Genomic DNA, 57,671 nt, shown 5'->3' with positions numbered 1-57,671 from the left:
ACCTTTATGGCGAGAACGAGCGCTGGCGCCGGTCTCCGACCTTCGCCACGGTCGTGCTCGCCGTCCCCGGCCTCGTCGCCGTCTGCTTCCGCGCGCCCGTGGCGCGCCTCGTCCGCGCGAGCTTGCTCGCCGGTGATCCGGCCATCGGCAGGCCCGGCCCGGACCTCATCGCTCCCGCGTTCGACGAGGCCGCCGCGCTCACCCGGCTCCGGCGTATGGGCCACAAGGAGATCGGCGACGCGCTCATGGATCAGCAGGTCGTCGCCGGGATCGGGAACGTTTACAAAAGCGAGATCCTCTTCCACGAGCGGCTCGATCCGTTCGCCCCCGTGGACGCCCATTCCGACGAGGAGCTCGCGCGCCTGCTCGCCTTCGCCCGCCGCATCATGGTCGCCAACGCTACCGCCAAACCCCACGCGAGCGGACCCGGCGCGCATAATGGCCACACACGAACGACCCGCGAGGGCGCGCGTCCCGGCGAGGGCCCTCTCTCCGTCTACCGCCGCGCGGGCGAGCCCTGCTACGATTGCGGCGCCCTCATCGAAATGCGCCGCCAGGGCGAGGCGCGGCGCTCCACCTATTCTTGTCCCCGATGTCAGGCACCTCGACGCGCAGCGCACCGGGAGGCACACGCGTGACGCGGACCCGAGCGAAAACCTCGAAAGGCGGCGCGCTCGCCCATTTCCACGAGGCGACGCGCGCCTGGTTCCAGAGCGCCTTTCCCGGACCCACCGAGGCCCAGGAAAAAGGCTGGCCGCCGATCCAGGCCGGCAAGTCGACCCTGCTCCTCGCGCCCACGGGCTCCGGCAAGACGCTCGCCGCGTTTCTCGTAGCCCTCGATCGATTGGTCTTTTCGGACGAACCTCCGAAAGAGGCTCGTTGCCGCGTTCTCTACGTTTCGCCGCTGAAGGCCCTCGCCGCCGACGTCGAGCGAAACCTCCGCGCCCCGCTCGCGGGCCTCACGAAGACCGCCGAGCGCCTCGAAATCCCGTTCCGCGTCCCCACCGTCGCGATTCGCTCCGGCGACACCTCGCCCGAGGAGCGCGCGCGCCTCGGAAAACGCCCGCCCGACATCCTCATCACCACCCCCGAATCGCTTTTCCTCCTGCTCACCTCGAACGCGCGGGAGATTTTGCGTTCGGTCGACACCGTCATCATCGACGAAATCCATTCCCTTGCCGCCACGAAGCGCGGCGTGCACCTCTTTTCGTCCCTGGAGCGGCTCGAAGCCCTGCGCGGCGAGGGGCCGCGGACCACGCGTATCGGCCTCAGCGCGACGCAGCGCCCGCTCGATGAAATCGCGCGCTTGCTCGGCGGCGGCGAGATCGACGACCAGGGCAAGTTCGTCCCGCGCCCCGTCACCATCGTCGATGCGAGCGCGCCAAAATCGCTGGAGCTCTCGATTGAAGTCCCAGTCGACGATTTGGGGGCTTCGCTCCGCGAGCGGAGCTACGCCCCCAAACCCCGCGACGACATGACCCGCATGGGCGAACCCGGCGAGGACGCGGGGAAGGGGCCGAATGCGGATCCGGCGGCGCGATCGATCTGGCCGAGCATTCACCCGCGCCTCGTCGAGCTCGTCCGCGCGCATCGATCCACCATGATCTTCGCCAACAGCCGCCGGCTCTCCGAGCGGCTCGCGGCGGCGATCAACGAGGCCGCAGGCGCCGAGATCGCCGCCGCGCACCACGGATCCGTCGCGCGGGACGAACGCTCGCGCATCGAGGAAGCCCTCAAAGAGGGACGCCTCCCGTGTATCGTCGCGACCTCCTCGCTGGAGCTCGGCCTCGACCTCGGCGCCGTCGACCTCGTCGTCCAGATCGAATCCCCGCCCAGCGTCTCGGCCGGCCTCCAGCGCATCGGCCGCGCCGGCCACGCCGTCGGGGCCACCTCGCGCGGCGTCGTTTTCCCGAAACACCGCGGCGATCTGCTCGCGTGCGCGGCCGCCACGAGCCGCATGATCGACGCCAAGGTCGAGGCCACGTTTTACCCGCGAAACCCCCTCGACGTCCTCGCCCAGCAGGTCATCGCGATCACGGCGATGGATTCCATCCACGAAGACGCCCTCTTTTCGCTCGTTCGTCGCGCCGCACCCTTCGCGGAGCTCCCGCGCGCGAGCTTCGAGGGCCTGCTCGACATGCTCTCCGGTCGCTACCCCTCGGACGAGTTCGCCGAATTGCGCCCGCGTATCGTCTGGGACCGGACGACCGGCGCGATCCGCGCGCGCGAAGGCGCCAAACGCCTCGCGGTCGTCAATGCCGGCACGATTCCCGATCGTGGCCTTTATGGCGTCTTCCTCGCCACGGAGGAATCCGCAGGCAAACCCGGTCGTCGCGTCGGCGAGCTCGACGAGGAGATGGTCTTCGAGGCGCGCGAAGGGGAGGTCTTCGTCCTCGGCGCGTCCTCCTGGCGCATCACCGAGATCACGCACGACCGCGTCCTCGTCGTCCCCGCGCCCGGCGAACCCGGCAAAATGCCTTTCTGGCGCGGCGATCGCGTGGGTCGCAACGTCGAGCTCGGGACCGAGATCGGCCGCGTCGCCCGCGAGATTGGAAAGGCCGACGACGTCGCGGCCGAGCGCCTCCTGCGCGAAAAACACCACCTCGACACGCGCGCCGCGAAAAACCTCATTCGTTACGTCCGTGATCAAGCCGCGGCGACGGGCGAGGTCCCGAGCGACACCACGATCGTGCTCGAACGTTTCGTCGACGAGGTCGGCGACACCCGCGTCTGCATTCTCTCGCCCTTCGGCGGGCGCGTACACGCCCCGCTCGCGAGCGCCATCGAAGAGCGCTGCCGCGCCGAGCTCGCCCTCGAAATTGAGGCCGTCTGGGCCGACGACGGCGTCGTTCTTCGTTTCCCCGAATCCGAGGGCCCGCCCGACGCGCGCCTCTTGCTCCCCGACGCCGACGAGGTCGAGGATCTCGTCGTCCGCAGCCTCGGCGCTTCCGCGCTCTTCGCCGCCCGCTTCCGCGAATGCGCCGGCCGCGCCTTGCTTTTGCCGCGCAAGCGCCCGGGCAAACGCTCGCCGCTCTGGGCCCAGCGAAAACGCGCCTCGGACCTGCTCGCCGTGGCCGCGCGGTACGGCTCGTTTCCCATTCTCCTCGAAACGTACCGCGAGGTTCTTCGCGACGTCTTTGATCTGCCGGCACTCATCGACCTGCTGAAGAAGATCGAATCTCGCAAGGTCCGCGTGCACGAGGTCGACACCCGCGCGGCCTCACCCTTCGCCGCGTCGCTGCTTTTCGGGTACGTCGGCAACTTCATGTACGACGGCGATCTGCCGCTCGCCGAGCGCAAGGCGCAGATGCTCGCGATCGACCACGCGCGCCTGCGGGAACTGCTCGGCGAGGCCGAGATGCGCGAGCTACTCGATCCGGCCTCGATCGAGCTGCTCGCGCGTTCGCTCCAGCGCCTCGACGGAAAACGCCCCCTGAAGCACGCCGATCAGGTCCACGATCTCCTGCTCTCGCTCGGTGATCTTTCGCGGGCTGAGATCCTTGCGCGCGCCGGGACCGACGAAGATGGCGGAGGCGCAACCCGCGTATCCGGTTTTCTGGACGAACTCACGCGCGCGCGGCGCATCTTCGAGGTCACGATCGCGGGCGAACGACGGTTCGTCGCGGCCGAAGACGCGGGGCGCCTGCGGGATGCGCTCGGCGTCGTGCCTCCGGGAGGTTTGCCCGCGGCCTTCCTCGAACCGTCGGCGGATCCGCTCGTCGACATTGTCTCCCGTTATGCCCGGACACACGGCCCCTTCCGTGCCGAGGACGTCGCGCGACGTTACGGCCTCGGCGTCGGCCCCGTGCGGGCGGCGCTCGCCATCCTCGCCACGCGCCGCCGCGTCACGGAGGGCGAGCTCTTGCCCGGCGGATCCGGCCGCGAGTATTGCGACACCGAGGTCCTCCGCTCGCTCAAGCAACGCTCCCTCGCGCGCCTCCGCGCCGAGGTCGAGCCCGTCCCGCCCGAGGCATACGCGCGTTTCCTCGTGGAATGGCACGGCCTCACGCGCCCGCGCCGCGGCCAGGAGGCATTGCTCTACGCCGTCGAGCTCCTGCAAGGCGCGCCGCTCGTCGCGTCCGCGCTCGAAGCCGAGATCCTCCCGGCGCGTGTAGACGGGTATCGCCCCGGCGATCTCGATGCGCTTTGCGCCGCCGGTGAGGTCATCTGGCGCGGCGTCGAGCCCGTCGGCGATTCCTCGGGTCGCATCGCCCTGTATCTCTCGCAGGCCTATCCCTATCTCGCGCCGCCGCCCGGCAAAGCCGAGGGCGCGCTCGCCGCGCGTGTTCGCGAGACCCTCGCGCGGAGAGGCGCCGTCTTTTTCAGCGATCTCCTGCGAGAAACGGGCGGCTTTGGGCACGACGTGCTCGCCGCGTTGTGGGAGCTCGTATGGGCCGGCGAGGTCACGAACGACACGCTCGCGCCTTTGCGTTCCCTCGGCCGCGAGGAAAAACGCGGCGGTCGGCGGCATTCGAGCCGCGGCGGTCTCTTCGGCGCCCGTCGCGCGGGACCGCCTGGCAGCGAGGGCCGCTGGTCGCTCCTGCCATCCGCCTCCGAGAACGGCCCCAGCGAAACCGAGCGCCGCGCCGCGCTCGCGCGTATTCTCCTCGATCGCCACGGCGTGCTCACCCGCGAAGCCGCGCATGCCGAGGGCCTCGTGGGCGGTTTTTCCGCCGTATACGATGTCCTCCGCGCGATGGAGGAAGCGGGCAGGGTTCGTCGGGGCTATTTCGTCGCGGGCCTCGGCGCCGCGCAATTCGCGCTTCCGGGCGCCGACGATCGACTCCGCTCCTTCCGCGAGCCCTCGGCCGAGGGCCGCACGCTGGTTCTCTCGGCGGCCGATCCGGCCAATCCTTTTGGCGCGTCCGTGCGCTGGCCGGGCGACGACGCCGAGCCGGAGAGCGGTAGCCGCGGCGCCTCGCGGCCAAAACGCGCGGCCGGCGCGCGCGTCCTTCTCCACGACGGCAAATTGCTCGCCTGGATGGGCAAAAGCGAGCGCGGGCTCCTCACGTTCCTGCCGCGCGACGAGCCCGAGCGCACCGCGGAGAGCCGCGCGCTCGCCCGCGCGCTCGCGGACCTCGTCGACGAAGGTCGCGCGCGGATCGTCCTCATCGCCACGGTCGACGGCGAACCCACGGCCCGCTCGCCGCTCGCGGACGCCTTGAAAGAAGTGGGGTTCGTCGCGACGAGCCAGGGATTCCTCAAGCGTCAAGCCGCCGCCGCGGCGCCCCCCTCGCGGCCTTTCGGCGCGCCCGGCGGCTGGGGAAGGCCCTGGTCGAGCAAATTCGCCTCGGCAACGCCCACGCCACAAGGTAGCGAACACGCGCCGCCGCCCGAGGACGATGGCGACCTCCTCGATCTCGAAGACGATTTCGACGGATGACCTCGGCGTACGGCCGCGAGACCTATCGCGCGGACCCTGGACATGTGAATGCGCCTGGAACCACGCCGCGCCTTGCTCAGGCCGCTAGCTGCTCGTGATCCACGTGAGCACCTCCGAAAACACACGATCCCCTTCCGCCAGGTTGCCGTGGGTACACCCGGGCATCTCGAAATACGAGGACCTGATGCCCGCCCCTTCGAGCATCCGCACCGCGCCCTTCATGCGCCGCGGAACGTCGAACGAACAGGACATCGTCGCCACCGCGCGAGCACCCTTCAGCCAATCGAGCCGCGGATCGCGCGGCGAGCCGATGAGCACCACGCGCGGATACCGATCGGGCGACGCCTTCACCAAGTTCTCGATGAGCGTCGCGCCCAGCGAATAGCCAACCAAAATGACATCGGCGGATGCCGGCGTCGCGTGACCGGCAGCGGCGAGAGCCGCCTGGATGCGCGGCTCCTCGTGTTTGGGATCCGAGGAGATGCTGCGAAAATCCTGCAAACCACCACACGGTTTATCGCCGTCGATCGCGACGGCTCCGCCGTGCGCACGCGCCGCTTCTGCAAAACCCCACAGGTAGGCGCCCGCATTCGAACAAAGGCCGGGCAAAAATACGATGCGCGGCGGGCGCCCATCCGCGCTCTTCACGATCGACGCCGGCAGGTCAAAAGGCACAGGAAGCTTCTCGACGACGGCCGGGCTCGCGGGTGCGCTGGCATCTCCCGCCGGGGGCGCGGATGGGCTCGCCGGTGGGCCGGAGGCGCTCGCGTTCGCGGAGCCCGCCGCGCTCGCCGAACCGGCGGCACCGATTGCGCCCGCCGCCGTGCTCGTCTCGGGCGCACGCGCATGATCGGGAACAAGCAAGCCGTCGCGCCCCGCTTCCGTGCAGCTCGCCGCACAGGGAAGCGCAACCAACATGAGCACGAGCAAACGCTTGGTGGACCGTGACGACGAAGGTACGAACGGGTGAGGCGGCTTCATGGCCTTCATCGTCGCGCGGGATACCCAAAGTGTGACGCCGGTCCGCAGCTCCGTCTGTATGAGGAGATAGACGATGACCCCCGGCCCCGATCCCACGCGTGAAGTTTCCGCCGACAAACGAGCTGACGTTCAACCCGACAGACGTGGGCGCATCGGCATTGGGCGCGGCATCCGGACCACCTCCGAATTCCGCACGTGCCACCGTACTACGCCGATTCCACCGACACGTCTGCCTTCCTGGACGCGCTGGATCGCGCATGATCGGCGAGGATGTCCCCCAGCTCGCCCGAGGGCATGGTGAAAGGTCCGCTCCCCACGCCAGGCTCCCAGCCCGAGGCCAGGGCCAGGCGCGCGATCCTGGCGACGAACGCGGGCGTGATCGGCCGATCGGGCCCGTAGGGCTCGGGGATGTAGATCTGCACGGCGCACCCTTTTCGTGAGGCCGCGGCGATCACGACGGCGAGCGAATCGCAGTCGGGGCAGCCGCGCGCCCCCGAGCGCCGCACCCACCAGCGCAGCTCGTGGCCGTCGATGCTCAGTCGGTGGCTCCCTCGCCGCGCGATGGTCATGCGGGTCCCAGGATAGCCCATCGAACATCGCCTCGCAGGACCGTTCCAGGAGGCGAGCGCGTACGAGGCGTTGCGGCGTCGTATACCCGCGCTCGGCGGGAAGGACAACGCAACCGGACGTGCCAGTACTACGGTCGCATGCTTGATCCCACTCGTTTGCTCGCGTTGAACGCGGGCGCCCAGATTGCGTTCTCCTCGCTCCTCGGCTGGTCGATGGTCGTTGCGCGGCAACCCTGGATGCACGATCGCGCGCGCGTCCTGCGTCATAAGGCGATGACCGCTGCTCACCTCGACTGGCTGATGCTCGCCTTCATGCAGGCCGTGGCCGCGTTCCTGCTCGACCGCTGGCCGGTGTCGAACGGCGGGACGACGGTCGCGCTCTTGCTCGTGTACGGAGGCTGGGTGAACCCGACGGCGTACGTGTTCCGCGCGCTCGGTGTCGACGCCTTTGCCTTCGCTGGAGGTCTTGGCCAGCGCGCCGCAGCCGCCTTCGCGGGGACAAGCTCCGTCGCGATCGTCGCCGGCTGGATCGCGCTGCTCGTCGCGCAGTTCACAAGGCCGTGACAGCCGTCGCCAGCCCCCGAGCTACCGCGGAGCCAAACCCCGGAGGACGCGGAAATCCTTGTTTTTTGTCCTCGATGCAAGGAGGGGCGATGTCGAAGGGAGCCATGCACCCGACGTCATCGTCCACGTTCCACAGCATCGTCGTTTCGGCCGTGCTCCTCGCTGCGGCGGGGTGCGGCGCGTCGCCCTCGGGCGGTGCGAACGACGGGGAGCTCGCTGCCGCGGCGCGGCGGCCCCCAGGGCGGCGTGAGGCGGGCGAGTCAGAGCTGTCTACCGCTCCGGCAACGCCTCCGGAATCGGCTTCCCCTCCTCTACGAGCTTCCACAACGTCGGGCAACGCGGGTCTGCATTCTCGTTGCAGTCGCTCTTCACCGCCTTCATGAGCTCCTCTTTCGACGGAGGCGGCGACTTCTCGCGGAACAGGCGGATGTAACGCAACGTCGTGGGTGTCACGCGGATTCGACTTCGGCCGAGCAGGGCGTGCTTGAATGCGAGGTTCGTGTCCTTCGGGACGCCCTTTCCTTTCTCGTAGAGCTCGGAAAGCCGTGCGTGACAGACCTTCTCCCAGTCTCGCACGACCCAGCCGCATTTCTCGTAGAACTTCGCGGCCATCGCCAGATCGGCCGGTTGCCCGAGGGCCTCCTCGGCGAGCCGACCGACGACGTAGGCGGCCAGCTCGTCCCGGTCCTCGAGCCCCGCCTCGGCGTATCGGCGGATCTCCGCGTAATCGCGCCCCAGCTCGAGCATCGCGTAGGCGGCAAAACCGCATGTCGGCTGCCCCTCGGCGCAGCGCTTCGATTGCTCGGTCGCGCTCCGCTCGTGCATGGCGCGCACCTCGGGCCATGCCGTTCGCTCGGGGTGTTCCGGGAGGAGCCGCTCGATGGCATCGTAACAGGTCTGGATGTACGCGTCGCAAGCTTTTTGCGCGAATCGCTTCTGATCTGCGTCGGCCTCGAGGTCGTAGTCGCGAGCATTGGTCACCAGCGCCAAGCATTCCGTGCCGATCCCCTGTTCGCAGGCCTTCCACGTCCACTTGATCCGATCGATAGGTGCCCCGTTGCGATACGAGAAGCACAGCGGATCGCCGCCGGTATCGCAGAGAGCCCTCACCATCTCGTGCCAGCGCTTGTCGTGGCGCACCGGGAGCTTGTCGACCTCCGCCCTCTTGATGAACGCGCAAGCGAGCTTGTTCCCAAGGTCGCAGCCGCGCTTGGCGATGGTCGGAATGCGCTCGACGTTGGGCTCTGCGAAAGGTTTGGCACCGTAGGCGTGCTCCGCCTCGAGCACGAGGACCAGCGCCGCTTCGCAGCCCGTCGCCGCGCCGTCGTCGCATTGCTTGCCCAGCTCCTCGAATCGCGCGTTCGGCGAGGTGCGCCATGGCGCGCGCCGCGGCTGGCTCCCGGCGCTCGCGGAAGTGGACGCGGACGTTATCGGCGCGGGCACGCTCGAGACCGCGGCCTCCGGCTGCGGAGTGACATTCTCCCGGTTGCAGCACACGATCCCGACGAACGCTGCGAGGAGTGCCCATTTCGCGCTCCACCTGCGCCCATCGAGCCTGTCGTCACGCATCATCGCCGACCTCATCCTTCCCTGAAATAATCGAGCAGCGGGCCTGTGAGCGTGCGCAGCCGCTCGGCCCCCTCGACGTCGTCCCGTGCATACGTAAAATCCCATGCGAGGACGGCCTCCGCAGTGTGGCCGATTTTCCCGTCCTTCTCGTGGACCGGCAGGATGACGTTGCGAGGCCCCGAAACACCAGGCAACGGCTTGGTAAAGGCGGGCGGTACGCGTGTCATTCCCTCGGCGACGAGCCGCGCGCCGCTCGGCATCACTGGCTCGCTCTTCAAGCGCCGGATGATCTTTGCGCGTCCCGGGAACGCTGGGTCCGCAATGTTGGTGAGGATCTGCGCTTCGCAGTAGTTGACGTCGATCGAGAGACCGCCATCGCGACCGAACCGGAACCAGTCGCTTTCCTTCAGCGTTTTCGGGCCGTGTTTCGACATGAAGTCCGCGAGCTTCATTTTCCGCGCCCCCACTGCCCACATGCAACGCGCCAGCGCGCCGATGGGCAAGAACAGGAACCACCACGGCTGCACCGATGAGAACCCCGGGGTGTTCCGGAGCGACCAGAGGTATCGGGTCACTGTGTAGTTCTGATGATCCTGATCCCCGTAGGTCCGGAGCAGCTTGCTCACGAAGAGCACGTCCTCGGGCGCGAGCTCGCTCGTCGGCTTGCGCTCCGTCAGCACGAGCCGCGCGAGCCCGATGGGCCGTGCCCTTTTCATGACCTCGATTTGCTTTTGCAGATCGGGCACCGCTCTGGGGATCCCCACGCCATTCGGCCCTCCCGAGGGCAAGCTGTAGATGCTCGAGAAGGCGCACGTATCCATGTTCGCCCCCATCCCGGCCTCGGGGGCGAGGCTGCGGCCGAGGGAGCGCCCCTCGCCGTCCTTCTCGGCCTCCATCGCGCCGCGCGACTGGCTCCCCCCATTGGCGTCGAAGAGCTGAACGCGCGTCTTGTCCTTATGAATGCGGAGCAAGTGGTGGATATGCGAGCCGCCAGGCTGGCCTTCCCACTTCACTTCCACGGGAGCGATGTCCTTACCCGCCTTGTCGGCAAGCTCCTCGAGCTCTTTTCGCTCCTGTTGCTCGATTGCAGCGACGACCTCCTTGAGCTTGTCTCGCCTCCCGCCAGTTTTGCTCTCGATTTCGGTCTTGAGAGGCACCTGCCGGGGGCCCGACAAGGCCTTCACGTGAACGGCAACGTTCGCGAACTGGTGATACTTGTGATACGTGTACACGGATCCAGGCACGAGCGGCGGCGACTCTGCGCACATCTTCGCCACTTCCCGCACGGACTTGTCGTCCCTCCAGAACCAGCCGGTCGTTCTGCACGTTCTCGCGTAGGTCTCGCTCGGCACGCAGAAACAGCTCCTCCGCGCCGGCCGCGTCCTCGAACGAGAGCTCGTTGTAGCCCCGCGCGTTCGGCGTGCTCGATGTGCGGATGCCCGAACGCGTCGCCGAAGGCAGCGGGAACGGGTGCGGGTGCGTCGCGTTCACCATCGAGCCGAGCACCACGGGCCGATCCGGATCACCGCCGAGGAACGATACGAGCACCTCCATGCCGATCCGCGGAATGAACTGCGATCCCCAGCCGGATCCCGCCCATGGCTGGAGGACGCGCACGAAACAGCTCGTTCGCTCTTCCGAACCGCTTCGCAGATCCCAGTGGAAGCGCACACGCACACGGCCATGTTCGTCGGTATGGATCTCCTGGCCGGCGGGCCCGGTGACGGTCGCGCTCTCCAGCGTCTGAACGACACGCCTCTCGGGAGGCGCTGGCCGGTAGGGCTTCTGCTGCGGGACCGCGTGAAAACGGGCCTGATACCGCGTGCGCTGATAGGTGTGCTCGACGCGCGTCACGACGTACGCCTCGTTGAGCGCAGCGATCGGGTGATCGTGGAGCTCGATCAGGAAGCCCGGCGCGAGCAAACGGCAGCCCGTATCGCCCGTCGCGACCTCCGCGTCGTGTCGGAGCTGTTCGAGGAGGATAGTCGCGTTGACCCCGTCCACGTTGCTCTCCTCGTACTCGCCGTGATGTTCGTACAGCGACAAACCAGGCGTGGGCTGCGCTGGAATGGACGACTGCTCGTGGAGGATCGGAGATGCGATCGGCGCGCTCTTGCCGCGGAGCTCGAGCAGAGGTCGCTCGAAGTCGTAGTCGCGCATGAGCACCGACGTGGGCGCCACGCGACGCGTGACGTGGAACCCGGCGGCTTGATCTTCGCGTAATGGGCGATCGCTGGCCATCGTTCCGACGTCGTCGCCAAGCGGCCGCGCGTTGAGCTGCGGTGCTCCGGGAACGGGCTTGAGGAGGGACACGGCATCGCAAAAGACGAGCACCGTGTCTTCGACCGCGTCGGCGAAGTGGTAGTGGATGCCCGCCTCGGCAGCGATTCGCTCGATGAACGAGAGATCGGACTCGCGGTACTGCACGCAATACTCGCGCGGCGGGTACGTATGCGCGGCGTTCCAGCGAAACGCGACGCGATGCTCGGCGAGGACACTCGATGCTGCGGCAGGCATCGCCATGTCCTGGAAGACGCGGCTTAGCGTGCGATGCCCGAGGAGCGCGAGCTGCGGCACGAGCACGAGCTCGAGGACGGCTTCGTGCCCGTCGATGTTCCCCGCGAGGTAGGTGCCGACAGATGCACGCTCGACGACGCCGTGAATGCGGCGTTCGGCCCCGTTGCTCGCGCGGAGCGTGAGCGTCGCAGGCATGCCGAGGAGGCGATCGACGAGGGCACGGGGATCGTCGACGCCGATGTGAACGACGAAGCGGAAGGGGTGGGAGACCTCCTCGACGCCGGAGAGCTGGACGACGGGGCGAGGATCGGCGCCGAAGGCGGCGGCCGAGAGGGAGATGGGGCCGTCGGAAGGGGGGGTGGTCGTTTGCATGGCGTCCGTTACTCGACCTCGACCGAATTGGCCGGATCCGTGATTTCAACCGTTCCGCCCCATTGACACATACACGTCGACCCTTCTGTGAGGACCTTCAATTCCTGTAGCGTCACCTTCGCCGCCCCCGCCGACCAGGGTGCCGGAATAACCGGTACACACGGCTGTGGGGTCAGCACGCCCTGCGCTGCCGTCGTCGCGGCCGCGACCTGCGGGTTTGTCTGCGTTTTGCACATGCCGAACGGCGCGATGTTCACCATCGGCTTGTGATCGAGCACCGTGGCCACCGGCAATTCGGTTGCATCCGCGGGACTCTGGGGCAGGACCGTCAGCGTGGAGGGCGCTGTCCCCTCGCTGCACTCGAGCTTCGCGCCGTTCACGACGAGCCTGGGCATCGAGCATGCTCCTGTCAGCGCACGCGCGTGCCGGACATCCACGCGCGATACTGCGCGACGGCTTGCTGCCACGCGGCAGCAAGCTTCGGATCCACGGCCATGCGCGCGTTCCAGGTCGCATGAAGGCGCGCATGTTGCTCGGCGCTGAGGCCGTAACGGCGCAGGATCTCGGGCCTCTGCTCGGGGTCGAGGTCGAGCTCGACGTGCAAGGACGCGTGCTGTTCGAGCGTGAGATCGGGTTCGCGTGTCGGAGGTTCGTTGCGGGAAGCTTGGGCGCCGAAGGGGAGGAGCTTCCGAGCGATCGAAGAGATCTCCTCGTTTGCCGGGAGCGTTCCGCCGATCGAGGACGCGATCGGCGGGGCCCCCTGCGTCATCTGTGCGTGTTCCACGGCGGATTGCAGGGCCGCGGTGGAGGGGATGCCCTCGACGAAGGGCAAAGGCTTGGTCGTCGCCGGAGCCGCAGTATGGACGGGGATGGCCGCGGGGGAGGCCCATGGCGACACCGCCGCAGGCGAGGGAGTTGCCGGCGCGGCGGCAGCGGCGAGCATGAAGGACGGCAGGCCCGCGGGCTTCGCCGAGACATCCGGAGGTGTGGGCTCGGGCGATGTTGCGGCGGCCTTCGCGGATGCGTCGCCGATCGATGCGATGGGTGGCTGGAGTCGGGCAAGACGCTCTCTGCGGCTGTTGAACGTGGCGGAGAATCGCAGGGCTTGCTCGCGTTGTTGTCGCTTCAGGCCCAGCGCGAGCTCGCGGGTCCACGATTGATCGACGGCACGCTAGCGCTCGAGGCTGAGGCCGAAGCGCTGCACGACCTCCTCGGTACGGTCGGTCCCGAAGTGGACGACGTGCGCGAGGATCTCGGCGTAGCGATCGAGGCGTACGGCCTTGCGGAGCGCGAGGTCTTCGGGGGTGGTGTCATCCACGCGGGTCGTTATACCAGAGGTAAAGGGGCTCGACGATGGATGGGCAAAAAGCACACGGCGGGGAGCGGAGACCACGCGGCGTTCGGTTCATTCTGGCATCGCGGATATCGCTGCGAACAAGATTTGCCGGCTGGTCTGATTGTCGACGCGTATCTGCACCACCCTGCCTTCGCGGACCGCCCGCATGATGTCGGCGCTGTTGATCTGGAATGAGCCAACCGGATCCGGGAAGAATGCGTCATTGTCCGCGACCTCGACGGACAACCGTGTAGCCCCGTTGGTCGAGACGCCGCTCCATGAGGGCGGCCCCGAAAACGTGGGCGTGAACGTGTCCCGTTGAGCTCGTAGCTGCGTCGGGGGGCCGTAGCCGGCGGCCGTCAACAACATCGCGCGGCCGATCACCTCGGGCTTGGCAAGGGCTTGATTTACCGGTGCGGCGAGGATGGCAAGCACCTCGGCATACGGGTTTGGTGCGCCCAGCGCGGTTGCAAGCCGCTCGAGCTGCCCGGGCGCGATGCGACCGAATCCGTCCCATTCACTCCCGTCCATCTTCCCCATTGCAATGGTGACGCCGTGGAGCGTTAGCCGCACCGACGTCGGCATCGGAGCAGGAAGGGCTGGAAAGGGACCCATCCTCGGGCCTCTTTGATATCCCGAGGTACTCGCATACCCCGGTGCGGGTGCTGGGGCGTAGCTCCCCGGCGGAGTGTACGCCCCCGGGGCGCCCGGCGGCGCCGCGTACGCAGGGGCGTACGATCTCGGCGTGGAGGAGCACCCAAGGAGGGCTAGCGCGACGACCAACCACGGACGCATCGGTCTTGCCGCGTCGAGCATCACTGACATTGCCCGGCCCCCCCGCAGTCGCCGTAACACTCCGAGCAAATCAGGCAGTATTGATATGCGAAGAGGTCACTGTCACCGCCTGGATACGTACTGTAGCAATCATCCACGCAGGTCTGGTCGCTGCACGGGGACAGGCAATCCGACAGACCAACGCAGTCCGGGTTTGCGAGGCATGTATCCAGGAGTTCCGAACACGCTCCCTGATCTGCGCACGCGGCGCACGTATTGCAGTCTCCGGTTCCATCACAGGAGCCCCCGCCGCCTCCGCCGCCTCCTCCACCACCGCCGCCCCCGCCCCCATCACAAGGCGGACACGAGCCTCCGCAGTCCACGTCCTCCTCGTCGCCCGAGAGTTCCCCGTCGTAGCAGTTCCAGGGCGAGTCCCCGTAGCAGGGGTCGCAGGGACCGCCGCAGTCCACGTCCGTCTCGGCGCCGTTCTGCACGTTGTCGTAGCAGTCCAGCGGCGCTTCACAGACGCCATCGACGCAATTTGCGCCGACGCAGTCCGCGGCATCCTGGCACGCGCCGCCCGAGCACTCCGGGCACGAACCGCCGCAATCCACACCGGTCTCGTCCGCATCCTGCACGCCGTTGTCGCAATTCGTCGAGGTACATTCTCCGCTCACGCACGCGCCGCTCACGCAATCGTCATCGAGGACGCACTCGTCGCCCATGCTGCACGGTCCGCACGCGCCTCCGCAATCGACGGCCGTCTCGAGCCCGTCCTCCTGTCCGTCGGAACAGTTGCCCGTGTCGATGGGCGCGGCGTCGTTCGAATCGGCCGCAGGAAGAAGGCGTCTTTCATCCTTGTAGAGGTTCAGCGTCGTGCTGGCGAGCGACGTGTGGAGCACCTTCAAGGATGGCGTGGCGTCGACCTGTACGCCGCCGTAGAGGCCCCATCCTGGCGCGGGCTCGCTGGAGGAATAGCTCAGGCGCAGCGAAGGCTTGGCGGACATCTCTAGCTGACCGCCCGTGCCGAGAGCCTTCGTCAACCCGTAAAACCCGACCTTCAGCGATCCGACAAGGTATCCTGTCGCCTGCACCTGCACGTCCGCACCCATTTGCGGGAGCTCGGGGTTCCAAGCCGGGTTGAACGAGCGCACCTTTTCCCAGCCAGAGCCCTGCTCGTAACGGACGCCCATCGAGCCGTCGAAGTCGAAGGTTTGGCCCAGTGTGACGTGCACCTGCCCGTCCGCGTCGAGCGTGAAACCCGCTTTGAGGGCGAGCGAGGCCGTACACGAGACGGGAACCCATCCGATCGGGGGCATCGGCACGCGAAAATCCTTGGATCGCCAGACCGTAACCTCCTTTGTGGTGTGGAGGGCCCACGCTCCCTCGATCTCCACCTCGAGTTTGGAGGAAAATGCTCCATTGGCGATGGCCCGAAATTCGACTGGCTTCGAACCGTCAATCGCGAGCTTGACGTCGAGCGACGGCTTGAAGGACACGAAGCCGTTCGTGATGCGCGCCGTCACGCCGTCGCCGAGGTCGAGGACCTGACCGGTCAGGCTCACGTCGAATGAGAGGAGGTCCCCGGTTGCCTGAGGCGAGAGCCCGGGGAACCCATTCGCGGACGTGGGCTCGAGCGCGGCGAAGTCGACGGTCGTCTCCGTCTCGCCCTGCTCGACGATGTCGGTGAGAGCCGCGTCCGCGGTGTACACGACGACCGCGTCCGGCTTGCTCTCGATCGATTCGACGAGACGCAGGAAGCCCGCATCGTGGTCGGAAACGAGGACGTCACCGGGGCTGACCTCGTCGAGCCAGTTTTCGCTCTCCAGGGGGAACTCGAGGCGATCCTCGAAGACGATCGCGGTTCGGACCTCCTCATCGGACAGGGGGCGGGCCTTGTCGGAGATGATGGGGTCGAGACCGCTGCGCGAACCGGTCGCGGAGCACCCGAGCGGCAAGAGGACCAGCGCTGCGAGGATGAACGGTTTGTGCCTTTGGATCGTCATCTCTACCCCACGTGTAGGTGGACCGCCGCGCCGCGTGCCAGCGTTGCGGAGCCCTAGAGAAGACGACAACGGTTGGTCGGTGTCAATGAGCTCATCAGGCGCCGCATCCACGTCAGCGTACGCGCGTCAATGCCACCAAAGTAGTATTCGTTCGTCCTTGCAGTCCACTGAGGGAGTCAAGCAACTGACGATCGCGAGCGACGCTACGACGCGCGCTAGACCCCCTCGCTTCCGAGGGGGCTCGAACGAATGTTTGTCCGCGGGGTTTGTCTCGACGTGAAGTCCGTGGGTAGGGATCTCGCACACCCCTCATGCGCTAGGGAGGAACCGTGCCGAGACAAACCGAAGCCAGGCCACTCTGCCTGAAAGTTGGCGCTCGTATCCGCGAACTCCGAAAAGAACCGTCGGTGCTCGCGACCGATCTGCACTGAGCCAGCCGTGGTCATCCACGCGGGTCGTCGGAGGGGCGGCGCCGACCGAGGCGGACCAGCGATTCAGCGCGCAACTGGCCGCACGCCGCGTCGATGTCTGCCCCGAACTGCTGTCGTCGCGTCGCCCTGACGCCCAAGCGATGTAGCCGCGCCACGAAGTCATCGACCTTCGAAGACGCCGGGGCGCGGTACGACGGGTCCGCTCCGAAGGCCACGTTGTAGCGTATGACACTTACGTGGAAGAGCTCGGGCCTGGATCGCCGCTGCACGAGTCGCGCGAGCGCAGCGAGATGTGCCTCGGAGTCGTTGAGGCCTTCGATCAGGAGGTACGCCAAGTAGGTCTTCCGGCGTGCGCGTAGAACGTGTCGATCCAGGATCTCGAGGTTCTCCTCGAGGGGAAACCGACGCTCGAGCGGAATGAGCTGGGCGCGTTGTTCAGGGAACGGAGAATGAACCGAGAGCGTCAGGGTGACCTGCGGGTGCATTTCGGTGAGCGTCGCGAGGGCCGGCGCGAGGCCAACCGTCGAGACGGTGATTCGACGCGGTGACAGCCCACCATAGCCCGGCATCGTGAGCACGCTCAGCGCAGTGAGCACGTTCGGGTTTGCGAGAGCCTCGCCCATCCCCATGAACGCGACGCTTTTCGGAGCCCCGCCAAACTCCGAGCTCCAGCGTCGGTGCACGACTTGAGCGCAAATCTCGTCGACGCTCAGGTTGCGATCGAGTCCCAAGGCGCCCGTCGCGCAGAACGAACACGCGAGACCGCAGCCCGCCTGAGTGGACACACAGACAGACGACCAGCCAGCGCGGTAGCGCGAGAGAACTGTCTCGACGCGCGCGCCAGATCGCGTGCGGAAGAGTACCTTCTCGACCTGCTCTCCCGTACGCACCCTTTCGACCTCGAGGGGAAGAACGGTCAGCCCGAAGCGCGAGACGAGCTGCTGTCGGATGTCGTTCGGTAGGTCGCGGACTTCATTGAAACTCTGCGCGCCGCGCTGAAACGCCGACACCAACTGGTGGTAGCGATACGCAGGCGCACCGAGCCCACGTAGGAACGCGTGAACTTCGGTGAGGACGCCCGGAGGCGGGTGCGGGAGTTCGTGTAGGGCGCTGCGACGCATGGCAATGGCTCCTGAAGGGACGTTGGTTGTGGTGGGAGGAAGCGCTCACAAGACGGTGCCGTGCTCCACGCGCAGCGACCGCGTCGTGACGTGAGCGGCGAAGGTGTCGTCGTGGGTAACCAGCACGACGGCGCCCGAGCTTTCTCGCTTCCCCTGGCGAGAGGTGGGCGGCCTCGGCCCGGAGCATACGTTCCGGCTCGCTGCCGACTTCTTGGCGCCGACGAGCCCATAGAAGCCGCGGTCGAGCGTGAGGGATACCGACTCAAAAATGGGAGCAGACGCCGCCCAAGCGACGCTGACTCCGTGCAGTCGCAGCACGGACATGAATCACTCTAAAACCCAAGGGCGCACGGCCTCCGTGCGCGGTTCATTCGAGAGGACGACGTGCGTCCTCGAAGCGGATGGGGATCGGGTGACTCAGGCCATCATGGCGCTGGCCGGACCAGCGCATGCCTCGTGTAGCACGCGCTCTACGGGATTGCATCCCGTTTGAGGCTCAATACCTGCCAGACGCTGCCGCCCAGAGGTTGATGATGACGCTCCCACGTGCGGCCATGCCAGGGGCGATGGGAGCCTTGACGTTCACCGCCATCACGCGGTCGAACGTGGCCTCGTCGGTGGTGGGCGTGGTCGTGGAGGCCCTACTGATGGCCTCCCCTTTCAACCCCCCGCGGCCGCCCTCACCTCGGGCCCGACGAGCTTTACGAGCGTTCGGATCACGTCCGCGACCGCCACCATGCGATCGAGCCTGGTCTTCGGGTTCGCTTCAGCAGCCGAAGCAAGGACCCCCGCTGCCCACGCGTCGAGCGCGTCGAGGATCCTCAGCACGTCACGGGTCTCCGGCAGGGCTCCCGGTCTGGGCTTCAGCTCGGGCCGCATGATAGGAATCAGCACCACAGTGAGGCAGGCGTAGGCGGCGCAGTCGGGCCGTTTTCGGGCCGACGTGTGGGCCGGTCGGGCACGGGTGTAATGAAGCGGGGGTGACTGCGTCTTCGGGTGTGTGCGGCAAAGAGGGCCGCCCGAAAAGGAAAGACGCCATGAAGGAAACCCTGCTCCAGGTCGACGGGATGAGCTGCCCGTCATGCATCCGCCACATCGACAGCGCACTGCGTGGACTCGGCGGCGTCGAGAAGGTCGACGTAAAGCTCCGCGAGGGCACAGTCCTCGTGAAGCACGATCCGTCGAGCGCGCCCACGAATGCCCTCGTCGATGCGTTGGGCGACGCCGGTTACGAGTCGCGCCCCCGCGCTGCCTGAAACGCGGTGAGCAAGCGCCGGTGTTCTCGGGGTGACGGCCCGCGCTCCGGCGCCCTCGTTGCACACTCATTTCCCGGTGAAAGGCCATGAACCAACTCGCCCCCGCAAAATCCATCGTCGCCGCTACATACTCCGCCGCTGCGGAACATTTCGACGATCCACCCCTTGCGTTCTGGTCGCGTATCGGCAACGGCACGGTCTCGCGTGTCCCTCTCCGGCCCGGCGACCGTGTCCTCGACGTCTGTTGCGGCAGTGGCGCGTCCGCCATCCCCGCAGCTCAGGCCGTCGGATCACGGGGCTCCGTGCTCGCCGTGGATCTCTCCGACGCCTTGCTCGACCGAGGCCGCGCCAAAGCCCGCGCCCTCGGGCTCCAGAACATCGACTTCCGCTGCGCTGACTTCGAGGCCATTGATGTACCGCCCGAGCACTTCGACGCCGTCGTCTGTGTCTTCGGGATTTTCTTCGCCGCCGACATACCTCCAGCCGTGCAGCGGCTCTGGCGGTGGATCAAACCGGGCGGCACCCTCGCAATCACCACCTGGGGGCCGGACGTCCTCGAACCGGGCAATACCGCATTCTGGGAGGCCATTCGCGGCCATCGCCCGGACCTCTATCGGTCGTTCAGGCCCTGGGAGCGCATCAACACGTCCGATAGCCTGCGCGAGATGCTCGCGGAGGCCGGCGTGACTGCATCTTCGGTGGACGCGGAGCATTCGCATCAGACGCTCGATCTCCCGGATGACTGGTGGACCATCGCCCTCGGCTCGGGCTACCGCGGTACGATCGACCGGCTCGATCCCGACACGCTCCACGCCGTCAAACGCGACACCCTCGGCCCGCTCCGTGCTCGGAATGCCCTCACCGCACAGACGAACGCGCTGTACGCGGTCGCGACGAAGCCTTCGCTGTCGAGGTGAGCCAATGCGTTCGGTCTGATCGGCCCACCGCTCGTTCAGGCTGCCATCGGCGACGGGGAGGTGCTTTAGCCCTCACGCCTGTTCCAACCTTGCAAGAGGCTGTGGCGCTGATGTTCGACGAGTACCGGCGGCTCGTCAAAGGCCGGCGCAGGCGCAGGCGCCGACGCTTCAACCAGCCGGGCTAGCTATCGCGGTTTTCATGGTGCGGAGCAGCTTACCGACGGCATGGTGCGCGACGCCTGCATCCGACAGCAGCGCCAGGAGCCTTTCCGCGGCATCGTGAACCACATCGGCGCGCTGCAGCACCCAGGAGGCTGACCCGGTGGCACGCAATGGGACCAAGGTCCTATGGCGAACGGTGCCTTGGCCCCGCTAGTGTCCTGAGCCAGAAGGTACCACGGTGCAAGGAGGGTGACGTGAACCGTCATGCCAGCACGCTTATGGCTGGGCCGGGGGTAGCACCCTCGGTCAGGCATTCTTCGGTCGGTGTCGTCGCCGCGGCTGCGCACTGCAATGACCCCAGCCAAGGCCGAATGCCTCGCCGATGCCCACGAGCTCCTCACCACCGTCCGACCGGCGGCCTGCGTCTTCGACTTCGACGGCACCCTGGTCGACACCTGCACCATCAACACCGACGCCGCCCGGGCGACCCTCGCCGAACTCGGCCTTGCCGTCCCCGAACCGTGGCTTCGCGAGGCCCCCCTGGCCGACCTCACCGCCCTGCGCCACTGGTTGCGGGCCGAATTGAGCCTGTCATTGCCCTGCACGGACGCGGAGTTCGTGGCCCGTGCCCGATCCCACTGGCTCGCCCGTACCAGCCTCGTCCGGCCGGTGACGCGAGTGACGGCCCTCGCGCGGCACCTGGCCGCGGCCGTGCCCACGGCCGTGGCCTCGGCCAACGACGGCCAGGTTGTACGCGCCGGCCTCGCCGCGGTCGGTCTCGCCGACCTGTTCCACGTCCTCGTCGCCCGCGAGCACGTCACCCGCCTCAAGCCCGCCCCCGACGCCTACCTGCTGGCCGCCGCGCAACTCGCCGTGGCTCCCCACAGATGCCTGGCGTTCGAGAACACCGACGAAGGGGTCAGCGCGGCCCGCGCCGCCGGCATGCCCGTCATCGACGTCCGTCACAGCGACTGGACCGTACAAGGCCCTCCCCGACGAGCGGCAACATAGCTGAATGCGAAGCGATGAATACCGGCAACTCGTCGTAAACCTGGGTGCGGGGCCTGATCCGGAGTTGGCGCGGTGGTATGTCGAGGGCAAGCGTTCACCCGAAAACCGGGGCAGAGCCGGGCGAGTATCGCTGGATTCGCCCTGAGACCACCCGGGGCAACGGTTCCTCCCTACTCGCGCATGAGGGGGTCCGAAGTCCCTACCACAGACTCCGCGCCGAGACAAACCCCGCGGACAAACATCCATGCGAGCCCCCTCGGAGATACGAGAAAGCCCGCGGTTCGTTGGGTCACCGCCGTTTCATGGTCCGGAGAAGCTTGGCGACGGCCGTGTGCGCAGCCCGCGCGGCCTCCGTGTCGTCATCTGTGTCTGCCATCATCGCCAGGAGCCGGTCGGCAGCGTCATGCGCCACCACCCACGAAGCGGTGGAGCCGGCCCCCGCGCACCGGCAGAAAAGACCTAGGCGCGGATGCTGTCACGCGGGCATGACAGGTGTCCCGGGCGCGTGACAGCGCGCTGTCACGCGGGCATACCACCTGGGGCACGGGCCCCGCGCCGCCCGCGCCGAACGTCGCGCGGTGGCCGCATTCCCGCAGGATCGCGGACGCGTTTGTGTCCCCCCTGCACGGCCGGCATACCACATGCACAGCGTGTGCTCGCTCCTTGACCAGCAACGGAAACGCGAATGCACGAGCGAGCTCGCGCGGCAGGGCGTCGACGTGGACGTCGAAGCATCGGCTCACTCGTCATGGGGCATCCACACCCACGAAGACAGCGGAGTTGCCTCTCGGAAGAGAGCGAGCTGACTGCCGCGCGCGCCGCGTTCCGCGGGTGCGACGACGCTCGAATCTCCGCCCGGCTTCAGAGCGGAGCGACATCTCATGCTTAGAAATTCTCTCTCGTTCGGCATCGCCAGCATTCTGGCCGCCTCGACGTGCCTCCTCGGTTGTCCCCAGGAGGGCGGTGTCGGGGCCTCGGCGGGGCCACTCGGCGTGGACTGCGACGTGCCCACGCCCAATCGCTCGTTCCCCTTGCTCGACGGCAAGTGCTCCATGCCGGCGCTCTGGGGCACGGCCGTGTTCAACGGGGTAGATTGCCAGATCGACAATTGCTTCGCGATCACCCAGGACTGCCTCGACGAGATGGAGGCGACGGTGGCGAGCGTCGTCGAGGGCACGCCGGACTACGGGTCCGAGGACAACAAGAGGGCATTCCTCGTCGCCATGCAGCAGCTCCTCTATGGTCCCATGGCGCGCGAGCCGGCGATTCTGCCGGGTCTCAGCACCATCCTCCCGCCGAGCCTCGATCACGTCGACACGACCGACCTCTGCTACAACGCGACGGAGGGCTCCCCCTCCTTCCACCTCGCGCTGCTCGAGGACATCCACGACTACACGGCCATGCCATACCCCGTCATCTGGGGCAGCGAGGACATGCGGAACGAACGGCATTACCAGTTCGTTTTCGAGCGGCTGAGCCACCTGAAGATCGACAGCACCAACAAGACGGAATACGTGGCCGCCAATCGCGGAAACCGGAAGTTGATCCTCGCGCCCGAGTTCGGTTCGGATCTCGGGACGTTCGGGCAGGCCGGCATCCTGCTCCACGAGCTGATTCACGGCCTGGGTGACGGTTTCTTCGCGCCACACCACCTGGGGTCGCCCCACATCGCCGCCGATTGTCCGATCCCGAACTCCGACCCGGACTACGAGTGTGATCAGGACGAGGCCAGCGCCTATGGAATGGAGGTCCTCGTGATCCACGCCCTCGCCCTCGGTTATCAGCATACGGCCGGCCACATCGTGCACGGGCTGCCGAGGATGCGGGCGGAGTGCGATAGCAACCTGGAGGATGAATTCGCGCGTGCTTGCTGGCTCGCGCGGGAGAGGGTCGTCGACGCATTGACTCCGGTCGCATTTGACTGCAACAGCGAGGCCGCCGCATATCGGAGCTTGCACGCGCCGTCCGGGGTCAACGATCCGGCCTGCCTGGCGCCGGCGGCGACGTTCCGGAACCTCGACTGCGGCAGCGTTCCGCTCGACAAGACGGGCATCGATTTCAGCGCGAGCACGAACCGCGTGACGGTCCCGCCGTCGACCCACGACGAGCTCCTCGAGGACCCCGAGTGGCTGATCGACGACGAATACGCCGCCGGCGTCCGCATCGACGTGACGCAGAACCCCGCCAGCGGCGCCGATGTGTTCACCTTCGCGGCTGTCCCGTCGGGCTCGCTGGCGCATACGCTCGGCATTCTCCCGGGCGATGTCTTGACGCAGGTCAATGGCTCGAACGCGACGGCGGTCGGCCTCGCCTCTATCGTCCTCCGGCCGCATCTGGTGGAGAATCTCACCCTGGCACGGACGACGCCGGGCAGTGGAACACAATCCAGGACGATCAGCATCCGTGAAGAGGAGGGCGGATGCGCCGACAGCGTGCAGGTGATGAATGAACAGACGTTCGCCCCCGGGATGGTCGGCTGCGCGGGAACGGTGGGGTGGGCCGACCGAGCCAATCTCTGCAAGCCAGGCTGGCACGTCTGCTCGTCCGCGGAGTACGTGGAGCGCAACTTCTCCTTCGCCACGACCACGGATGCCCCGGCGTTCCATTACTGGACCGACGACAACCTGAAGTACTCGGGGACGAGCAGCGCCTGCTCGGTCTCGACGACCTCCGGGACGTCCTGCTCGAGCCCGATGCGCGTATGCGCTCCGACCAGCACGGGATACGACCCGCTGAACAACCAATGCAACTGGCAGGGCTGCGGGTACGAAGGCGCGACCGCGAACCGTTACTTCGGTGGATGCGCCGGCAATCTCACGGCCGGCACGATGTGCTGCAAGTAGCTCTCGAGCTGAAGTAGAACCCCCTCCTCCACCCATGCTGGAACGTGTAGGCGATGGAACCGCACCGAGGTAGCTCGATGCCGGGGCATCGCGCTTCGCGTATGTCAGCCATTCGGTGGCCTTCGGCACGGCATTGCACGCCAGGGAGAACTCGACATTCTCGGGGGCATATCCGGCCACGACATCGTCGCAGCTCAGGCCGTACCCGGCGCACACGCTGTCGCACGTGACGAGCTCGGTCGTGATGATGGTCTAATTACACTGAAGATTGTAACAGGAAGGGTCTTGGCCTGGGCACTGGTGTCCGCACTGGCCGCAGTGCGAGGGATCCGACGTGAGGTCGGCACAGACGCCGTTGCAATCCGTGAACCCCACCGCGCACTTCACCTGGCCGGCGATGCAAGAGGCGTTGGGCGGCACGGTGTTTCCGCATTCGCCGCAATGCTCTTTGCTCGTCCGGAGATCCACGCACGTCTGGCCGCCGCAGGTGTCGGCGTTGCTCTTGCAAACCGCCTTGCCATCGACACATTCCCCGGCGCCGACGGCCACCCCGCAGGCCCCGCAGTGGTTCGAACTGGACGACAGATCGCGACACTCGCCGTCGCAGATGCTGCACGCGCTGGTCTTCAGCGAGGCTTCGTATCGATCGTCGCTGTCCTCCGTCGTGTACGCGATGAGCTGCGTCGTCGCCTTGGCAGGCGCGGAGAAGACCACCGAGCAACGCGTGGTTCCCCCAGGGGCGAGGGACGTGCTCGATTTGCACCCGCCGGGGTGCACCTCGGTGAGCGGGTCGCCCATGAATTCCAGTCCATCGGACGTCTGAACCGAGAACAGAGGGGGGACGAGCAGGAGCTTCTGGCTCGTGTTGTTCTGGAGGTTCAGATCGACGACGATGTACGCGTCGCCGGACCGGGCTGGGACCCCGCCGACCATCGTCCTCCGCGTGGAGCTGATGGGGTCGAGGACAAGATCGCCACCGCTGCACGCAAAGACGCTCAGCAGCGAAAGGCATGCGAGCCCCGCACAAACATGCTTCATCGTCACCATCACCGATCCTCGCTGTATCCAAAAATCTGTTTTCGCGACTAGTTTTCCAGCGTGGTGACTTTAGGCAGTGTTCCAGCCAATCGTCAAGCGGCGAAGCGTCGGCGTCCTGCTACCGCCCCCACCTTTACGAACATGCCGCCGGTTTGCCCGTACGTTTCCGACGCGTCCATCTCCTCGACGCGCATCGGCGGCGCGACGAAGCGGCCCAGGTGCACGAAGCGGTGGGGAAGCAGATGCCCGATCCGCGTCGAGCTCATGCTACCGTTCGCCACCGATGGCCACGCCCGCATGCGAGCTCGCGATCTGGAACGGCGCACCGCTCGACATCTTTCCGAAAGGAGCGCACGTCTTTCCGGCCGACCTGGATGCGGTTCGCGAGCTCGTCGACGTGTTGCGAGAGGACCTTCGAGAGACGCATCTCGTTTCCGTCGATCTCGTTGCACGAGCGCAAGGCGGAGAATTCGACCCGGCGCAGGATCCGAGTCTCGCGCAGTCCTTCTCCTTGCCGCGACTCCGCGACTTTCTCGTGCGGCGACGGCCAGCGTTCGATCGTGCTGCGCATCGACGAATCGCTGAGAACACGTTGCGCTACGGGCATGCTCGAATCGAACAACTACGTTCGCTGGGAGCGCCTGGGGTTCTGATCGATCACGCGAGCACGGAGGTCGCGCGCGTGGCCCAATCAGATTGGTCGCCAACGGTCGACATCACATCTCTTCTCCCGAGCGCAGTTGCCACTGCGAGTGCCATCGACATCGAATCGCGCGCCCCCGACGATCTGTTCGTGGATGCCGACATCACCGATCTCGTGTTGTTGGCAGCACAATGCTGCACGCCCCCTGATGCGAACGACCTCGGTGACGCGGTGTGGCTCGATGAGCTCGAATGGCTTCCACTCGCTCCACCAGAGATCGAAGACGATGCTCCGATTCCATCCAACGTCGTCCGCGTTCGCGGCGCCGTGTATGAAGAGCGTGCCCATCGCCTCGAGTTCGCCGTCGTTCCGCCGGACCGCGCCACCCTCGCAAACGCGCGGGCGTTGCTCGCCATATCACTCGCTGCGAGGTCGACGCGTTACGGACCGACCCACAGCGCCATGTAGACGTCGTCGATGTACGCGTTCGGGCCGATCTTCAACCGCCGCGTCTTGCGCCCCTCTTCGACGAACCCGAGCGATCGATACAGCGCGATCGCGCGATCGTTCGACGAGCGCACCTGGAGCTCGACTTTTTCGACGCGCGGGTTCGACCGCGCCCAGCGCAAGAGCTCGTTCATGAGGGCCCTTCCGACGCCCTGGCTTTGATACCCTTCATGAACGGCGATCGTCAGCCGGACGACGTGCGACGTCACCGCGAGCGAGAGCGACTCCAAGAGCGCATGCCCGACGATCGTGCCCGCGCGCTCGGCGACAAGAAAGATGCCGCGGCCGCGCTCTTCGAGGTCGACGATCATCCTTCGAATGGTGTCATCGTCGATCTCGTCGGGCCTCGGCGCGAGCCTCCCCGGCACGCGCGCGATCGCGCGTTCGGCCGCCGCGAGCCGCGGAGCGTCCTCCGGTCGTGCGTTTCGGATCAAAGGCGCGTCCGAGTCCATGACGCCCCGTTACCACGCGACGCCCATTTCGCGCAACCCGCGGTGATAGGTCGGGCTCCTGCCCTGCCAGCGCTTGAAGGCCTTGCTGAAGGACGGGACGCTCTCGTAGCCGACGCGCTCGGCGATCTGGGCAATGGTGTCGTCGGTCTCGCGCAGGAGCTCGGCGGCGCGGGCCATCCGCCAGCGGGCGAGGTACTGGAGGGGCGGGTCGCCGACGACCTGGGTGAAACGTTGGGCGAAGCCGGAGCGGGAGAGGCCGACGAGCGCGGCGAGCTTGGCGACGGTCCAGGGCTCGTTCACGCGGGTGTGCATGAGGTTTAATGCGTGGTGCACGGGGGGGTCGGAGAGGGCCTCGGCCAGGCCGCAGCCCTTGTGGGTGGGGAGGTCGCGCAGCACCTGGACGAACAGGACGTCGGCGAGGCGCTGGAGGACGAGGGTGCTGGCGGGGCCGGGGGAGGCGATCTCGGCGAGCATGAGGTCGATGGTGGCTGCGCTCCACGGCCGCGGCGCGCCGCCGGAGGGGGACAGGACCACGGCCTGGGGGACGCGCGTGAGCAGGATGGGCTTCACGCCGCCGGTGTAGGCGAAGAAGCCCGCGAGCAAGGTGGTGAGGGCTCCGTCGCCGCCGATGCGGGCGGGGCCGCTGGCGGCGCAGCTCGGGCCGTCGTGCACTGTGAACAGGTGACGGGCCGTTTCGTCGCGGAGGGTGTGCGCCGTGCCGTGAGGGATGAAGACGACGTCGCCGGTGGCGAGGTGGCGCGGAGGCTCGCCGTCGACCTCCAGGAGGGCGTGGCCGCGCGCGATCAGGTAGAAGACGGCGCGGTCGCGGGTCGGGACGCGTAGGCCCCAGGGGGAGCGGGCTTCGATGCACTTGAAGAGGGCGTTCGGGAGCATCGACACGCTCAGCACGTCGGCGAGGACGTCGCCGCGGGGGTCCTGGAGGTCCAGCAGTTCTGGCGTCTTGGATATGACGTTTGGACGGCGAGGCATTGATCGTCCATACCGCGGGTCGTATGACTTTGCCATGACGAATGCGACGACAACCGATTCGATTCTCGCAATGGGTGTGAAGGCGTCCGATCCGGTCCTCGTGACGGGCGCGACGGGCAGGCAGGGGGGCGCGGTCGCGCGGGCGCTGCTCGCGCGTGGGGCGACGGTGCACGCGCTGGTGCGCGACGTGGAGGCGGCAGGGGCGCGGGCACTGCGCGAGCTCGGCGCGACGCTGGTGCATGGCGACTTCGACGAGCCCGCATCGCTACGGGCTGCCTGCGCCGGGGCCCGCGGGGTGTTCTCGGTGCAGATGCCGAATATGAAGAACCTCGAAGGCGACGACGAGCGGCGGCAGGGGAAGAACCTCGTGGAGGCGGCACGGGCGGCGGGCGTGCCGCAATTCGTGCATACGTCGGTCTCGGGCTCGGGGGAGTACCAGCGCCGGCAGCCGGGGTGGGGCTCGCCAGCGTCGGGCGTGCACTACTGGGAGAGCAAGGAGTACATCGAGGATCTCGCGCGCAACGCGGGGTTCCGCTCGTTCACCTTGCTGAAGCCGGCGTTTTTCATGGAGAACTTCGTGCGGCCGTCGTTTCTGTTCGCGAACTGGGTGGAGGACCGGCTCCTGACGATGCTCACGCCGAACACGGTGCTCTCGCTGGTGGCGACGCAGGACATCGGGGCGGCGGCGGCGGCGGCCTTCACGGACCCGGTGGCCTGGAATGGGGTCGAGCTGGAGCTTGCGGGAGACAGGCTATCGATGCGGGAGATCGCGGCGGTCCTCTCGGAGGTGCTCGGCACGCCCATCGAAGCGCCCTCGCTCACCGCGGAGGAGGCGCTCGCCCAGGGGCTTTTGCCGGCCTTCGTCGTCTCGCAGCAGCGGATGAACGTCGTCGACAGCCCCGCCCGACCGGAGCACGCGCGCGCGCAGGGGCTCGCGCCCACGGACTTCAGGACCTGGGCGAAGGCGCATTTGGGGCGCCCCGAGGCCGCGAAACCAGCGGGCGCGAGCGTCGCCGGCGTCAGCAGTCGGCCGGCTCGACAGGCTTGATCTCCGTGCCGGTGAAGGCCTTGTACTTGCGCGGGTAGGTCATGCTGTTGGGGGCGACCTTCCAGGTGTCGATGCGGTCCACCGTTCTCGGCACGAGCCTCGCCGCCCAGTTTTGGCCGGCCTGGCACGCCGAGACCGGGCTGCCGATGAGGACGCCGGTGAGCTTGTGTTCGAGCGAGATCGAGCCATCCCCCGAGATCTGCGTGTAATCATAGAACACGGGTGATCCGCTCTGCCCTCCCTCGCCGTCGTTGTCGACGTAGAGCACGCCGCTCAGGTTCAAGTCGGTCGGGTTCAGCCAGCGCCCGAGGAAGCTTTTGCGGCCGGTGTCCCAGAGGGTCCCGGGGATCTTGTCGGTGCCTGGATAGCCGATGGACTGCGATTCCTCGGTCTGGAGGTAGCTCCAGTCGGTGTATCCGTATGGCATCGGCTCAGCGTCCACAGGCGCGTCGTTCAGGATCACCACCGCATAATCCCAGGCCTTGTTGGCGACGGTGTTGGACGTATTGTCGTACTCGTCCGGGACCGTCACGCTGCTTATGTACTGCGTTCCATAAGGTGTCCTGCACACGTTCCCTGGCAATCCGATGCCCCCTCCCGACGGCGGGATGGACTTCCCGAGCGAGAACGACAAGGGGCCCTGCGTGAAGTTGTTGGTCCCTTCGGTGAGGAAGCAATGTGCCGCCGAGAGCACCACGTTGCTGCCGATGAGCGTCCCGGTGCAACCATTGCCGAACCAGCCCACGTACGACCAGGGCTTGACGCCCTTCGTCGGCTCCGTGTGCCAGGTGCGATTGTCGCACCCGATGATCATGTGCTTGGCGTCGCAGTAGTTCAGGCAGAGCGTGGCATCGAGGGGCGTCTCCAGCGCGGACTCGTCCTCGCTCATCGCGACGTCCTGATCATCGTCATCGAACGCGCCGGAATCTCCGCAGGCGGCGAGAAGGGCGGGCAGCAGGAGCGAGAAGAGTTGCATTTTCGAAGCCATCGTGTCCTCCAGGGCGGTGCCGGTCATCCAAGGCATCCAGTATGCCACGGCGTCCCTGCCGCGGATTTGGCCTGGTTCGCGGGTCGGCGTATCGCCCCGGCGCGCCTGCGCTGTCACGCGCGCATGACGGGTGTCATGCGCGTGTGACACGCGCGCATGCTCGGCGCGCGCGTTCCGTCATGGGAGCGTGACGATCGGCCCCTCGACGGCGATGGCGAGAAGGCGCGGAGGTCGGAAGTGACCTCGGAGAACGGTTCCGTCACCCCTGACCCGGCGTGACCCGCGCGATCCGCTTCCGGCTAATGACAGATCGCCCCCGTTGACGCGTGGTGGTGCCAGTTCGGATCCCGAGGCCGCCGTTTCCGCCGCCCCGCTGGCGCATGGTGGTGGCACTTCGGACGTTGCCGCCCTTTGGGGCTCTGGTGCAGATCCACGCGCGGGCCTTCTCGCGGTGCTCGTTCAAGGGGAGGTTGCCGCCGCCTCTTCCGGAGACCTTCTCGCCGCCACCATCGCGCATGGGGCAGCCGAGCGGCTCCTGGCTGCGATCCCCGAGCATGACGAGAGGACGGCCGCCGCGCGAACCATGCACGAAGCGGTGGGGAAGCTCCTCGCCAGCCGGCCCCCGCGAAGCGGCACGAAATAGAAGTGGCGCCCAAACCCCCCGGAGCGACCGACCGCCCGGGGGGTTTGGGCCCGGAGCCCATCGCCTCCGCCTGGCGCCTCCGCCTGCTCCGTCTCCGCCTCGGATTCCGGGGGCCATGACTCGCCGCAACCCGCTTGATCATCGTCTAGCTGACGACAGATCCGCCCTGCTGGCGCCCGTTGGTGCCACTTCGGACCCCGTGGCCGCCCTTTGGGGCATCCCCGGAGCCGACCCGCGCACGACCCTTCTAGCTGTGCTCGTGCAAGGCGAGGTCACAGCGGCGGCGGCAGGCGACATCAACGCGGCAACCGTCGCCCACGACGCGGCAACACGACTTTTCGGGATGATGCGGGACACCAATGCCACGGCAGCCGCAAGGGCTGCACATGACGCCGTGGGCAAGCGCATTCGCGCCATGAAACGGCGGTAGTTGCGCGTGCCGGGCCTCTCACACCATGAGGGGGGCCCCGCGCGGCCCCCTGGTCACCTGGCGGGCCGGGCGGTTACTACCGACCTTCGGTTTAGGAAAAGAACGAGACGGTCTTCACTTGCACCTCGCTAAGGTCTGACGATGGCACACAAAACAGGCTGATCGAAGGCACTTCTGCAATAGCGAGGGGGCAAGCAAGACTGGACGGGACGCGACGCAAAACGACACTGAGCGACCCGTTCGTGACAACAGAAGTGGAAACGAGATCAAGGGACCTGCGTTCCAAGAAACCACAGGTCACCAGCTCGTGCGGCGTGTGCTCCATCGTACGCGCCGGAGATCTGGCTCGTGCGGCGGCCGCGTTTTCACCGCCTCCAGGGAACGGCCGATGGCTTGTGCCCCGCATCTGGAGTATCGTGTCCGCGATCCGTGTTACACGATGAGTTCCTTGTCACTCTGATCTCCCGGTTGATGGCGGCAACCTCCTTCGAGGAGGCTGCAACCGCGGTTCTACAAGCCATGCTGGGCTGCGCCGAAGCGGCGCTCACGCAGAGTACTTACGCCGCACGCGGGCGGCTGCTGCGCGGCGTGGTGCATCTCCGTCCCGCGGACAGCTATCAGCGCCTCTTCGGCATCGAGCATCGTGCCGGCGTCCGCGTTGAGGAAGTTGGTTATCTTACGTCCGCAAACGTCTGGCGGTGGTTGGTGGAGCATGGTTGCTCCGTGTCCATCGATCTGCAGCTCGGCAGGCTACGCGCCTGGACGCCGGACGGGCCGGTTCACACCGGGGACGCCCTCGATGCCACCGGATTGCCTGGGCAGGTGACGCGCGAACACATGCTGGGCCGCAACACCACCCACGTGCACGTGATTCCACTGCGCGCGCCCGGCGGCGCTGTCGACGGGATGATCACCCTCGAAGCGCGCTGCCAGGCAGCCATCGGGCGGGATTTCATCTGGCAGGCGTGCCACGAGGATCTCGCCACGATGGCCCACGTCAGCGCGCCGTACCTCGGCGGCCTGCGTCCTCGGTTGCCAGACGCGGAGCGCACCGACGAGCTCCTGCCCGTGGTGGGCGCGTCGACCGCGGCCCTCGTCGATATGCTGCGTGTGTTCGCAGGTCAGGAAGAGACGATTTTGATCGGCGGCCCGACCGGCTCGGGCAAGTCTCGGCTCGCCCGCTGGTGCCACGAGCAATCACGACGCAAATCACACCCCTTCGAGACACTCGATCTGCTGAGCGTGCCGGAAGATCTCCAGATGGCCGAGCTCTTCGGATGGAAGCGGGGCGCGTTCACGGGCGCCGTCAAGGACAAACCCGGCGCGATTGCGCGGGCGGCGCAAGGCACGCTCTTCATCGACGAGATCGACAAGCTCTCGCTCAAAGCTCAGGCAGGGCTGCTCCACGTGCTCGAGGAGCGTCGCTACCGGCCGCTCGGAGACGAGGGCGCCGAGCGTCACGCGGATGTGCGCTTCATCGTCGGCACCAATGCCGATTTGCATGCCGCCGTGCGCGCCGGCCGTTTCCGCGAGGACCTGTTCTTCCGGATCAACATCCTGCCCGTGCGGTTGCCGGCGCTGTCGGAGCGGCTCGACGAGCTCCCGCGGTGGGCGCAATACATGCTCGGCCGGCGGCACAGGGAGAGCGGCGGCGAAGGTGCGGCTCGAATCGCGCCGGACGCCGTGCAGCGGTTGCTCGGCGCCGCCTGGCCCGGCAATTTGCGGCAACTCGACAACATCATTCGTCGCGCCTATGCGCTGGCGCTCGCCGAGCGCGGCGGCGCCGTGGGATCTCTCGTGCTCGAACGGCGGCACGTCGAGCAGGCGCTCGCCCACGAAGCCCCCGCGGAATCGGGCAGCACGCTCGCCCAGCTCTGGCGGGCAGCACACGCCTTCGTGCAGGAGGTGGAACGCCGGGAGCGTGGCGGCGTTACACTCCCCCTCGACCTGACCGATGCGTTTCAAGGATTGGTCCTGGCTGCGGCGATCGGCCGCCTCGGCAGTCGGGAGGAGGCCTTTGCAATGTTCGGTCTGGACCAACTCCTCAAGAACCGCAACCACCAGCGCGCCCTGCGCCGGGAGCTCGCCCGGGTACGCAGGCTCGTGGCCCTGCTCGGCGAAGCACCCGAGCCGGGCCTCGCCGCCTTGCTGAAAGCGACCGACGAGCCCACCGAGACTCGCGAGGGGTAGCTCGTGCGCCCGCCGGGGCCTGCGTCACGTCGGGACGCGCCCAGCGTCACTTCGAGACGCGCAAGAACGCAGGCACGCGTAGCAGCTGAGCGCGCGGAGCGAGGGCGGCGCTTCCGCCGGATGGCACCCGCGTTGCTTCTGACCGGCCGCTGGTCGGCATACACGTGCCGGGCACGGAGGCCTCATGAACAAGACGCGGATACGGATACGGTCGTGGCTGTTGCCTGTTGCCTCGCTCGCCACGAGCTTCGTGGCGTGCCAGTTCGAGCCTCCGGACGATTCGACCGAGCCGGCCACGGGCGTGAGTCAGCAGGCCGCGACGTCGAATTCGAACATCAACGGCACGCTTAATGGTTCGTACAATGCTACGTTCAACGGCGCCCTCAACAGCTCGCTGAACGGGTCGCTGAACGGCGTCAATGGCACCATCAACAGCTCCCTGAACGGCACGTTCAATGCGCTGAACGGCACGCTCAACGGCACCTACAACGGGATCAACGGAGCCCTCAACAGCGCGGTCAACGGCACCGTCAACGGTACCTACAACGGGAGCCTCAACGGCACCTACAACGGCGCGCCCATCAACAATCCTGCCTACAACGGCACCGTCAACGGTACCTACAACGGCGCCGTCAACGGCACCTACAACGGCAGCATCAACAGCGCGCTGAACGGGACACTCAACGGAACGTACAACGGTACTGCCAACGGCACCTACAACGGGACGCTGAATGGTACATACAATGGCACCTACAACGGCACTTACAACGGGTCGCTCAACGGTACCTACAACGGAGCGCCGATCAACGACCCGGCCTACAACGGGACACTCAACGGTACCTACAACGGGTCGCTCAACGGCACCTACAATGGTACGTACAATGGCACCTACAACGGCACCTACAATGGCACGTACAATGGCTCCTTGAACGGCACCTACAACGGGACGTACAACGGCACCATCAACGGGCTCAACGGCACCGTCAACGGTACCTACAACGGGAGCCTCAACGGCACCTACAACGGCGCGCCGATCAACGACACGGCCTACAATGGCACGATCAACGGTACCTACAACGGGACGATCAACGGCACCTACAACGGCACCATCAACGGGAGCGTCAACGGCACCTACAACGGCACCTACAATGGCACCTACAATGGCACCCTCAACAGCTCGCTCAACGGGAGCCTGAACGGTACCTATAACGGGAGCGTCAATGGCACCTACAACGGGAGCCTCAACGGCACCTACAACGGCGTGCTGATCAACGACCCAGCCTTCAACGGGACGATCAACGGCACCTACAACGGCACCATCAATGGGACCTACAACGGGAGCCTCAACGGTACGTACAACGGCACCTACAATGGCACCTACAACGGCACCCACAACGGCAGCTTCAGCGGGACCATCAGCGGCACCTACGACGGCACCTTCAACGGCAGCTACAACAGCGCCTTCGAGAGCCTGTGGACTGGCGCGGCCGGCGGGACGCTGGTGATCGAGGAGGAAAACAAGCTCATCCCGAGCACGTCGATCACGGATTTTTCGCAATATACGCTCGACCAGATGGACGTCCTCTGCCCGGCGACGCGGATCCGCGACACACTGGCAGGCGGGGTCAAAGTCGATCTGGTGCTGCCCAAGCTGATCACGATGAACGGCGTGCACGAGCCGCTCTACCAGAGCTGCGGCAACACGGATCCGACGACCTGCCCGGTGGCGACCGTCGACATCGCCGAGGACTTCGACGGCAGCGGCTCGGCCGAGACCAACGTCACCTACGAGCTCTTCACGAGCTACGCGATCGCCTGCGCGGACAAGGTGATCCGGCCGATCCTCTTGCATCCGGTCACGGGTCCGGAGGCGCGCACGGCGAACCCCGACGGGTCGGCGCCGCTATTCAGCACGTACTTCCGCTATTTTTGCGTCAACGCCTACGATACGACGGCGCCGGCAGGCTCGAAATGGCTCTGCGGCAAGGGCCGCCTCGCGGGCGGGGTAGTGGGCTATGCCATCAAGCGGATCCCGGACCCGGCGCACCCCGGCGACACCATTGCAAGCCTCTCGCCGCGCTCGTTTTTTGCCAGGCAGTTGATTTGGGGGCCCAATGCATGGTCGACCCACTTCGAGTTCATCCACAATCACGTCGGCGCCATCATCGAGCGCGCCGAGCCGGGCGCGGTGCCCACGGGCTACACGTCGAACAACGCCTGGAACCTCAATCCGCTCGACTTTCACTCCGATGGCACGCTCAAGGATCAGGACTTCGTGGCCGCGCTGGGCCTGAAGACGTCCACCGACCGCTCCGGCGTGGCCATCAGCGTCTACAACCATGCAGACAAGACGGGCGGTCTGCCCTTCGACGAAAATGAGCTGAATCAGTGCGAGCCTGGATATGATGTGCCGGACCTGGCCTCGCGTGGCACCTTCCAGAACGACGTGCTCATCGACGTGCAGGTGGCGCCTTGGTACGCGGACAATTGTGATTGGGCCTCGGATTGGGATTTGCCACAGATCACCCCGGTGTCGAGCCCTTGCAATACCTTTGCGATGGACGCCGAGACGCGGGTGGGGGTCAATCTAGGCGATAACGTCGCTCGACGCTGCCCGACCTATGTCACGTGCCAGCCGGGGCAATTCTGCTGCGTGGGACACTTCTCCGCGGGCTCTGGTTACATGTGTGCGGCCAAGACAGACGGCACGGCGTGGTGCTGGGGAAAAGGCGTCGGGATGGAGGCGCAGCAGGTGATGAAGAGCGACGGTAGCCCGCTCACCGGCATACTCGCAGTGGCTGCAGGGCTTGGCCACGCATGCGCGCGCACTTCTGCGGGAAGCGTCTATTGCTGGGGAAATAACTCCCTCGGTCAGCTCGGTGACGGCACCATGACCAATCATGTGCATGCGACCCTGGTATCTGGGCTTTCGGACGTGGCCGAGGTAGCCCTTGGAGCGTTTCACAGTTGCGCGCGCAAGAACGATGGCACCCTCTGGTGCTGGGGAGGCAACAACGACGGTCAGGTCGGCGACGGCACCAACGTGAACAAGACGACGCCGGTGCAAGCAGGAGCGAGCACGCTCAGTAACGCCGTAGCTGCGGTCGCGCTCGGCTTTCGACACACCTGCGCGCGCAAGATCAATGGCACCCTCTGGTGCTGGGGAGACAATGCGTCCGGCCAGCTCGGCGACGGCACCACCGCGGACAAGACGACGCCGGTGCAGGCCGGGGCGAGCGCGCTCGGCAGCGCCGTGACCGACGTCGCACTCGGCGTTTACCACACCTGCGCGCGCAAGACCAATGGCACCCTCTGGTGCTGGGGAAAGAATGCCTCCGGCCAGCTCGGCGACGGCACCACCGTGAACAAGACGACGCCGGTGCAGGCCGGAGCGAGCGTGCTCGGCAGCGCTGTGGCTGAAGTCGCGCTCGGCTACGAGCACAGCTGTGTGCGCAAGACCGATGGCACCCTCTGGTGCTGGGGAGACAATGCCTCCGGCCAGCTCGGCGATGGCACCACCGTGAACAAGACGACGCCGGTGCGGGCCGGGGCGAGCGCGCTTGGCAGCGCTGCGGCTGAGATCGAGCTCTCTGTGAACCACACCTGCGTGCGCAAGACGGATGGCACCCTCTGGTGCTGGGGAGACAACGACGTTGGTCAGTTTCCCACTGGTTATCCGGCCCCACCACAGGTCCTTCCGGTCCAAATGATGGGATTGCGCTGCGATGCCAATGATGCGGTCTGCGGGGTCAACGAGGCACGAACAAGCAGCCCGGCCGACTGCCGCACCTCGAGCTGCGGTGACGAGAAGTGCGATCCAGGCGAGACTTCAGGGAACTGCCCGACCGACTGCAAGCTAACGGTCCAGATCGCGCTCGGCGGCTACCACAGATGCGCGCGCAAGACCGACGGCACTCTCTGGTGCTGGGGATCTAACCACTCAAACCAGCTCGGCGACGGAAGCGCTGTGGACAAGCCAACGCCAGTGCAGGTCGGGGCGAGCACCCTCGGCAACGCCGTGGCCGAGGTCGCGCTCGGCGACGAGCATAGCTGCGCGCGCAAGACCGACGGCACTCTCTGGTGCTGGGGAGCGAATGCGTTCGGCGAGCTCGGCGATGGCACGACCGTGTTCACGCCAACGCCAGTGCAGGTCGGGGCGAGCACCCTCGGCAACGCCGTGGCCAAGGTCGCGCTCGGCGACGAGCATAGCTGCGCGCGCAAGACCGACGGCACTCTCTGGTGCTGGGGATGGAACGCCTACGGGCAGCTCGGCGATGGGACGACCGTGGACAAGGTAGCGCCCGTGCAGGCCGGGGCGAGCGCGCTCGGCAGCGCCGTGGCTGAGGTCGCGCTCGGCGACTATCACAGCTGCGCGCGCAAGTCCGACGGCACTCTTTGGTGCTGGGGAGACAACGACTCAGGCCAGCTCGGCGATGGCACGACCGTGGACAAGACAACGCCCGTGCGGGTCGGGGCGAGCACCCTCGGCAACGCCGTGACCGAGGTCGCGCTCGGCGACGAGCATAGCTGCGCGCGCAAGACCGACGGCACTCTCTGGTGCTGGGGAAGGAACTCTTCCGGCCAGCTCGGCGATGGCACGACCGTGGACAAGACAACACCAGTGCGGGTCGGGGCGAACACCCTCGGCAATGCCGTGGCCGAGGTCGCGCTCGGCGAAGGCGTCACCTGCGCGCGCAAAACCGACGGCACTCTCTGGTGCTGGGGCGGCAGTCTTGACGACAACCTCGCCAAGGGCAGTACAACGCCAGTACAGGTGGAAGCGAGCACGCTTGGCAACGCCGTGGCCGAGGTCGCGCTCAGCGACGGCGACCACATCTGCGTGCGTAAGACCGACGGCACCCTCTGGTGCTGGGGATCGTACCCTATCCAGGTCCCCTGGTGTGGTGACGGCATCTGCAGTTTAGGCGAGCGTGATTATGGGAGTTGCGCGCAGGACTGCACGCCCGCCCTCGGTGACGGGGTCTGTGACCCCTTCCTCAACTGCACCATCACACCTGGCCTTCCTGCCTGGGAGTGCGATAGGGACTGCGCCTGTACGCCAACCTGTGACGGCAAGCAGTGCGGTAGCGACGGATGCGGCGGGTGGTGCGGGACGTGCAGTCCTGGCCAAAGCTGCGACGCGCGCTTCCTGTGCGTGTGCACGCCGACCAGTTGCAGTGCGATGGCGCCGATCTGCGGCAGTGCGATCCCGGACGGTTGCGGCGGCACGCTTGATTGCAACCTTTGCGAGGCCGAGGTCGAGTGGAACAACATCATGGCAACGGCCAACTTCGCTAGCCCGTTCACGGTCTACGCCGCCTATTTGAGCTCAGCCTGGACCGACACCGACTGGTTTAAAGTCAGCCTCGGAGCTGGCAGAACGATGACGGTGGATATGCGGCCTCCTGCGAACCTGAACTACGACGTGGAGCTTTATCAAGACATCAACATTTTTCAGCCCGTCGCGAGCGGAAAGCTGGGCGCCGGGCTGACCGAGCACGTGACATACACCAATACGAGCAGCCAGACCGTGACCATCAGTATCAAGGTCTTCGGCGTCAATGGCGCATTCTCGGCGAGCAGCCCCTACTACCTCGAGACTGTCTGGTAGCCAGCCAGGACCGGGCTGAAAACCCCGCCGAGCCTCGCGGGGCGTACCTCGTGCGCCCAACCGGTGCCTGCGTCCGATCGCGACGCGCCGCGCGTCACTTCAAGACGCACTCGCGCGTCTCGCCCACCCGTTCGAACCAGGCTGCGGCCACCGCCTGTCCACGCGCGCGATCCGCCGCGGTCAAGGTCGCGTATGCCGCCTCGCGCACGAGCGGATCACAGAACGACACCTCCTCCTCGTCCAGCAACCGGCTCGTCGGGTGGCGCTCCAGTAGGCCGTGATCGACGAGCGCCGACACGACGGCGGGAGAGCCGCCGCCGAGCACGCGGAGCACGCCGCGCACCCAGAACACGTCCCCGAAAATGCTGGCGGCGCGCAGAAAGCGCCGCTCTTCCGGGGCGAGTCCTGCGAGCCGCGCTTGAAGCATCGAAAGCACCGTTTCGGGCAACGTTTCGCCGCGCCCCTCGGCCGCGGCGCGGATCAGCTCCTCCAGGTAGAACGGGTGGCCTCCGGCGCGTTCGACGAGCGCCGCGACCTTGGCCGGTTCGGCGCCCTCGCCGAGGGCGTGATGCACGAGTCGTGCAGCTGCGCGAGGCGCGAGGCCACCGAGGTGGATCTCCTGCGCGTCGCGCTCGACCCACATCCGCGGGAAACGCTCGTGCACCTCCGGTCGCGCGAGCGCGAGCACGAAGAGCGGCCGATCCTGGAGCCGATGCAGCGCTTGCTCGACGGCCAGCACCGACGGCGCATCCGCCCATTGCAGGTCGTCGACGATGAGGAGCAGCGGCCTGTTCTCGACGGCGGCCTCGGCCAGGCTCGAGAACGCAGGGGCTACCTCTCCGGGAACATGGCCTCGCGCCTGCCGAACGATCGAGCCGAGAACGCCGAACGGCGCTGCATCGCCGGCCATGGGGCCGCGGGCCGTCCAGATTTCCACCTCCGGCGCCATGGCGCCGATACGCAGGACGGCTTCGTGGCACAGCCGGGTCTTGCCGATCCCCGCCGGCCCCGTCACGAGCACGGCGCGGGCGAGCCCCTCGCCGGTGCAATCCTCGAACAGGGCCATCAGCGCGGAGAGCTCGCGCTCGCGGCCGACGAAGGGGCTCGCACAATCGATTACGACGCGCGCGCCCTTTTCGCGTTCGCCGTGGAGCTCCCAGCCGGCCGGTCCGCGGTGGACGTCGAGCCGGGTGCCGAGCAGCGCCTGGGTCGCATCGTCGACGTACGCGGCCCCCGCCACGAGCGCAGGCTCCGCCAGCAACGAGGCCGCACGATCCAGGAGCTCGCCCGCAGGCAATCGACCGGCGATCTCGGAGGTCCCCGTGACGATCGCGATCCTCGGCACCTCCGTGACCTCGCGTTCGAGCAGAGAGCGTAACAGCAGCGCGCCGCGTGCCGCCTGGAGCGCCTGGTCGGGGCTCCCAGCGTCCTTCGAGCGCACGAGCAGAAGCCCGCCCGTCATCGCGTACGCGCGCATGTCGATACGGGCGAGCGCGGTCTCGACGCGTGTAAACCACGCGGTGTCGGTGTCACCCGGTCGCTCGTCGAACGACGGAGCGGCGACGACCACGGAGATCACGCGCTGCTCGTTTTCACCGAACGCATTGCCGCCTTCCGGCTCGCTCGCATCCCGCCGGAAGCTCCGTGGGCTCAGGCTGCAGATCGCCTCCGCCACCGCGGCGCCGTCGGCCAGCCGCGCTTCCGGCTCCTTGGCGAGCATGCGCGCGATCAGCGCATCGAGCTCCGGGGGGATATCGCCGCGCACACGGCGCAGGGGCGGCGGCTCATGCACGAGGAGCCTCGCCAGCACGGCCATCATGGGGCCACCCGCGAAGGCGGGCCGGCCAGCGAGGCACTCGTAGAGCACGGCCCCGAGCCCGAAGACGTCGGCGCGCGCGTCCGTGGGGTCGCCGCGGACCTGCTCGGGCGCGATGTACCCCGGCGTTCCCACGACCACCCCGCTGCGCGTGATGGCGTGCGTCACGTTGGTGCGGCGAGCGACCCCGAAGTCGAGGAGTTTGACCCGGCTTGGGTCGCCTCCGACCAGGAAGAGGTTCGAGGGCTTGATGTCGCGATGAATGATGCCGTGTGCGTGCGCGGCCGCGAGTGCCTCCGCCGCAGCGAGGCCGACGGCGAGGCACTCCTCCACGGTGAGCGCCCCGCGGACGAGCCGCGCGGCGAGGTCCTCGCCTTCGAGCCACTCCAGGGCGAGCCAGCGCTGCCCGCCCGCATCCTCGCCGTGCGCGATCCACTGAACCACCCCCGGGTGGGCGAGGTGGGCGAGGATCCGAGCTTCTTCGGCGAAACGTGCGGCGTAACTTGCCTCGCCTGCGGCGAGGAGCTTGAGCGCGACGCGCTGCCCCTGCGCGCGATCGAAGGCACGGTAGACCGCCCCCATGCCGCCGGTGCCTGCGAGGGCTTCCACGACGAACCGATCCGCGACGATCGTTCCTGGTTGCACGGTCGCAGGATGCAGGCATGGCGGGGGGCCGAGCGCAAGGCGAATCGCTTCTGCTGGATCAAGGCAAGCTGGTAGCCGCGGACCGGCCGTCCAGAGGGCCCTCGAACCCCACCCGCGACGCGAGCGTCAACGTGCGGGCATGGTCCGGAATGACGGTGAGAAACCGTTCCCGCACGGCAGAGTCGCGGATCTTGCTGGCCTTCGCGAGCAGCAGATCCCGCGCCGAGGTGATGGCACGCGCGAATCCCTCCGCGTCGCCGTGCGCGGCCAGCGCTTCGGCATGGACCAACCGCACCATTGCCTCCCCTTCTTCAATCGTGCCCAGGGACTCCAGCAACCTGTGGGCCTCCCGTGCCGCTCCAAGCGCTTCTTCTCCTTGGCCCCGAGCAAGCAGGACACGCGCGAGCACGGCCAGCGCGCCCGCGAGGAGGGGGGGCACCCCGGAGAGCGAGTCGACGGCCGCGCGCGCCTCGGTCTCGGCCGCCGCCAGATCGCCGGCCAGGAGCTCGAGCTCGGCGAGATACGCGTGCGAGAGGCCCTCGAGGCGTGAATGCTCGTGCTTGTGTGCCGCGTCGATTGCCTGCTTCTGGACGCTTCGCCCCTCCTCGAAATTGCCTCGGTACGCGAGAACGTACCCGAGGTTCTGGAGGGCAGCGGCCGCGACATCGTGGAGGCCCATTCGCTCGGCGACCGACAACGCAGACCGCAGCGCATGTTCGGCGCCTTCGTAATCGCCGAGCGCCACGAGGGCGAAGCCCAGGTTTTGGCGCGTAAGGCAAGCGTTTCGGCGATCACCTGCCTGATCGAAGAACGTCAGGGCCTTCTCCAGGCTGTCACGGAGCGCGCACGGATCCCCCGAAGCAGAGGCGCGGATCGCGCAGAGCTGATGGTACATCCCGACGGCCTGCGCGCTCTGCGCGGCGAGCTCCGCGGTGTCGGTGAGCGCCCAAATCACCGCGTCGGCGGCCGGATAACGCCCGCCATAAATGAGGTGGTTGGCACACACGCTGAGACAGGTGGTTCTCGCGCTCGTCGCGTCGCGGGCGGGGATCGCCGAAATCGACGGGCTCACCCAGCGCTCGACCCTGTCGAAGGCGCCGAGCTTGCCCGCGGCATCGGCAGCCTGCTGAAAGGCGCGGAACCACGCCGTCGTTCCCGACGTGAGAAGCCCGATGGCTTCGATCGCACGCTGCTCCGAGAGCACGAGCTCCCCACGCCAGTTATGGGCCTCGGCCTGGATCATGCGGAGGGCGCCGAGTTCCTCGCCCGAGGCGCCGCGGGCGACGCCGCGCTCGGCCCGTTCGAGGGCGGCGTCCAGGTCGTCGGCCTCGAGGGCGTGCTCCGCGGCACGACGATAGGCGCTCGCCGCCCGTGACCAGTCGTCGCCCTGCTCGAAGTGATTCGCCAGGAGCATCGCGTCCGGCTCGCCGTGCTCCTCGAGCCATGCGCCGGCGAGCCGATGACCAAGCTTGCGATCGGTATCCGTGAGCATCGCATAGGCGCCTTCCCGGATGAGCCCGTGCCGAAACATGAACTCGACGTCGCCGGCAAAGCGGCATTGGCTGCGCCGTTGAATGAGCTCGCGCGCGACGAGGTCGCCGAGCAGGACGTCGAACATCGGTGAATCGGTGGTCGTGCCGAGGAGCGTCATGAGCCCATCACGAAAGAAGATTTCGCCGAACACGCTCGCAGCGCGCAGGTATCGCCGCGCCTCCGCTGGCAGGGCCTCGAGCCTGGCCTGGACCATGGCGAGCACCGTCTCGGGCAGCTCCGTCCCCCCAGGCGTGTCTGCGCTCCTCGCTTCGGCCACCGCGCGGACGAGCTCTTCCAGGTAAAACGCATTGCCATCGGCGAGCGCGACGATCCGCTTCTTCGTCTCTGGACTCACGGTTTCGCCCAGCACCTGCGCCACGAGCCGCTCGCTCGCCTTGGAAGAAAGCGGTCGGAGGCGAACCTTGTGCAGCGGGCGCTCGCTCCAGAGCTTGGGGAAGAGCTCGTCCACCTCGGGACGTGCGAGGGCGAGCACGAGGAACGGGCGATGCTGGAGGTTGCGCAGCGCGGCGTCGACGAAGCGGACCGTCGGCAGGTCCCCCCAGTGGAGATCTTCTAGCACGAGGAGCACTGGGTGAGCGGCGCTCTCCGCGTCGAGGAAGTCCTCGAAGGCGTGGCGGAGCTGTTCGCCCATCAGCCGCGCGTCCTGCCGGGCTGCGTGGAGAGGCGAGCCGGCCGTGGCAGGGAAAGGCGCGCCGACGAGTTCGCCGAGGAATTCGGCGACCCTACTCGCATCGTCCCCGCGCACGTGTCGCGCGACGCGCTCCCTGATTTTGCGATGTCGCTCCTCGAGCGGTCCTCCGTCTTGGAGGCCGCACGCGCCCCGCAGGGCGTCGCCCAGGAGAGCAAGCGCCGAGCCTGCAGCCAGCGAGTCGCCTCGTCCCGTCCAGACGACCATTTGAGGAGTGCTCTGTCGTGCGATGCCCAAAAATTCATGCAACAAGCGGGATTTGCCCATACCGGCACCGCCGATGACCAGGATCGCTCTGGCCACCAGATCGTCCACGCACGAACGCCAGACGTCTTCGATGATGCGGAGCTCGCCGTCGCGTCCGACGAAGGTCGTCGGCTTGCCGAGCAGCGTCCGCATCCCGCCCTCGTGCATGCCGCACAAAGTGAAGCTCCCTCGGACGCTGCCGATTTCGAAGCGGCCATCGAGCAGACGTGCCGACGTTTCATCGATCGCGATTGGATGATGCAGCTCGGTGTATTCGCACTGTGCGAGCATCCTCGCGGCGCGATCGATCACCGCGCCCACGGGGAGCTTTCCTCTCACCTCTCCACGACCCGTTGAAAGCGCAATGGATCGCTCCGAAGCGATCGACCTGAGCGCGAGCGCGCAGCGCGCTGCCTGCGCGGTCAGTTCGGTACCACTCTCTGGCCTATCCGTGAATGTCACGAGGGCGGACCCGTCGGCCAGGAGTGTCAGCACACCTCCGTGGTTCTCTGCGGTGATGCGCAGGTCCTCCTGGGCGGCGAGGACGGCTGATTGCGCGAGCGTCAGCGCGGCACCATCGGGTGGCGCTTCCTTGCCGAGCAGCACCAGCGAGAGCACCCGTTGCTCATCTCCTGTGAGCCAAGAAGAGAGGGCAAACCTCGACGATACTACGTTGTCATCATCCAGCGCCGCCTGTGTGCGAAGCGCCGCGAGCGCTACGGCTACCGCCCCGCCGTCGCTCGGGCGTGCATTCGGATCTTTCGCCATCATCCGGGCGATCAGCGCATCGAGCTCCCGCGGAAGATCGGGGCGAAACTCCAGGAGACGGGGTGGATCCTGGATGAGGATCTTCGCCAGCACCGCCATGACATGCTCGCCCATGAACACGGGCACCCCCGTCAGACACTCCATCAAAATGCAGCCGAGCGCGAACACATCGGCCCGTGCGTCCACTGTCCGCAAATTTCGGGCCTGCTCGGGTGCCATGTATGCTAGCGTACCGACCATCGCGTCCGTTCGGGTGAGCCGCGTCGCGCCGGTGAGCCAGGCAATTCCGAAGTCGAGCACCTTGACCTGGTTGATGTGCCCCTCGACCAGGAACAGGTTGCTCGGCTTGAGATCCCGATGGACAATGCCTCGCTCGTGCGCCACTGCGAGTGCGTCCGCGATTTGTGTGATGAGCGTCAGCGCATCCTGGAGGTCGAGCGCGCCGCGTTCGAGGCGGACCGAGAGGTCTTCCCCTTCCAACCATTCCATCACCAGGTAGGGTTCGCCCGCGTCGGTGACGCCGTCCGCGATGTATTGCACGATCCCCGGGTGACGGAGGTCCGAAAGCAACGCGGCTTCTCGCATGAACCTCAGCGCGTGCTGCGATTGCCCATCGAGCATCACCTTCACCGCCACGGTATCCCCCGATGCCAGGTCTCTCGCCCGGAAGATCTGCGCCATTCCACCGGCCGTCACGCGGCGTTCAATCTCGTACTGTCCTCGAACCAGATCTCCGGGCTCCACAGAGCCAGTGTCGCCGTTCGAGCGTGATCCAGTCCAGCGGAATCATGCGCTTCCCGCCTGACCCGCATCCTCGGACGGGAGCTCAAGCGAGCTTTCGTCCGTGCACCCTGCGACGAGGATTCCCCCCGCGTTGCGCGCTGCGCCGGGGCACGATGGTAGAGCGCGTTCGTCTCGGAATTGAAGAAGAGCGCCACGCGTGGCGCCGCAACGGGGCAAGCGAGGCGCCCTCTCGCCGGGTGCCTCGTCCGAGAGGTTGCAGGCTCCCGCATCGCTTGTGCGTACGGCCCTCGTCCTCAAACACGCACGCGAACCACCCGAGCGGCCTTCCATTGCCGCGGATCTCCCTTCGGCGAACCCGCGCAGTGTCCCGAGCGCCATCGCAAGGGCCCGAAGCGGTCGATGTGCAGGAGGTAGCGCGAGCGCCGGGAACCGCTCTCAGGGCGAGCGACGCTCCGCGCCGTGTGTTCGACGGCGCAGCCCTCGCGGCGCTCGGCGCGGCCCTGGGAAGCTCGCCGATCCGGCGGAAGGCAGAGCCGAACTGGCGCGTGAGATGGGCAACGACGAACGCGACGAGGATCCGGATCCGGTTTGCCGACCCGCAGGATTCTGTTTGTCCGGCGGGGTTTGTCTCTACGCGAAGTCCGTGGTAGGGCTCTTTGTACACCCCTCATGCGCGAGTAGGGAGGAACCGTGCCGAGACGAACCGAAGCCAAGCCACTCTGCGTGAAAGTTGGCGCTCGTATCCGCGAATTCCGAAAAGAGCGCGGCATGTCCTTGCAGGATCTCGCCGAAGCTGGCGCGATGTCGAAAGGACACCTGTCGAGCATCGAGCAAGGTCTCGCGGCGATCGATCGTGTGACACTGATGGCCATTCGGCGCCTATACCGGTGTGATCCGCACCGGCTTACGCCGCCGCTGCACGCTTGCTCGCGAATACCTCGACCGTAACATTGGACGCAACGCGGTGAATTTCCTCGGCCGCGCGGATTGCTTCCTCCGGAGTGGCGGCAAACCCGCGGAACACGTCACGCCCCGTGGGGTCGATCGCACCCTCTTGCACATAGATGCAGCCATCACTTCCAAGCGCGAGTTTGTGGAGCATCGCCCAACCGAGCAACCCCGCCGCGCCCAACTTCGTGGCCTCGTCGGCACGCAGGGCATAGCCCACGAACACCAGACGGTCCGGCGGTGGGACGCTTTCGAACGCGAAGTAGAGCTTCCCGTCGCTGGCGAGGGCGAACGCAGTGGACAATTCCGCAGGTTCGGACGCCTCGGGAACGACATTTTTCTGCATCTTGTTTCTGGGCATCTTGTCTCCTGAGTTTCAAAGGGGAATGCGGAGCTGCACACGCTCGGGTCGGGCAAGGTTGGACGTGAGCGAGACGATGCCCGCGCTTTGCAGCCGATGCAGCGCAGGCACGAGCGCTCCTGAATACGACAGGTCCGGGAGTCTGTCGCGCAGGCGTGCGATAGAGACGAACCCGTCTGCGTCGACGCGCATCCGAGACAGCGCGTAGTGGACGACCCCCTCGGCGTATGCTTCCTCCCCGAGCTTCCGAAGGGCACAGGCGTAATGCGCGACGCAGATGGCAGCTTCCTGATAGGCAGGTTCGGCGCGCACGAGATCGAGGAGGAGCTGTTCGCCGCGTTCGTCGTGAGCGACAGCTCTCGCGGCAACCAAGGTGGACCTCGCGGAGCGACGCGGCGGAAGAGGAGGAAGCCGATCCGCGAGCCGTCTCCCTCGGATGCGTTCACGGATGCTGCGAACCAGGGCATCGGCCAGAGCCCGGAGGCGACTCCAACGCGACGGCGGATCGAAGACCGTATCCCGAGGCGGCGGCTCCGAGTGCGCGATGCTTGGGTGCGCGATGCTTGCGTTGTGGTCGCTCTCCGTCAGGGCACTCAATCGTTCCTCCATTTTCGTCGCCGGCTGGAGACCGACGACAAGCGACCCCCAGGAGAGGGCGATGGGAAAACGCATGCCCAGAAAAAGCATCTCCCACCGCCCCCTTCTGCGAGTCGCTTGTGGTTGTCCCTCAAAGACAAACAACGCGTCGGAGAGGCAGCGGGTAACGACGCCCGTTGCTGATTTGTAGGGAGATGTCGTACCTGCGGAGCGTGCGCCCGAGGTCTATTCGTCAAAAATGTACGATTGTTGACAGCAGAACGTCACAGCGTTCTCTTCATCTTCGACCGCCTCGCCGATGGGCTCCCCGCCGCCCGCCTCGCACGTGCCCTTGACGTAGACGTGTTCCGTGACGGACTTCCCGCCGAGCGCCCGGCCCGCTGGAAGGATGGGATCGCAGGCGCTGTCCTGGGACGTGACGATCCGCTGGTGGAACTCGCCAGAGCAGACTCCGTCGTCGAAGAGGCGCACGGTTGCCACGCACATGCCCCCTTGCGGCGCGCCGCAGGAGCATTCTGTGCACTCGCGCGATTCCTTGGGCTGAAACGGGTACATGACCCGAGGTCCCTCATAATCGTAGGGCTTGGGGCACTTGGTATGCTTCCCCTTCTGCCACAGGCATTGACGGTGGGGATAAAGAACCTTGGGCACGCATAGTTGATCCCCCGCGCCGCAAAGCGACGTATCGAGGCTCGACCGACATGCAACCGCACCCGTCTCCCATTCCGTGATCAACGTCCCGCCCGCCTTGATGATGGGCGACGGCTTGACGTCGCACTTCTCGTTGACCGGAGGCGGAAGCGCCGAGAACGTGATCGACTGCGCGCACGGAACGCCGCTCCCTGGGGGACACTGCGCCCCCGCGGGTAGCGCGCTCGCATCCGTACAGCTCCCATCCCACCCCCCCGGGCCGTCAAAAGGGAGCGACGGCGCCCCCACTGCGCCGCACATGCCAGCCCCGATCGTGATCTCACCCGGAACGCCGCTGCATTGCCCCGTGGCGTCCTGGCATTCGCAGGGGTCGCACTGCGCGGGGGGAGCGGTAAGGCCGGCGTAAAGCCTGAACTGCTCGCCCCCGATGAAGGCGCACTCCTTCGGCATGTCCGCGGCAGGGCCGAACCAGACGGGCAACGGAACCTGGCTCCAGAAACCGGCCTCGGGGTCGTCGGGAATCTTGACGCATTCACCGCCTTGCGCTTTGCATGCAGCTTGTGGTTCGGTCTCCGGGTCGGCGTCGGCGTCTGTTCCGGCATCCGTGCCACCGTCGATGCACTCGGGCGCCGGGAAAAACGAATCCGGATCGCACTCGAAGTCGTAGAACGATGGCGCCGCTGTGCAAGAGGCAACGATCATACCCACGCTAAAAACGAACAATACAACCGCCGTGCGCATAGCCTAAAACTCCCAACCTCCGCCAATCTGCACGCCTAACATGACCGGCGGCTGATCGGAGAGGACCGTTGGTCCAACAACCACCTGAACGCCGCTCGACAGTCCAAGGACGTCGGCTGCCCCGTGGATCGTTAAGGACTGTGTGACTCGAACCCTGGCACCGATGCGCCCACCCGCTCCGGGTTTGACATCAGCGAAACTCGCGGGTTTGTAGCTTCGCGATGTAGATTCAACACGAATTACGCCCAGATGACCAAGGGCGCAGCCGAAGAACCACTTGTAGTGCCCGCACAAGGTCGCGATCCCACCCGCCGTCATCGCGTTGATCGGCCGATCCGCGACGCCCACTGTCAACCACGCCGCGCGCGCCTCCAGGCCGATCGATACGTAATCGTTGGGCTGCAACCCTCCGGCGAGCGTCGCCCCGACGGCAGGCATCCACGACGCCACGCCAAACACCACCACCGGCCCCGCCCCGACAAAACCCCGCAAGCCGTTTTTCTCGCCGGGCTTCGTCGGATCCTTCGCCTGGTCATCGTAAGCGAAGGGATCCTCCTGTTTCGTAAATCCCGGCCCCGAAACCACCGCGGGCAACGTCACGGTCGGGTCCTTCTCGGAGACATGGATCGCCGGCTCCGGCTCCACTGTGTGTGGCGTCAGGAGGACGCGGATCTTCGTGTCTTTCCCCTTTACCGCCGTGAATTTCACAACGGCCTCTTCGAAGCCGTCGAGGGTCGCGCGAATCTCGTGCTCTCCTCCCGCCACGAACGTCCAGAAGGCAGAACGGCCAAGAGCGTTGCGATCGACGCCGTCCACCATCACACGCGCGCCAGCGTGAGAGACGATCACCTCGACCCACGAGCCATGAGCACGCGCCACCTCGTGCGCGTCGAAAAAGCGCCTGCGCTCTGCTCGCTCTGCGGGCGTCGTGGCGGGGGCCTGATGAAGCGCGTAGAGCAGGAGCTCGGGCGCATCCTCGGGCCTGCCGCCCTCGACCAGCACGAGCCCGAGACGCCCCGCGACGAGCGGATCGGACCGAACGTTGAGCGCCTGGCGGTAGGCCCTTCCGGCTTCACGCAGCCGCCCCGCGGCGCGCTCGCGGTCCCCGAGCTGCGCGAGCGCCTGGAACCGTAGCTCCATGTCCGCCTCGGGGCTCTCGTCGGTGGCGCTAGGTAGGCTTTGCGCCCACGCCGCGGGCGGCGCGAGAAGCAGGATCGAACAGCATACGATCACGCGCATGGGACTTGGATCTTTAGCACACTCGGAGGCTCGGATCCTAGAAGGACGAGTCCGCGGACGAACCCCTCTGGTCCGCGGACAAACCGATCGTGGGGCGGCCTTGCTTATCGCTGTCGACCAGGGGACGCCGCGGCGTGTGCGTCTGCTTCTTCGGCGTGGGTGGCGTCATGACAGGCACGGATGCAGCAGCGTGATCGAACGAGGGCACCGGCTTCGCGGCGTGCGCGACGTCCGCGGCGGAGGCTGCCACGACGCGCGCCAGTCCCGTGACCACCGCGTGCAGCTCGGGAGCACGCTCGCGCGGCGAGAGCGCGAACGACGCGAACAGCATGGCCATGAGGAAGGCCCAGAGGTGCCCGAGCAAGTGAACGCAGTCGGAGAGCAGCGCGAGCACGGGAGGCGGGACCGTGAAGAGCGTGTTGCCGAATCGAGCCCGGAGGAACTCCCGCGCGCGCGAGAGCGCCATCTTCGCGGCGTCCTCGGAGATCCCGAGCGCCACGCCGGCCTCCTCGTGCGACCGCTCTTCGACGCAGACCATCCAGAGCACCGCAGCTTGCGAGGGGGGCATGTCTCGGAGAGCGAACATCACCTTCTCCAAGGCCTGCTTCAGCTCCGCCGCGCGCTCGGGCGAGACCTCCGGCGTCTCGGCCGTGTCGACATGCCCGTCGTCAGGCTCGAACACCCGCTCGTGACGTTGCGTGTCGCGGTGCGCGTCGCTCATCACGTTGCGGGTGATGGTCAGGAGCCAGGGCTTCATGCCGTCGGGGTGCGGCTCGTAGTTGGGGAGGTGGCGGTAAGCCTTGTCGTACACGCGCTGGACCTGGTCCTCCGCGGAGTCACGCGTGTACGCATCGTCATCACTCATGACGATGCGTCTGATCTCGGGGCGCAGTCCGAGGAGTTCGGCAAGACGATCGAGGAGGGGCACAGGCGATCGAGGAGGTCCCATGTCCAAATCAACGCTGCGCTCCGGGCAAGGTAACGAGAAAAGTGGCGGGCTTGGCGTTTGGCGGGCCAATTGGTGGCATGGGGAACCTATGTTCTGGACGCCGAGGCGCTGCGAGGATGCCGAGGAGCCCAGGGGCTTGGCTGTTGCTGCCCGTGCTGCACAAGCGGCCCACGGTGGGCGTCCAGGGCCGCGGGAGTGAAGGTGGCGGGTTATTTGCCCGAAGCGCCCCGGTTCGAGTCCATGCGGGTTCCCGAGGGGACTTGGCGTAGATACTTCTCTTGGCCCAGGCTGGGATCCTTGGTAATCTGGCCGCGGTCAGGTGCGGGCAAAGCTCGCACCTCCGTCAACCGAACCTCGTTCACGGTGGAGAGTCCCGACATGGCCGTCCCGGTTGCTCCGGGGGACATCCTGCTTGGCAAGTACAGGGTCGAACGTGTCCTTGGTCGAGGCGGGATGGGCGTGGTGGTTGCCGCTCGACACATCGAGTTGGGGGAGCTCTACGCGATCAAGTTCCTCCTCCCGAACTGGGCCGGGGATCCCGTATTACGCGAGCGCTTCTTGCGCGAGGCTCGCGCCGCCGCGCGGCTCCGCAGCGAGCACGTCGCCCGGGTGCACGACGTCGGCCGGATGCAGGACGACGTGCCGTACATGGTGATGGAGTATCTCGAAGGGCGCGATCTCAAGGCGGTCCTGCGGGATCAAGGCCCATTGCCGGTCGAGCAGGCCGTCACGTACATGGTGCAGGTATGCGACGCCATGGCGGAGGCGCACGCGGCCGGTATCGTCCACCGCGACCTCAAGCCGGCCAACCTCTTTCTCACGCGGCGCGCGAATGGGAACCCCTGTGTCAAGGTCCTCGATTTCGGCATCTCCAAGCAGACGGGGCCCGAGGAGGTGGATCTGACGGGGACCGGGCAGACGTTCGGGTCGCCCCTGTACATGTCGCCCGAGCAGATGGCCCGGGCGAAGTCGGTCGACGCACGGGCGGACATCTGGGCCATCGGCGGGATCCTGTATGAGCTCCTGACCGCGCGCTCGCCGTTCCTCGCGGCGAGCGTGATGGAGGTGGTCTCGCGTGTCCTGCAGGAAGAGCCGATCCCTCCGACGCAGCTTCGCCCGGACCTGCCGCCGGCCGTCGATGGGGTGGTCGGGCGTTGCTTGCGCAAGCAGCCGGCAGACCGGTATGCGAGCGTCGGGGAGCTCGCCGTTGCGCTGCGTGGCATTCTGGGTCTGGCCGGCGAAGTGGGGTTCGGCGGGGCAATGCCGCTGCCCGTGCGTCCGGTCATGGCGTCGAGCCCGGGCGGCGTGTCCACGAGCGGTAGCCCCGCGATATCGGCTCCCGCGGTGCACGGCGCGCCGAGCGATGCGACGGCCGCTGCGTGGGAGAAGACGGGGACGAAAGGCACATCCGGAGGCGGGAGGTGGCTTGCGTGGGCCGGGGCGGCGGCCCTGGTGTCTGCGTTGCTCCTCGGCCTCGCGTGGTTCGGCCTCCACGGCTCTTCCAGCATCGAAGAGACGCCCGCGGCCGCCACGTCCATCGGCGCGGCGACGGCGAGCGCCCCGGTCATCGTCGACCCGGTGCCGATGGCGCCGGCCACGACCTCCGCCGCGGCGCCGGCCGCGCCCGAGCCTACCGTCTCGCCGGAATCGCCGCCGCCGAGCCTTCCACCGGCGACCGTCCCCGCACCCACGGCCACCACGAAGGGCCCGGTGGCTCCGCGGCCTTCGGCGACGAGCACGCCGAAGCGCGGCCCATCGAAGCCGAGCCGGCATGAATCGATGTTTTGAGGCGTCCTCCCGTCGAGGGCAATCGTCGAGGCGCGAATGCGTGAACGAATCATTGGCTTCGTATCGCTCTTGATCCCGCTCTTCGTCGCGGGACCTGCCGCCGGCCAGCCCGGGTCTCAGGACAAGGTGCGTGAAGCGAAAGCGCTTTACGATACGGCGCTCGAGGAGCTCGACGGGAGGCAATACGAGAGTGCCTGCCCCAAGCTCGAAACGGTGACGCGCCTCCTGCCGGAGGCCCTCGGCGCCAAGCTGACGCTCGCGAGTTGCTACGAGGGCTGGGGGCGGCTCGCGAGCGCGTGGGCCGAATACAACCGAGCCGCCGAGCTCGCGGCGGCGACGAAGCAGGACGAGCGCGAGCGGAAGGCGCTTCGAAGCGCGGCCGCGCTGGGGCCGAGGCTCGCGCGATTGCGCGTGGTGATCCCTTCGTCCATGGTCGCCACGCCGGGCTTCGAGGTTCGCATCGATGGCGCCCTCGTGACCTCGAAGGAGGGGATCGTGAACCTTCCGCTCGACGCGGGGAGCCATGTCCTCGAATTCGCGGCCCCAGGGTTCGACAGGGAGCGGCGTGCCGTGGTGATGAAGGACGGCGAGGAGACGCGGGTGGAGGGCGTGCACCTCTCGCCTGCGTTCGCGCCCCCGCCCGTGAGTCCCCCGAAACCCTCGGGTTCGGGGCCTGCCACGGGTCCGGGGCCTGTCACGGGTCCAGGGCCTGCCGTGGTGAAAAGCGAGAAAGACAGCGGGGCCGAGGGACGGGGCGCGTGGGCCTGGGCCGTGGGAGGCGTGGGTATCGCGGCGCTCGGCGTGGGTATCGGGTTCGTCGTGGATTGGGCGGACGCGCAAGGTGAGCTCGAAGCGCGTTGCCCGGGGCGCACGTGCGAGCTGGGAGAGGATTCCCTCGCGAGCCTGACGAGCATGGGCGATCGATGGAACCGCAGCCTCGGCGTGGGCGTGGGCCTCGGGACGCTCGGGCTCGGCTGCGTCGTCGCGGCCTCCGTCGCGCTCGTGTCGAGCAAGCGGCGGAGCGACGCGTCGATGCTCGTGCCGATCGCGGGTCCCCAGATGGGAGGTGTCGTATGGCGCGGGCTTTTCTGAAGCGGAATGCGGGGCCCATGGCCTTTGTGGCGGCGTGTCTGCTCGCCGGATGTGTCACGTTCGAGGTGAACCCGCCGCCCGAGGGCGTCGGCGGCACCGGCGGCGGAGGCGGCGCGGGGGGCGTTGGGGGCGCTGGGGGCGCGGGCGGTAGTGCCCCGGCATTGCCTTTCTGTACCGGGGGCTCGACCTGGGTGATGGCGGCTCAGAAGCTCTACCTGGGGGACACGGCTCTCGACGGGACGCCGGAGCCGACCTCCGGGTGGAAGCAATACGGGTTCGATCTCGATGGCCGGAGTTCCACGAAGGAATCGACAGACCTGTGCAAGACCGTGGCGGGCGGCTCGCCTGCCGCGGTGTATCCCGATGGCAATGACGGCATCGACAATTCGTTTGGGAAAAACGTGCTGCCGGTTTTGCTCGGCATTTCCCCGGACGCATCCGCGCAGATGAACGAGTCCATCACGAATGGGGTATTCACGGTGCTCGTCGTGATCGACCATTTCTCGCCGGGGGAAAGCTGCAGGACGTCGGCGAAGCTCTACCTGGCGAGCGAGCGCGGGGCGCCGCCGAACTTCGACGGGGCCGACGCCTGGCCTCTCGACCCCGACTTCCTGGTCTCCGCCATGAATGTGTACCCGGAGGTCGAGATCGTGGGCACGAAGTTGCGGAGCGTGACGGGCGGGAGCTTCGATCTCAGGTTCCCGTGGCTGAATACGTCGACGGTGTTTCCCCTCCGTCAGGCGCGCCTCGAGCTCGATTTCGACCCGAGCTATCAGAGCGCCACCTGCATGCTCGGCGGGGTCATGGATCGCGAAGAATACATCCACGAAATGTCGAAGATGATGCCGCACTTCGACGAGTCGTTCTGCGATCCTTTCTCCCCCACGTTGCAGTCCATCGTGAACCAGATCCGTCAGAGTTCGGATATGCCGCTCAGCGGGGTCCACGACCCCGCTGTCGAGTGTGACGCGATTTCGATCGGCATGGCCTTCCGGATGACGCCTGCGATCCTCGGCGGCATCGGCACGTCGGCGCCTCCACCGCCGGATCCGTGCCTCACCTTTGGGTGCACCGAGTCCTGCGCCGAGCTGACGCAGGATCCATTGATCCCGAGCTGCGCGACGCCCAATGGCATGGATGCACAGGATCTCTACAACCTACTCTGGGCTTGTAGCTGCGAAGCAGGGGGCGCGTGCAAGTCCGTGTGCGGGGACAACCTCTGCACGGGAATCGAGCCATCGCAGAACTGCACCACCTGCGTCCTCAACACGGCCGAGCCATTGGGTTGCTCGGGCGTCTTTGGCGCCTGCGCCACCGACTGAGACGCGCGGCGGTGACCGCAGCAGGTCCACGGCGGAGCTCCGCGGGTCACGCCGGGTCAGGGGGGATGGAACCTCGGAGGTCGGATCCGAGGTCGGCGCCGGCTCAATTCAAGGGCAGTCGATCGTGTGGACCGAGCCGGCCACTTCATTGGTGAACAGCCTGATCTGAGCTTTGACAGGCCGCGGCTCGGCGCTCGTGGCCTTGCAGCAGACCGTCGCCGAGACCTCGTCCTCGCCGGTGACGCGTAGCCCCCGCGATCCTTCGGGCAACTTGACCTTTGTCACGGGCGGAGTCGTCGCCAGCCACACCGACTCGCCCCGGTCGAGCTCGGGACAGCGTAGTGTCAGCGCGACGCAGCGGTGATGACCGTCGCTCGCGGCGCTCTCGCTCGAACTCGAGCACGCGGGCTTCATGTGGACCGGACGATGCTTGATGAAATCGGGCTGCGGCTCGGCGTCGACCGCCGAGCCTCTTTCGCCGCTCACCTGCGGCGCCATCACTTGCGGCGCCCCGGAGGCAGATGGATGCGGCGCCGGCTTCGAGGCCTCCTCGTCGCGACGGGCGCAGCTCGCCGAGGCGAGAAATACGAGCGCGCTCGCCGCCGAAGCCAGGCGCTCCACCCTTCCCCGATGATGTCGATCGAGCACCGTGCTCCTCGTGTTGCAAGACGTTCGAGGCATTTGCGTCGGCACTACCACGCGCCTCTGCCGCTCGCTTGCCGTGCGACATCATGACGCACGGGCTCTCCCGCCTCGCATGTTAGTCCTTCGCCACGGCTTCGAAGGAGAACATGGAAATGAAACACACGCCGCTCAAGTTCCTGATCCTCGCGGGCGCGCTCGCGATGAGCGCCGCGGCAGAGGCGCACATCAGCGCGGTGAGCCCGACGGCCATCGCCGGCAAGACCACCCTCGTGGAGCTCAGCGTCGGCCACGGCTGCGAAGGCTCGGACACGTATGCCATCACGGTCGAAATCCCGAAGGGCATGACCTCGGTGCGCCCGATGTTCAGCGACTTCGGCAAAACCTCGCTCACGTACGACGCGGCGGATCCCGCGCTCGTGACGACCGTGACGTGGCAAAAGGACGACGTGGACGCCCTCCCCGGCGACACCAATTATTACACGCTCGCGTTCCGCGCGAGGGTGCCGAACGCGCCGTTCACCTCGATCTATTACAAGGTCCATCAGGTTTGCCGCGCCGCCGACGCGACGCTCTCGTACGCCGAATGGGTCGCGCTGCCGGGCGAGATGGGCGAGCCCGCCGCCGCGCAGGCCATCGTCCCGGATCACCTCCCGGGCTGGAACAAATACACCGTGCCCGCCGACATCGCGGACCTGAGCGTCTTCTTCAGTCACGCTCTCATCGTGTGGCGGGGCGCGGACGCCTACAGCTTCAACGACAACACCGTCGACCTCATCAAAGGCACGTCCGGCGTCACGTTGCTCCCGGCGGACGGGGTGAAGGCGAACGACGAAATCTGGGTCCGTTACTAACCACGAAGGGAGCCGTCATGAAACGTTGGCTCTTTGTGGTGATCGCGCTGGCCTGTCTTTGGGGGTGCTCCGACGAGGCCTCGCAAAACACGAGCACCAGCAGCTCCGCGTCGAGCGGCAGCGGCGGCGGCAGCTCGTCAAGCGGGAGTTCCGGAAGCGGGGGCGGCGGGGGCACGGGCGGCGAGCAGCCCACCGCGCTCGTTCCGTGCCTCGACGAACCGGACGCGTTGCCGAGGCCGCCGAGCGGAAAGTTGCCCTGCGAGTACGTCCCGCCCGGTCTCAGCCTGCCGCAGTGAAGCCGGCCGCGGCGCGGGATGCGACAGAACGTCGCATGGCCGAGTGTCGCGCGCTCGGTGATACTCCGTAGGCCCATGCGCATTCGGAATTTTTTCATTCACCTGCTGCCGCTCGTCGCCGCGCCCTTTTGGGGGTGCACCCTCGAACCTTTCCCTGCCGTCGTTCCCGATGCACCCGACGGCGGCGGGGGTTCCGGGGGAGCCGGAGGCGATGGCGGCGTCATCGACCTGGGACCCAATGAACTTCCCTGCGACGTGCGAGAGGTCGTCGAACAGGTCTGTTCGAACTGCCACTCGTCCCCGGTCGCCGCGGGCGCGCCCGCGCCCCTGCTCTCACGACACGACTTTCTCGCGCCGCATATGAGCTCCGGAAAAACCGTCGGTAAGCGGAGCCTCGAACGGATGAAGTCGGCGGTGGCGCCGATGCCTCCTTTCTCCGAACCCCCTGCCTCCGCGGGTCAGGTGGCGGTATTCGAACAGTGGGTGGCGGCGGGTATGCCGCCGGGGACGTGCGGGGCCATCCCCGCCAAACCGGCGGAGACCACCTGCGCGAGCGACAAAACCTGGGATCCGAACGCGACCCCGACCGCGCAAATGAATCCGGGTCTCGCATGCCGCGCGTGTCACAAGACCCAGGCGTCGAACTTCAATTACTTCTTCATGGGCACGGTCTTTCCTGCATTCCACGAGAAAGACCTCTGCATGAGCCCGCCGCCTCCCGGCGCGAAGGTCGAAATCCTCGATGCGATGGGCAAGGTGACGATGACGCTCACGCCGAACGCCGCCGGCAATTTCATGTCGAGCGCCGTCGCGGCGGGCGTGCCCGTCCCCTACACGGCGCGGCTTGTCGCGAATGGGCTCACGCGTTCCATGAACGGGCCCCAGACGGACGGGGATTGCAACAAATGCCATACCGAGCAGGGGACCGAGGGGGCGCCCGGACGATTGGTTTGGCCCCGCTCCTACGACGCGCCACCCCCGCCGACCCCTCCCGTGCTGGTCGGCCTCATCCCGATGGGAGACGCGCTCCACGTCACGTGGACCGCAGCGGGCTGCGACAAGATCCTCCTCTTCCGCAACGAGAACGGCGGCGCGTTCTCGCTCGTCTACACGCTCGGAGGCAGCACGATCGAGCAGCACGACGACGGCGCGTACTCGTCCGCGACCGTCTACTGCTATCGCGCACAATGCAAGGCCGGCGGCATCGCAAGCGTCGACTCGAACGAGCTCTGCGGGAGCCCCTGACGCAGACCTGAGATACCGGGACCCCCACGCAAGAAAAATCGTCAGTCCGTAACCGACGCAGCGGCGAGCTGCGGCGTGAAGGGTCGACGGTTTTTCGCGACGCTGTAGACCGCACCGAGCAGCTTGCGCATGG

Annotated in this window: 45 protein-coding genes (1 of these 45 running past the window's edge); 20 read left to right on the top strand and 25 right to left on the bottom strand. The window is 67.0% G+C overall.

Annotated elements, in window-relative coordinates:
* Both KEG38_RS47700 and KEG38_RS47695 read left to right on the top strand, forming a co-directional pair.
* A protein-coding gene (locus KEG38_RS47700; protein ID WP_272427591.1) for an Fpg/Nei family DNA glycosylase crosses the window boundary here: on the top strand, nucleotides 1-638 show its 3' portion. It extends 214 nt beyond the left edge of the window; the window shows 638 of its 852 coding nt (coding positions 215-852); the start codon falls outside the window, past its left edge; its stop codon occupies nucleotides 636-638.
* Nucleotides 635-5,383, top strand: coding sequence for a DNA glycosylase AlkZ-like family protein (locus KEG38_RS47695; RefSeq protein WP_272427589.1), 4,749 nt, complete (start codon nucleotides 635-637; stop codon nucleotides 5,381-5,383). The genes KEG38_RS47700 and KEG38_RS47695 overlap by 4 nt, the downstream gene beginning before the upstream one ends.
* Nucleotides 5,384-5,467: 84 nt before the next feature.
* Here the strand turns inward: KEG38_RS47695 and KEG38_RS47690 are convergent, their stop codons facing one another.
* Complete coding sequence (locus KEG38_RS47690) at nucleotides 5,468-6,364, bottom strand: alpha/beta fold hydrolase (RefSeq protein ID WP_272427587.1); 897 nt, start codon at nucleotides 6,362-6,364, stop codon at nucleotides 5,468-5,470.
* Nucleotides 6,365-6,570: 206 nt separating this feature from the next.
* Nucleotides 6,571-6,933 (bottom strand): hypothetical protein, encoded by a 363-nt coding sequence (locus KEG38_RS47685; RefSeq protein ID WP_272427585.1) that lies wholly within the window; start codon nucleotides 6,931-6,933, stop codon nucleotides 6,571-6,573.
* Nucleotides 6,934-7,071: 138 nt separating this feature from the next.
* Between KEG38_RS47685 and KEG38_RS47680 the strand changes: the two genes are divergently transcribed.
* Nucleotides 7,072-7,497: a hypothetical protein gene (locus tag KEG38_RS47680; RefSeq protein ID WP_272427583.1), complete on the top strand. Its 426-nt coding sequence runs from the start codon at nucleotides 7,072-7,074 to the stop codon at nucleotides 7,495-7,497.
* Between the two features lie 270 nt (nucleotides 7,498-7,767).
* Here KEG38_RS47680 and KEG38_RS47675 read toward each other — a convergent pair whose 3' ends face one another.
* The 10 genes from KEG38_RS47675 to KEG38_RS47630 all read right to left on the bottom strand — a co-directional run bounded on the left by KEG38_RS47675 (nucleotide 7,768) and on the right by KEG38_RS47630 (nucleotide 18,502).
* Entirely contained in the window at nucleotides 7,768-9,069 is a 1,302-nt protein-coding gene (locus KEG38_RS47675) for an SEL1-like repeat protein (protein ID WP_272427581.1), read from the bottom strand.
* Between the two features lie 8 nt (nucleotides 9,070-9,077).
* Nucleotides 9,078-10,085, bottom strand: coding sequence for a hypothetical protein (locus tag KEG38_RS47670; protein WP_272427580.1), 1,008 nt, complete (start codon nucleotides 10,083-10,085; stop codon nucleotides 9,078-9,080).
* A 13-nt stretch (nucleotides 10,086-10,098) separates the two neighbouring features.
* Nucleotides 10,099-11,955 carry a type VI secretion system Vgr family protein gene (locus tag KEG38_RS47665; protein WP_272427578.1) on the bottom strand — a complete coding sequence of 619 codons (1,857 nt, stop codon included), beginning with the start codon at nucleotides 11,953-11,955 and terminating at the stop codon, nucleotides 10,099-10,101.
* A gap of 8 nt (nucleotides 11,956-11,963) precedes the next feature.
* Nucleotides 11,964-12,350: a DUF4280 domain-containing protein gene (locus tag KEG38_RS47660; protein ID WP_272427576.1), complete on the bottom strand. Its 387-nt coding sequence runs from the start codon at nucleotides 12,348-12,350 to the stop codon at nucleotides 11,964-11,966.
* A 14-nt stretch (nucleotides 12,351-12,364) separates the two neighbouring features.
* Nucleotides 12,365-12,739: a hypothetical protein gene (locus KEG38_RS47655; RefSeq protein ID WP_272427575.1), complete on the bottom strand. Its 375-nt coding sequence runs from the start codon at nucleotides 12,737-12,739 to the stop codon at nucleotides 12,365-12,367.
* 387 nt (nucleotides 12,740-13,126) lie between these two features.
* Nucleotides 13,127-13,273 carry a hypothetical protein gene (locus KEG38_RS47650; RefSeq protein WP_272427574.1) on the bottom strand — a complete coding sequence of 49 codons (147 nt, stop codon included), beginning with the start codon at nucleotides 13,271-13,273 and terminating at the stop codon, nucleotides 13,127-13,129.
* 87 nt (nucleotides 13,274-13,360) lie between these two features.
* The gene (locus tag KEG38_RS47645; protein WP_272427573.1) at nucleotides 13,361-13,876 is read right to left on the bottom strand and encodes a hypothetical protein; all 516 of its coding nucleotides are present in this window, start codon (nucleotides 13,874-13,876) and stop codon (nucleotides 13,361-13,363) included.
* Between the two features lie 230 nt (nucleotides 13,877-14,106).
* On the bottom strand, nucleotides 14,107-16,071 hold the full coding sequence (locus tag KEG38_RS47640) for a hypothetical protein (protein ID WP_272427572.1): 1,965 nt from the start codon (nucleotides 16,069-16,071) through the stop codon (nucleotides 14,107-14,109).
* 442 nt (nucleotides 16,072-16,513) lie between these two features.
* Entirely contained in the window at nucleotides 16,514-17,623 is a 1,110-nt protein-coding gene (gene rlmN / locus KEG38_RS47635) for a 23S rRNA (adenine(2503)-C(2))-methyltransferase RlmN (RefSeq protein ID WP_272427570.1), read from the bottom strand.
* A 660-nt stretch (nucleotides 17,624-18,283) separates the two neighbouring features.
* A complete protein-coding gene (locus KEG38_RS47630) occupies nucleotides 18,284-18,502 on the bottom strand; it encodes a hypothetical protein (protein ID WP_272427569.1) in 219 nt (72 codons plus the stop codon).
* Nucleotides 18,503-18,660: 158 nt separating this feature from the next.
* Between KEG38_RS47630 and KEG38_RS47625 the strand changes: the two genes are divergently transcribed.
* The 4 genes from KEG38_RS47625 (at nucleotide 18,661) to KEG38_RS47610 (ending at nucleotide 23,812) form a co-directional block, all read left to right on the top strand.
* Complete coding sequence (locus KEG38_RS47625) at nucleotides 18,661-18,879, top strand: heavy-metal-associated domain-containing protein (protein WP_272427567.1); 219 nt, start codon at nucleotides 18,661-18,663, stop codon at nucleotides 18,877-18,879.
* 86 nt (nucleotides 18,880-18,965) lie between these two features.
* Nucleotides 18,966-19,796: a class I SAM-dependent methyltransferase gene (locus KEG38_RS47620; protein WP_272427565.1), complete on the top strand. Its 831-nt coding sequence runs from the start codon at nucleotides 18,966-18,968 to the stop codon at nucleotides 19,794-19,796.
* Nucleotides 19,797-20,309: 513 nt separating this feature from the next.
* Nucleotides 20,310-20,969 (top strand): HAD family hydrolase, encoded by a 660-nt coding sequence (locus tag KEG38_RS47615; RefSeq protein ID WP_272427564.1) that lies wholly within the window; start codon nucleotides 20,310-20,312, stop codon nucleotides 20,967-20,969.
* Between the two features lie 881 nt (nucleotides 20,970-21,850).
* Entirely contained in the window at nucleotides 21,851-23,812 is a 1,962-nt protein-coding gene (locus KEG38_RS47610) for a PDZ domain-containing protein (RefSeq protein ID WP_272427563.1), read from the top strand.
* Between the two features lie 252 nt (nucleotides 23,813-24,064).
* Here the strand turns inward: KEG38_RS47610 and KEG38_RS47605 are convergent, their stop codons facing one another.
* Entirely contained in the window at nucleotides 24,065-24,859 is a 795-nt protein-coding gene (locus KEG38_RS47605; protein ID WP_272427561.1) for a DUF4352 domain-containing protein, read from the bottom strand.
* Between the two features lie 83 nt (nucleotides 24,860-24,942).
* Nucleotides 24,943-25,116 carry a hypothetical protein gene (locus tag KEG38_RS47600; RefSeq protein WP_272427559.1) on the bottom strand — a complete coding sequence of 58 codons (174 nt, stop codon included), beginning with the start codon at nucleotides 25,114-25,116 and terminating at the stop codon, nucleotides 24,943-24,945.
* A 17-nt stretch (nucleotides 25,117-25,133) separates the two neighbouring features.
* On the opposite strand from KEG38_RS47600, the gene KEG38_RS47595 reads away from it, so the two are divergent.
* The gene (locus tag KEG38_RS47595) at nucleotides 25,134-25,961 is read left to right on the top strand and encodes a hypothetical protein (RefSeq protein WP_272427558.1); all 828 of its coding nucleotides are present in this window, start codon (nucleotides 25,134-25,136) and stop codon (nucleotides 25,959-25,961) included.
* Here KEG38_RS47595 and KEG38_RS47590 read toward each other — a convergent pair.
* Complete coding sequence (locus KEG38_RS47590; protein WP_272427556.1) at nucleotides 25,934-26,452, bottom strand: GNAT family N-acetyltransferase; 519 nt, start codon at nucleotides 26,450-26,452, stop codon at nucleotides 25,934-25,936. The genes KEG38_RS47595 and KEG38_RS47590 overlap by 28 nt on opposite strands.
* Nucleotides 26,453-26,461: 9 nt before the next feature.
* A complete protein-coding gene (locus KEG38_RS47585; RefSeq protein ID WP_272427555.1) occupies nucleotides 26,462-27,442 on the bottom strand; it encodes an AraC family transcriptional regulator in 981 nt (326 codons plus the stop codon).
* A gap of 34 nt (nucleotides 27,443-27,476) precedes the next feature.
* Here KEG38_RS47585 and KEG38_RS47580 point away from each other — a divergent pair, with 34 nt between their 5' ends.
* Nucleotides 27,477-28,490: an NmrA/HSCARG family protein gene (locus tag KEG38_RS47580; protein ID WP_272427554.1), complete on the top strand. Its 1,014-nt coding sequence runs from the start codon at nucleotides 27,477-27,479 to the stop codon at nucleotides 28,488-28,490.
* Here KEG38_RS47580 and KEG38_RS47575 read toward each other — a convergent pair.
* Nucleotides 28,462-29,478, bottom strand: coding sequence for a trypsin-like serine peptidase (locus KEG38_RS47575; RefSeq protein WP_272427553.1), 1,017 nt, complete (start codon nucleotides 29,476-29,478; stop codon nucleotides 28,462-28,464). The genes KEG38_RS47580 and KEG38_RS47575 overlap by 29 nt on opposite strands.
* A gap of 758 nt (nucleotides 29,479-30,236) precedes the next feature.
* On the opposite strand from KEG38_RS47575, the gene KEG38_RS47570 reads away from it, so the two are divergent.
* The 3 genes from KEG38_RS47570 to KEG38_RS47560 all read left to right on the top strand — a co-directional run bounded on the left by KEG38_RS47570 (nucleotide 30,237) and on the right by KEG38_RS47560 (nucleotide 38,352).
* A complete protein-coding gene (locus tag KEG38_RS47570) occupies nucleotides 30,237-30,551 on the top strand; it encodes a hypothetical protein (protein WP_272427551.1) in 315 nt (104 codons plus the stop codon).
* A gap of 429 nt (nucleotides 30,552-30,980) precedes the next feature.
* Entirely contained in the window at nucleotides 30,981-32,741 is a 1,761-nt protein-coding gene (locus tag KEG38_RS47565) for a sigma-54-dependent transcriptional regulator (RefSeq protein ID WP_272427549.1), read from the top strand.
* A gap of 184 nt (nucleotides 32,742-32,925) precedes the next feature.
* Nucleotides 32,926-38,352, top strand: a complete 5,427-nt coding sequence (locus KEG38_RS47560; protein ID WP_272427548.1) for an RCC1 domain-containing protein — start codon at nucleotides 32,926-32,928, stop codon at nucleotides 38,350-38,352.
* A gap of 94 nt (nucleotides 38,353-38,446) precedes the next feature.
* Here the strand turns inward: KEG38_RS47560 and KEG38_RS47555 are convergent, their stop codons facing one another.
* Together KEG38_RS47555 and KEG38_RS47550 are read right to left on the bottom strand one after the other, a co-directional pair.
* Complete coding sequence (locus KEG38_RS47555; protein ID WP_272427546.1) at nucleotides 38,447-40,813, bottom strand: serine/threonine-protein kinase; 2,367 nt, start codon at nucleotides 40,811-40,813, stop codon at nucleotides 38,447-38,449.
* A 58-nt stretch (nucleotides 40,814-40,871) separates the two neighbouring features.
* Nucleotides 40,872-44,813, bottom strand: coding sequence for a serine/threonine-protein kinase (locus KEG38_RS47550; RefSeq protein WP_272427544.1), 3,942 nt, complete (start codon nucleotides 44,811-44,813; stop codon nucleotides 40,872-40,874).
* Nucleotides 44,814-45,503: 690 nt separating this feature from the next.
* Between KEG38_RS47550 and KEG38_RS56270 the strand changes: the two genes are divergently transcribed.
* Nucleotides 45,504-45,761: a helix-turn-helix domain-containing protein gene (locus KEG38_RS56270; RefSeq protein ID WP_372518240.1), complete on the top strand. Its 258-nt coding sequence runs from the start codon at nucleotides 45,504-45,506 to the stop codon at nucleotides 45,759-45,761.
* Here the strand turns inward: KEG38_RS56270 and KEG38_RS47545 are convergent.
* From KEG38_RS47545 to KEG38_RS47530, 4 genes are all read right to left on the bottom strand, one after another.
* On the bottom strand, nucleotides 45,718-46,122 hold the full coding sequence (locus KEG38_RS47545) for a hypothetical protein (protein ID WP_272427541.1): 405 nt from the start codon (nucleotides 46,120-46,122) through the stop codon (nucleotides 45,718-45,720). The genes KEG38_RS56270 and KEG38_RS47545 overlap by 44 nt on opposite strands.
* Before the next feature lie 15 nt (nucleotides 46,123-46,137).
* Nucleotides 46,138-46,494: a hypothetical protein gene (locus tag KEG38_RS47540; RefSeq protein WP_272427540.1), complete on the bottom strand. Its 357-nt coding sequence runs from the start codon at nucleotides 46,492-46,494 to the stop codon at nucleotides 46,138-46,140.
* Nucleotides 46,495-46,944: 450 nt separating this feature from the next.
* Complete coding sequence (locus tag KEG38_RS47535) at nucleotides 46,945-48,072, bottom strand: hypothetical protein (RefSeq protein ID WP_272427539.1); 1,128 nt, start codon at nucleotides 48,070-48,072, stop codon at nucleotides 46,945-46,947.
* Nucleotides 48,073-48,114: 42 nt separating this feature from the next.
* Complete coding sequence (locus KEG38_RS47530) at nucleotides 48,115-48,930, bottom strand: hypothetical protein (RefSeq protein WP_272427538.1); 816 nt, start codon at nucleotides 48,928-48,930, stop codon at nucleotides 48,115-48,117.
* Nucleotides 48,931-48,975: 45 nt separating this feature from the next.
* Here KEG38_RS47530 and KEG38_RS47525 point away from each other — a divergent pair, with 45 nt between their 5' ends.
* Complete coding sequence (locus KEG38_RS47525; protein ID WP_272427537.1) at nucleotides 48,976-49,245, top strand: hypothetical protein; 270 nt, start codon at nucleotides 48,976-48,978, stop codon at nucleotides 49,243-49,245.
* Nucleotides 49,246-49,387: 142 nt separating this feature from the next.
* Here KEG38_RS47525 and KEG38_RS47520 read toward each other — a convergent pair whose 3' ends face one another.
* The gene (locus KEG38_RS47520; protein ID WP_272427536.1) at nucleotides 49,388-50,299 is read right to left on the bottom strand and encodes an RNA polymerase sigma factor; all 912 of its coding nucleotides are present in this window, start codon (nucleotides 50,297-50,299) and stop codon (nucleotides 49,388-49,390) included.
* Between the two features lie 378 nt (nucleotides 50,300-50,677).
* Between KEG38_RS47520 and KEG38_RS47515 the strand changes: the two genes are divergently transcribed.
* From KEG38_RS47515 to KEG38_RS47505, 3 genes are read left to right on the top strand one after another with little or no spacing between them, the layout of a single operon-like run.
* Entirely contained in the window at nucleotides 50,678-52,087 is a 1,410-nt protein-coding gene (locus KEG38_RS47515) for a serine/threonine-protein kinase (protein ID WP_272427535.1), read from the top strand.
* Between the two features lie 36 nt (nucleotides 52,088-52,123).
* Entirely contained in the window at nucleotides 52,124-53,179 is a 1,056-nt protein-coding gene (locus KEG38_RS47510; protein ID WP_272427534.1) for an outer membrane protein assembly factor BamD, read from the top strand.
* A 17-nt stretch (nucleotides 53,180-53,196) separates the two neighbouring features.
* Nucleotides 53,197-54,501, top strand: a complete 1,305-nt coding sequence (locus tag KEG38_RS47505) for a hypothetical protein (protein WP_272427533.1) — start codon at nucleotides 53,197-53,199, stop codon at nucleotides 54,499-54,501.
* A 108-nt stretch (nucleotides 54,502-54,609) separates the two neighbouring features.
* On the opposite strand, the gene KEG38_RS47500 is transcribed toward KEG38_RS47505, so the two are convergent.
* On the bottom strand, nucleotides 54,610-55,122 hold the full coding sequence (locus tag KEG38_RS47500) for a hypothetical protein (protein WP_272427531.1): 513 nt from the start codon (nucleotides 55,120-55,122) through the stop codon (nucleotides 54,610-54,612).
* 170 nt (nucleotides 55,123-55,292) lie between these two features.
* On the opposite strand from KEG38_RS47500, the gene KEG38_RS47495 reads away from it, so the two are divergent.
* From KEG38_RS47495 to KEG38_RS47485, 3 genes are all read left to right on the top strand, one after another.
* Nucleotides 55,293-55,997 carry a DUF1775 domain-containing protein gene (locus KEG38_RS47495; RefSeq protein ID WP_272427530.1) on the top strand — a complete coding sequence of 235 codons (705 nt, stop codon included), beginning with the start codon at nucleotides 55,293-55,295 and terminating at the stop codon, nucleotides 55,995-55,997.
* Between the two features lie 17 nt (nucleotides 55,998-56,014).
* The gene (locus KEG38_RS47490) at nucleotides 56,015-56,293 is read left to right on the top strand and encodes a hypothetical protein (RefSeq protein ID WP_272427529.1); all 279 of its coding nucleotides are present in this window, start codon (nucleotides 56,015-56,017) and stop codon (nucleotides 56,291-56,293) included.
* A gap of 255 nt (nucleotides 56,294-56,548) precedes the next feature.
* Nucleotides 56,549-57,538: a hypothetical protein gene (locus KEG38_RS47485; RefSeq protein ID WP_272427528.1), complete on the top strand. Its 990-nt coding sequence runs from the start codon at nucleotides 56,549-56,551 to the stop codon at nucleotides 57,536-57,538.
* Nucleotides 57,539-57,671 lie beyond the last annotated feature (133 nt).

Origin of the sequence: Polyangium jinanense, assembly GCF_028435265.1 — a bacterium.
Taxonomy (GTDB): domain Bacteria; phylum Myxococcota_A; class Polyangia; order Polyangiales; family Polyangiaceae; genus Polyangium; species Polyangium jinanense.
This window is presented reverse-complemented; position numbering and strand designations above follow the sequence as displayed.

What these genes read in the sequence shown, in the direction of transcription:
- KEG38_RS47680 (WP_272427583.1), top strand. Translation starts at nt 7,072, where the DNA reads ATGCTTGATCCCACTCGTTTGCTCGCGTTGAACGCGGGCGCCCAGATT.
- KEG38_RS47560 (WP_272427548.1), top strand. Translation starts at nt 32,926, where the DNA reads ATGAACAAGACGCGGATACGGATACGGTCGTGGCTGTTGCCTGTTGCC.
- KEG38_RS47645 (WP_272427573.1), bottom strand. Translation starts at nt 13,876, where the DNA reads ATGCCGACGTCGGTGCGGCTAACGCTCCACGGCGTCACCATTGCAATG.
- KEG38_RS47690 (WP_272427587.1), bottom strand. Translation starts at nt 6,364, where the DNA reads ATGAAGCCGCCTCACCCGTTCGTACCTTCGTCGTCACGGTCCACCAAG.
- KEG38_RS47490 (WP_272427529.1), top strand. Translation starts at nt 56,015, where the DNA reads ATGAAACGTTGGCTCTTTGTGGTGATCGCGCTGGCCTGTCTTTGGGGG.
- KEG38_RS47685 (WP_272427585.1), bottom strand. Translation starts at nt 6,933, where the DNA reads ATGACCATCGCGCGGCGAGGGAGCCACCGACTGAGCATCGACGGCCAC.
- KEG38_RS47585 (WP_272427555.1), bottom strand. Translation starts at nt 27,442, where the DNA reads ATGCCTCGCCGTCCAAACGTCATATCCAAGACGCCAGAACTGCTGGAC.
- KEG38_RS47515 (WP_272427535.1), top strand. Translation starts at nt 50,678, where the DNA reads ATGGCCGTCCCGGTTGCTCCGGGGGACATCCTGCTTGGCAAGTACAGG.
- KEG38_RS47570 (WP_272427551.1), top strand. Translation starts at nt 30,237, where the DNA reads ATGACTCGCCGCAACCCGCTTGATCATCGTCTAGCTGACGACAGATCC.
- KEG38_RS47495 (WP_272427530.1), top strand. Translation starts at nt 55,293, where the DNA reads ATGGAAATGAAACACACGCCGCTCAAGTTCCTGATCCTCGCGGGCGCG.
- KEG38_RS47525 (WP_272427537.1), top strand. Translation starts at nt 48,976, where the DNA reads ATGAGCACGCGCCACCTCGTGCGCGTCGAAAAAGCGCCTGCGCTCTGC.
- KEG38_RS47665 (WP_272427578.1), bottom strand. Translation starts at nt 11,955, where the DNA reads ATGCAAACGACCACCCCCCCTTCCGACGGCCCCATCTCCCTCTCGGCC.
- KEG38_RS47615 (WP_272427564.1), top strand. Translation starts at nt 20,310, where the DNA reads ATGACCCCAGCCAAGGCCGAATGCCTCGCCGATGCCCACGAGCTCCTC.
- KEG38_RS47520 (WP_272427536.1), bottom strand. Translation starts at nt 50,299, where the DNA reads ATGGGACCTCCTCGATCGCCTGTGCCCCTCCTCGATCGTCTTGCCGAA.
- KEG38_RS47595 (WP_272427558.1), top strand. Translation starts at nt 25,134, where the DNA reads ATGGCCACGCCCGCATGCGAGCTCGCGATCTGGAACGGCGCACCGCTC.
- KEG38_RS47600 (WP_272427559.1), bottom strand. Translation starts at nt 25,116, where the DNA reads ATGAGCTCGACGCGGATCGGGCATCTGCTTCCCCACCGCTTCGTGCAC.
- KEG38_RS47640 (WP_272427572.1), bottom strand. Translation starts at nt 16,071, where the DNA reads ATGACGATCCAAAGGCACAAACCGTTCATCCTCGCAGCGCTGGTCCTC.
- KEG38_RS47580 (WP_272427554.1), top strand. Translation starts at nt 27,477, where the DNA reads ATGACGAATGCGACGACAACCGATTCGATTCTCGCAATGGGTGTGAAG.
- KEG38_RS47630 (WP_272427569.1), bottom strand. Translation starts at nt 18,502, where the DNA reads ATGCGGCCCGAGCTGAAGCCCAGACCGGGAGCCCTGCCGGAGACCCGT.
- KEG38_RS47675 (WP_272427581.1), bottom strand. Translation starts at nt 9,069, where the DNA reads ATGATGCGTGACGACAGGCTCGATGGGCGCAGGTGGAGCGCGAAATGG.
- KEG38_RS47605 (WP_272427561.1), bottom strand. Translation starts at nt 24,859, where the DNA reads ATGGTGACGATGAAGCATGTTTGTGCGGGGCTCGCATGCCTTTCGCTG.
- KEG38_RS47590 (WP_272427556.1), bottom strand. Translation starts at nt 26,452, where the DNA reads ATGGACTCGGACGCGCCTTTGATCCGAAACGCACGACCGGAGGACGCT.
- KEG38_RS47660 (WP_272427576.1), bottom strand. Translation starts at nt 12,350, where the DNA reads ATGCCCAGGCTCGTCGTGAACGGCGCGAAGCTCGAGTGCAGCGAGGGG.
- KEG38_RS47575 (WP_272427553.1), bottom strand. Translation starts at nt 29,478, where the DNA reads ATGGCTTCGAAAATGCAACTCTTCTCGCTCCTGCTGCCCGCCCTTCTC.
- KEG38_RS47535 (WP_272427539.1), bottom strand. Translation starts at nt 48,072, where the DNA reads ATGATCGTTGCCTCTTGCACAGCGGCGCCATCGTTCTACGACTTCGAG.
- KEG38_RS47545 (WP_272427541.1), bottom strand. Translation starts at nt 46,122, where the DNA reads ATGCCCAGAAACAAGATGCAGAAAAATGTCGTTCCCGAGGCGTCCGAA.
- KEG38_RS47510 (WP_272427534.1), top strand. Translation starts at nt 52,124, where the DNA reads ATGCGTGAACGAATCATTGGCTTCGTATCGCTCTTGATCCCGCTCTTC.
- KEG38_RS47625 (WP_272427567.1), top strand. Translation starts at nt 18,661, where the DNA reads ATGAAGGAAACCCTGCTCCAGGTCGACGGGATGAGCTGCCCGTCATGC.
- KEG38_RS47610 (WP_272427563.1), top strand. Translation starts at nt 21,851, where the DNA reads ATGCTTAGAAATTCTCTCTCGTTCGGCATCGCCAGCATTCTGGCCGCC.
- KEG38_RS47530 (WP_272427538.1), bottom strand. Translation starts at nt 48,930, where the DNA reads ATGGTGGACGGCGTCGATCGCAACGCTCTTGGCCGTTCTGCCTTCTGG.
- rlmN (WP_272427570.1), bottom strand. Translation starts at nt 17,623, where the DNA reads ATGCGTCGCAGCGCCCTACACGAACTCCCGCACCCGCCTCCGGGCGTC.
- KEG38_RS47620 (WP_272427565.1), top strand. Translation starts at nt 18,966, where the DNA reads ATGAACCAACTCGCCCCCGCAAAATCCATCGTCGCCGCTACATACTCC.
- KEG38_RS47505 (WP_272427533.1), top strand. Translation starts at nt 53,197, where the DNA reads ATGGCCTTTGTGGCGGCGTGTCTGCTCGCCGGATGTGTCACGTTCGAG.